We start from the raw sequence: 43,465 nt of genomic DNA, 5'->3' as shown, positions 1-43,465 counted from the left end.
CACTGTTGCGGACCTCGAGCCGCAGCAGCTTCCGACCTTCAGGCACAACAGTCACGCGCCCCAGCGTACGCCCCCGGACGGGGCGGATGACCTACGCTGGGTCGGGGGTCACGCCGGTCAGCTTGGCCGTCAGGTCCCACAGCTTGCGGCCGTTCTCGCGGTCCAGCGCGGCCCGCAGCGGCTGCACCACGGTGGGGTTGCCGCGGATGCCGCGGAACAGGCTCGGGCCGATGTAGTCGCCGCCGTTGACGTCCGGCGCGGTGGCCGCGATCAGGGACGGCAGCGCGCCGGTGCGGACACCCTGCGCGACCAGCAGATCGCCCAGGAAGGTCACGCCGCCGACGAGCTTGCGCACGATGGGGTGGCCCTGCGCGTTGGCCATGTTCGAGTTCAGGTTGGTGGCCGTGTAGCCCGGGTGGGCGGCCACGCTGATCACGTCGTCACCGGCGGCACGCAGGCGGCGGTCCAGTTCCAGCGCGAAGATCTGGTTGGCGATCTTGGACTGGCTGTACGCCGCGGCCGGGTTGTAGCGCCGGTGCTCGAAGCCGGGGTCGTCGAAGTCGACGCGGCCGCCGGTGGCGGCGAGGCTGGACAGCGTCACCACGCGGGCGTTCGTGCCGCGCCGGAGGGCGGGCATGAGCAGCCAGGTCAGCGCGGCGTGGCCCAAGTGGTTGGTGCCGAACTGCAGCTCGAAGCCGTCCTTGGTGCGGCCCTTCGGAGCGGCCATCAGGCCGGCGTTGTTGATCAGGAGGTCGAGTTTCCCGCCGGTGAGCTCCTCGGCGCGGGCCGCCGCGGCGCGCACCGACGCGAGGTCGGCGAGGTCCAGGGAGATCAGCTCGGGAGCGGCCGCCGCGCCCGCCGAGACGGTGCGCAGCGCCTGTTCGCCGCGCTCCGGGTTGCGGCAGGCGATCAGCACGCGCGCGCCCTTGGCGGCCAGCACGAGGGAGGTTTGCAGACCGAGGCCGGAGTTCGCGCCGGTGACGAGCACCGTGCGGCCCGTCTGGTCGGGGATGTCGGCCTCGGTCCAGGTTTTCATGCCCGGATATTAGGGAAGATCACGCGCTCGGGGCCAGCATTCGCAGCAGACGGTCGAACGGGCGCGCCGGACGCAGGCCGGGGCCTTCGCTCAGCAGGGCCTCGAACGCGGCGCCGACCTTGGCCACCTCGTCCACCGGCTCGTCCGGCTCGGCCAGCCCGGCCGCGATGGCGAGCATCGCCTGCTCGGCGCGGTGCGCGGCCTTGAGCGCGGGGTATTCGTCTCGGTGGGCGGCGACGACCTCGTAGAGCGCGCGGTTGCGCCGGACCGCCGCGGTCCAGGCGCGCTTGACGGCGTCCACGTGGTCGCTGTGCTCGTCGATGCCCTCGGCCGCGGCGCGCAGGTGGCCGCTGAGCAGCTGGGTCCACCGGTAGTGCAGCGCGAGCATGAGGTTTTCACGGGTGCCGAAGGCCTTCTCGGCACCGGGGATCTCGTCGAAGGGCAGCGGGCCCTGCGGGTCGCGGGCCGCCGCGGTCAGGACGGCGTCCAGGATGTCGCGCCGTCGGTAGAAGTCGTTCCAGCTCACGGGTCCTCCCCAAGTTGTGACCCCGGCCATACTCTGGGTTTGAAGCATACCGTCGGTATGGTGCCGACACTGCGAACATACCACGGGTATGGAAACGGGAACCGGCGTAAGCTTGTGAGCGTGGTGACAATGCGGTCCAGGCGTCTCGACTATTCGGAGTCCACGCGGTCGGCCCTGGTGAACAGCGCGGTGGAGCTGTTCACCAAACGGGGTTACGCCAGCACTTCGCTCGACGAGGTCGCCAAGCGCGCCCGGGTCACGAAAGGTGCCCTGTATCACCATTTCAGTGGAAAACAGGCGCTCTTCGAAGCGGCGTTCGAGAAGGTGGAGAGCCGGGTTTTCGGGCGGCTGGAAGAGATCATGGGCGGCAGCGGCGCGCCGTGGGAGCGGGCGCTGGCGGGGCTGCGGGAGTTCATCTCCAGCTGCCTCGACCCGGCCTACCAGCGGATCGCGATCCACGAGGCTCCGGTGGTGATGGGCTGGGAGCGCTGGCGGGAGGCCGAGGACAGGGCGAGCTTCGGGCTGATCCGGTCGAGCCTGGAGGACCTGATCGAGGCGGGCGAGGTGGACGAGGTCCCGGTCGAGATCACCGCGCGGCTGCTGTTCGGGGCCCTGCACAGCGCGGCGACCGAGATCGCGAGCTCACCGGACCCGAAGAAGGTCGGCGCCCAGATCGAGAGCGTGATCGTGCAGCTGCTGCACCGCGTCCGGCGCACCTGAATCGATATGGTGGGGCTGTGGACCTGAGGATTTTCACCGAACCGCAGCAGGGCGCGAGCTACGACGATCTCCTGCGCGTCGCCAAGGCGACCGAGGACAACGGCTTCGACGCCTTCTTCCGTTCCGACCACTTCCTGAAGATGGGCTCCGCCTCCGGGCTGCCCGGCCCGACCGACGCCTGGGTGACCCTCGGCGCGCTGGCCCGCGAGACCTCCCGCATCCGGCTGGGCACGCTGGTCACCGCCGCGACGTTCCGGCACCCGTCGGTGCTGGCGATCTCCGTGGCGCAGGTCGACCAGATGTCCGGCGGCCGCGTGGACTTCGGCCTCGGCTCCGGCTGGTACGACGCCGAGCACCAGGCCTACGGCATCCCGATGCCGGAGATCAAGGAGCGCTTCGACCTCTACGCCGAGCAGCTGGAGATCATCACCGGCCTGTGGGAGACCCCCGAGGGCGAGACGTTCTCCTTCGACGGCAAGCACTACCAGCTCGCCGACGCGCCCGCGCTGCCCAAGCCGGCCCAGTCGCCGCGCCCGCCGGTGATCATCGGCGGTGGCGGCAAGAAGCGCACCCCGGCCCTGGCGGCCCGCTTCGCCGACGAGTTCAACGCGGCGTTCGTCGACGCGGACACCGCCGCCGCCCAGTTCGAGCGCGTGGACGCCGCGTGCCGCGAGATCGGCCGCGACCCGAAGGCGGTCATCCGCTCCGCGGCCCAGGTGGTGGCCGTCGGCAAGGACGACGCCGAGTTCGCCCGCCGCGCCGCCGCGATCGGCCGCGAGACCGACGAGGTGAAGCAGAACGGCCTGGCAGGCACGGTGGACGAGGTGGTCGACAAGATCGGCCGCTACCGCGAGGCCACCGGCGTCACCCGCCTCTACCTGCAGGTGCTGGACCTGTCCGACCTGGACCACCTCGAGCTGATCGCCTCGAAGGTCGCCCCGCAGCTGTGACCGCGCGTCCTCCGGTCCTGGGCGTGGCTCAGGGCCGGAGGGCGAACGTCACGCCCGGCGCCGAGGGCGCCGAATCCTCACGGCGCAGCCACCGGTCGTCCGACACCGCCAGCTCGCCGTCCAGCGCGGCCAGCACCGCGTCGCGGGCCAGGGGGAGCGCCTCGGCGACCGGGACGTCCCGCTCCAGCTCGAACGACAGCGACGTCACGCCGGCGTCCCGGATCCCGCACGGCACGATCTTGTCGAACGCCGTCAGGTCCGCGTTGCAGTTCAGCTCGAAGCCGTGCATCGTCACACCGCGCTGCACCCGGATGCCGATCGCCGCGATCTTGCGCTCCGGGCCGCGCTCGTCGGCCGGCACCCACACGCCGCTGCGGCCCTCGACCCGCCCGGTGTAGACGCCGAACTGGTCGCACACCCGGATCAGCGCCTCCTCCAGGCGCCGCACGTAGTGCACCACGTCGATCGGGTCGCCCAGTTTGACGATCGGGTAGCCGACCAGCTGCCCCGGCCCGTGCCAGGTGATCTTCCCGCCGCGGTCGACGTCGATCACCGGGGTGCCGTCGGTCGGCCGGTCCGCGTCCTCGGTGCGCTTGCCCGCGGTGTAGACCGACGGGTGCTCCAGCAGCAGGAGCGTGTCCGGGGCCTCCGAGCAGTCCGCCCGCGCGTTCACCAGCTCCCGCTGCAGCTCCCAGGCTTGCAGGTAGTCGATGGTGCCGACGTTCTTGACGGTGACGGGCGTGCTGGTGGCGCGGCAGGACTTTGGACTCACGTCTGGCAGGTTACGCCGACCGCGGCGCCGACGGGACAGGCTGTGGCGGTAGCAACCGCACTGCCCACCCCGTGAGAAAACCCACGCCCAGCACACCGAGCACGGCGCCGACGGTGTCGCTGACCCAGTGCACCCCGAGCACCACGCGGCTCGCCGCGCACAGCACCGTCGCGACCGAGAAGAACACCACGACCCACTTCGTCAGCCTCGGCGCCAGCCACAGGCACAGCAGCGCCGCCGCGAGGCCGGTGCTGGAGATCGACACCACGTGCCCGCTGGGGTAGCTGAACTCCGGGTAATCGCGCGGCCGGTCGCGCACGAACAGCGGTTTGAAGACCACGCTCACCAGCCGGGTGGTGGCGAGCACGGCCAGCACCCGCAGCGCCACGCCCGCCTGGTAGCGCATGCCGCGCCGCCAGCACACGACGATCCCGATCGCGAGCGCGATCGCGAAGGTCGCCGGCACGACCGGTCCGAACGCGTCGCTGACCACCTGCGCCACCCGGCCCGGAGTGTCGCGCCACCAGCCCTGCACCAGTCCCGCCACGGCCAGGTCGACGGCGTACGGCGGCCGCGCCACGGCCACGCCCAGCCCGAGGAACAGGACGAAGAACGCGCCGCCGAGCGGAAGCCACCTGGTCAAAGGGCGACCGCCAATGCGCCGTCGAGGTCGGTGTGCACGAACGTGAACCCGGCCTTCTCCAGTACCGCGGGCACCGCCCGCTGCGAGATCAGCGCCATCTCGTCGGCCACTTCGCCGAGCGCGGTCCGCAACGCGAACCCGGGCACCCACCACGGCGCAGGCCGCCGCAGCGCGTGCCCCAGCGCGCGGGTGAACTCGGCGTTGGTCGCCGGTTCCGGGTTGCACACGTTCACCGGGCCGGACAACGTCTCGTGCTCGATGAGGAACCGCATCGCGGACACGTGGTCCCGCAGGCTGATCCACGGCATGTACTGCCTGCCGTCGCCGAGCCTGCCGCCGAGACCGAGCCAGAACAGCGGCTTGAGCGGCCCGAGCAGGCCGTCCTTGGACAGAACCAGACCGGTGCGCAGGTTCACCACCCGCGAGCCCGCTTCCGCGGCCGGGGCGGTCGCCGCCTCCCACGCCTCGCACAGCTCGGCCAGGAAGCCCGCGCCCCGCGGCGACTCCTCGGTGACCACCGCGTCGCCGGTGTCGCCGTAGTAGCCGATCCCGGAGGCGTTGACGAGGGCCGGGATCCGGTACTCGGCGACGGCCTCGGCCAGCACCTCGGTCGGCTCGATCCGGCTGTCGCGGATCATCTGCTTACGGGCCGCGCTCCACCGCAGCCCCATCGGCGAGCCGCACAGGTTGACGACCGTCGTGACGTCCTCGAACGCGCGGTCGTCGATCCGGCCCGCCGGCGGGTCCCACGAGTGCTCGTCCGCGGCCCTGGCCGGACGCCGGACGAGCCGTCGCACGTCGTGCCCCGAGTCGCGCAGCGTGGCGACGAGCGCCGAGCCGAGTAGCCCGCTGGATCCGGCGATCAGTACTCGCATACCCCGATCGTTGCTCACGCCGCCGCTTCGCGCACGTTCCCTCACCGCAGTTGCCCGGCGACGTCGGCGGCCGCGGTCAGCAGCACGAGCACCGGGATCGTGGCGCGGGCGGGCAACCGGTAGCTGCCGCGCTTGTCCGGCTCGACGATCCCGGCTCCGGTGAGCGCCTTGAGGTGGTGGTAGAGCTGCCCGGTCGAGCCGAGCCCGGCGGCCTCCTGGAGCGCGGCGGCAGGCTGCGGCCCGCGTGCGGCCAGCGTCCGCACGATCGCCAGGCGCGCCGGATTGCCCAGCGCCGCCAGCACTTCCGCGCGGGGACCGTCGTCCAGGGCCAGCGCGCGGGCCGGGGTGACGGTGATCTCCCACTCGAGTTCGAGTGGCTCCTCGGTGCGGCCGTGGTAACCGACCACCCCCGTCCCGTCCGCCCTGACGCCGCTTTCCAGCGCGGCCACCCGGCGTTCCAGGTCCGCCAGGCGGTTGAGCACGTCGTCGTTCACGAGCCCAGCATGACGGTCAGCCGCGCAGCGCCCGCACGAGCCCGTCGAAACCCTCCCGCGTGGACAGTGCGGCGAGCCCGGCGCGCAGGAACGGCCCCTGGTTGGCGAAATCCGCGTCGGCCACGTCGTCGAGCAGGAGCGCGAGGGTCGCGGCCCGTCCGTCCGGCCACCGCACCGTCATCCCAGTGGTCAGCACGCGCGGCAGGCTGCCGCCCTTGAACGCGACCGCGGCGGCGCCGGGCGGGACGAGCGCGGCGAAGGGCTCCTCCAGGTGGCGCCGCACGACGGTCTCGCCGAAGCGGCCGGCCGCGAGCGCGCGGTGCATCGCGAACAGCCCGGCCGCGCTCCCGCGCCCGTGCCCGCGCGTCCAGGCCACCTGGGCCTCGGCAGCCGGCGGGCTCTGGAAGCGGGCGAGCACCTCGTCCCGGAACGCCGGCTCGGTGGCGAACCGGCGCGCCAGCCGGTCGCCCGCGCCGGGCCGCAGCGCGGGGGAGCGTGGCAGGAACTCGGGGAACAGCAGCAGGAGCACCTCGCCGCAGAACGACCGGAGGTCCGGCCGGAGCCATCCGCCCCGGGCGGACGCCGCGGTCAGGGCCCGGTCGCCGAGGCGGTCGCGCAGGTAGTCGGCGGCGGAGTTGTCGCTGAAGACGATCATCGCGCGGGCCAGCCGGTCCAGCGGGACCGTCACGTCCGGGTCGAGGGCGTTGCCCCGGTCGGTGTGCGGGATGCCGAGTTCCTGGAGGGCGGCCAGGTGCGCGCCGCCGTCGCCGCCGAACGGGTAGAACGCCTCCCAGTCGCCGAGCCGCACCGGCTCGTCCGGGTCCAGGCCGCGCTCGACCGCGGTGGCGTATGCGGCGAGGTGCACGACCTTGATCGTGGACGCCAGGACCTGCGGGGCGTGCGGCCGGTGCGCCACCCGGCGCCCGTCGGCGTCCACGGCCAGCGCGCCGACCCGGTCGCGGTGCCGGGCGATCCAGTCGAACCAGCCCTGCGGGGTGGACGTGTCGGCGACCGCGGTCGCGGGCACGGCGAGCGTGGCCGCGCCGGCGAGCGCCGCGGAGCCGAGCAGAGTGCGCCGGGAAAGCACGAAGACCCCCTCCTCCAGTTTTCCGTAATTACGGAATACCGGGGGAGGGGGTCTCCGGTCAAGCGGTTACAGACCCAGCTCGTCCTCGAAGTGGCCCTCTTCGAGGCGGTTCTTGATCGTGGTCAGGAACCGGCCGGCGTCCGCGCCGTCGATCAGGCGGTGGTCGTAGGTCAGGGCCAGGTAGGCCATCGACCGGATGGCGATGGTGTCCTGACCGTCGGCGTCGGTGACCACGACCGGCCGCTTCACCACCGCGCCGACGCCCAGGATCCCGGACTGCGGCTGGTTGATGATCGGCGTGTCGAACAGGGCGCCGTTGCTGCCCAGGTTGGTCACCGTGAAGGTGCCGCCCGACAGCTCGTCCGGCTTGATCTTGTTCGCGCGGGTGCGGGCCGCGACGTCGGCGATCGCCCTGGCCAGGCCGGCCAGGTTCAGCTCACCCGCCTTGTGGATGACCGGGGAGAGCAGGCCGCGGTCGGTGTCCACCGCGACGGCGAGGTGCTCCTCGCCGAAGTAGGTGATCTCCTTCTTCTCCTCGTCCAGGTAGGCGTTGATGTTCGGGTGCTGCTTGAGCGCCTCGACCGTCGCCTTGGCGAAGAACGGCAGGAAGGTGAGCTTCACGCCCTCCCGCTCCTGGAAGGCGGCCTTCGCCTGCTGGCGCAGCCGGGCGATCTTGGTGACGTCCACCTCGAACACCTGGGTCAGCTGCGCCGAGTTCTGCAGCGACTCGCGGGTGCGCTGCGCGATGACCTGGCGGATCCGGCTCGCCTTCTGCACCGTGCCGCGCAGGGCGGCCAGCTCCGGCGACGGGGCCGCCGGGGCCTTCGCGGCGGGGGCGCTCGGCGCGGCGGCCGGGGCCTGCGCGGCGGGCGCCTGAGCGGCCGGAGCGCTCTGCTTCTGCTTCGCCTCGGCCGCCGCCAGCACGTCCTGCTTGCGGATGCGGCCGCCGACACCGCTGCCGGTCACCGACGCCAGGTCGATGCCGTGCTCGGTGGCGAGCTTGCGCACCAGCGGGGTGACGTACGGGCCGCTGCCGTTGCCGTCGCTCGCGGCCGGGGCGGCCTGCGGCTGCGGGGCCGGCTGCTGCGGCGCGGGCTGCTGCGGGGCCGGCTGCTGGGGAGCCTGCTGCGGAGCGGGGGCCTGAGCGGCCGGGGTGGGCTCGGGCTTCGGCTCCGGCTTCGGCTCGGGCTTGGGCTCCGGCGTCTTCGGCTGCTCCTGCTGCGGGGCGGGCGCGGCACTGGCGTCGCCGATGATGGCGAGCGTGCCGCCGACCTCGACGGTCTCGTCCTCACCGACGCTGATCTCCAGCAGCGTGCCGGCGATCGGCGAGGGGACCTCGGTGTCGACCTTGTCGGTGGAGATCTCCAGCAGCGGCTCGTCCACCTCGACCGTGTCGCCGACCGACTTCAGCCAGCGGGTGACGGTGCCCTCGGTGACGCTCTCGCCCAGCTCGGGCAGCGTGACCGGCGTGCCCTGAGCGGACCCGCTCGGCGCGGGCTGGGCCTCCGGGGCCGACTGCTGCTGCGGCGCGGACTGCTGCGGCGCGGACTGCTGCGGCTCGGGCTCGGGCTCCGGCTCGGGCTGGGCCTGCTGCGCGGGCGCCTGCTCCTGAGCGGGGGCGGAACCGCCGCCGGAACCGTCGTCGATCACGGCGAGCTCGCCGCCGACCTCGACGGTCTCGTCCTCCTGGGCGACGATCTTCTGCAGCGTGCCTGCGACCGGCGACGGGACCTCGGTGTCGACCTTGTCGGTCGAGATCTCCAGCAACGGCTCGTCGACCGCGACCGTGTCACCCTCCTGCTTGAGCCAGCGGGTGACGGTGCCCTCGGTAACGCTCTCCCCGAGCTCCGGCAGTGTGACGGAGAAGGCCATCGTGAATTGACTCCCTTGAATCTTTGTCGGCTGCGGTCCGGTCAGCTGTGCACGTGCAGTGGCTTGCCGGCCAGGGCAAGGTGTGCTTCGCCGAGGGCCTCGGTCTGGGTCGGGTGGGCGTGGATCAGCGGAGCGACGTCCTCCGGGAAGGCCTCCCAGTTGTAGATCAGCTGGGCTTCGCCGATCAGTTCGCCGACCCGGTCCCCGACCAGGTGCAGGCCGACGACCGGCCCGTCCGGCGCCTTGATCACCTTGATCGCGCCGGAAGTCTTGAGGATCTGGCTCTTGCCGTTGCCGGCCAGGTCGTACGTGAAGGTCTGCACGTCCGAGCCGTAGCGCTCCTTGGCAGCCGCCTCGCTCAGGCCGACGGAGGCGACCTCGGGGTGGCTGTAGGTGACGCGCGGGATGCCGGCTTCGTCGATCGCCTTCGGCTCCAGGCCGGCGATCTCCTCGGCGACGAAGATGCCCTGGGCGAAGCCGCGGTGCGCGAGCTGCAGGCCGGGGACGATGTCGCCGACGGCGTAGACGTTCGGCAGGTTGGTGCGCAGGCGCTCGTCGGTGATGACGAAGCCGCGCTCCATCTTGACGCCGGCCTCCTCGTAGCCGTGGCCCGCGGTGTTGGGGCCGCGGCCGACGGCGACCAGCAGCAGGTCGGCCTCCAGCGTCTCGCCGGACTCCAGGGACACGGTCACGCCGTTCTCGTCCTGCTTGGCGCCGGTGAACTTCACGCCGGTCTTGAAGTTGATCTTGCGACGGCGGAAGGCGCGCTCGAGCTGCTTGCTGGCGAACTCGTCCTCGGCCGGGACCAGCCGCGGCAGCGCCTCGACGATCGTCACGTCCACGCCGAAGGAGGCCCACACGCTGGCGAACTCGACGCCGATGACACCGCCGCCGAGCACGACGACCTTCTCCGGGATCCAGTCCAGGGTCAGCGCCTCGTCGCTGGCGATGATCCGGCCGCCCAGCTCCAGGCCCGGCAGGGTCTTCGAGTACGAGCCGGTCGCCAGGACCAGGTTCTTGCCCGTGTACCGGGTGCCGTCGACCTCGACCGTGGTGCCGCCGACGAACGTGCCGGTGCCCTCGACGACGGTCACCTTGTGGGCCTTGGCCAGGCCCTGCAGCCCCTTGTAGAGGCGGCTGATGACGCCGTCCTTGTACTTGTGGACGCCGGCGATGTCGACGCCCTCCAGGGTGGTCTTCACGCCGAACTGCTCGCCCTCGCGGGCGGTGTCGGCGACCTCGGCCGCGTGGAGCAGGGCCTTGGTCGGGATGCAGCCGCGATGCAGGCACGTCCCGCCCAGCTTGTCCTTCTCGATCAGGATGACGGACTGGCCCAGCTCCGCGGCGCGGAAGGCCGCGGCGTAGCCGCCGGATCCGCCACCGAGGATCACCAGGTCGGCGCCAGCGTCGCTCACGTCGTTTACTCCTCGTTTTACGTCCAAACCCTCATCATCTTGTCACTACGTAGTCCGGCCCTGCGAGGTAGCCGGGTGTGTTAATCGGCGCACTTCTGATCCCCGCGATAATGGCGGGGGAGGGCAGGCGGAGATGAGGTGGTCGAGGTGGGTCTGTTCGACGGTCTGAAGCGCAGACGCGGCGCCGGGAAACCGGGCACGCTGCGCCGTGCCAGTGACGCTGACCTGCGTCATCTGGAGGGCTGGGCGGCCGCGCGGCGGGGCGTCGAGGCGTTCGTCGAGCCGCGGACGACGGTCACCGAGACCACGGTCGTCCTGATCGCGCACGACGGCGAATGGACACGACGGCGGATCGGCAGCCTGGACGCCGCGCAGCAGTTCGGGCGCAAGCATTCGATCCCGGTGTACGAGGTCGCGAAAGTCGGTTACCCGAAGCGCATGCGCGAATACACAGAGCGGCAGAAGCGCGCGCAGGGCTGAGGATCAGTCCAGGTCGGACAGATCGAGCACGAACCGGTAGCGGACGTCGCCCCGCGTCAGGCGCTCGAGCGCGTCGTTCACCGCGGCCGACGGGAGCACCTCCACGTCGGCGGTGATCCCGCGCGCGGCGCAGAAGGCGAGCATGGCGGCGGTCGCGGGCCTGCCACCACTGCCCGCCGAGCTGAGCTTCTTGCGCCCGACGAGCAGGTCGAGGGTCTCCACCGTGACCGGCCCCAGGTGCCCGAGGTGGCTGAGCGTGCCGTCCAGCGCCAGCAGCCGCAGGTAGGGGCCAAGGTCGTGGGGCGCGGAGATGGTGTCGATCAGGATGTCGAACCGCCCCCGCGCGTCCGCCATGCGGGCCGGGTCCGTCGAGTCGAGCAGGTCGGCGGCGCCGAGCCGGCGCGCCTCACCCGCCTTGTCCGCCGACCGGCTGATCACCGTGGTCTCGGCGCCGAGCGCCACCGCGAACTTGACCGCGAGGTGACCCAGCCCGCCCAGCCCGGCCACGGCGACCCGGGTGCCCGGCCCGGCGCCCAGGCTGTGCAGCGGTTCCCACACGGTGATCCCGGCGCACATCAGTGGTGCGGCGCCCGCGGGGTCGATGCCTGCCGGGAGCGGGTAGGCGAACCGGTCGCGGACGACGTGCTCCCGCGAGTAGCCGCCCAGCGTCGTGGAGCCGTCGTGGCGGTCGGTGCCGCCGTAGGTGAGGGTGGGGAAGTCGTGGCAGAAGTTCTCCTGCCCCGCGAGGCACATGGCGCAGGTCCCGCAGGAGTCCACGATGTTGCCGACGGCGACCGCGTCCCCGGCGGCGAAGGCGGTCACCGCGGGTCCGGTCGCGGTGACCACGCCGGTGAACTCGTGGCCGGGCACGAGCGGAGTGCCGCCCGCTCGCACCGCGTGCAGGTCGGAGTGGCAGACGCCGCAGTGGTCGACCCGGACCGCCAGGTCGTCGGGCCGCAGCTCCCGCCGCTGAAGAGGCGCCCGTCGTAGCGTCCCCGCGACCGCGTGCCATCCCGTCGTCGTCCGCATGGACGCCTCCTTCAAACAGACTGTTCGGTTTGTTTCGACAGTAACAGACCGAACAGTCTGTTTGCTAGGGTCTTGCCATGCCCGATCTGCCCGCCACCGCTCGCGGCGCCGCGACCCGTCAGCGCATCCTGGAGGAGGCGACCCGCGAGTTCGCCGAACACGGGATCGCCGGTGCCCGCGTCGAGCGCATCGTGGCCGCGGCGCGCACCAACAAGGCGCAGCTCTACGGCTACTTCGGGAGCAAGGAAGGGCTGTTCGACGCGATCTTCTCCGCCTCACTGGAACGGATCGTGAACGTCGTGCCCATCGACGCGGGCGACCTGGCGGACTGGGCGGTGCGGCTCTACGACGAGTACCTCCGCCGGCCCGACCTCATCCGGCTCGCCACCTGGGCGCGGCTGGAGCGCCGGCCCGCCGGCCACCTCGTGGAGGACGCCGACCGCCTCGACGACCACAAGCTGCGCGCGATCGCCGAGGCGCAGGCCGCGGGCAAGGTGGTGCCCGGGGACCCGTTCGACATCATGGCGCTGGTGATCGCCCTGTCGATGGCGTGGTCCCCGGTGAGCAACGTCTACGCCGCGACGGCCGAGGAGCCCGGCGACGTCCACGACCGCCGCCGGGCCCTCCTCCGCGAAACCGTCCGCCGCGCCGTGACGCCGGACTAGTGCGCATTTCGGACGTGGCCTGCATGGCGGTGGGGGTAACGGCCCCTCCCGCCAGCCCGCCACCACCCTCAACGGACCCGCTGCGCGCGGCTCCGCCCGTTCAAACCCGCGGCGGTGCTGGCTGACGGCCCACCGCAAGCGGCTCCGCCGCTCAGGAAACAGAAACTAGCCCTGGTCGGCGATGTCGGCCAGCACCGCGGCGATGGTGCGCACCGGGACGCCCGTGCCGCCCTTGCCGGTGTAGCCCCACGGCGCCCCGGTGTTGAACGACGGGCCCGCGATGTCGATGTGCGCCCACGGCAGGCCCTCGGCGACGAACTCGCGCAGGAAGATGCCCGCGGCGAGCATCCCGCCCCAGCGGTGCCCGGTCACGTTCGCCAGGTCGGCCAGCCGCGAGTCCAGGTCGCCGCGCAGCTCCTCGGGCAGCGGCATCGGCCAGCCGCCCTCGCCGGTCGCCTGCGCGATCGCCGCCACCCGGTCGCGGAACTCGTCCGACCCCATGATCCCGGCGGTCCGGTTGCCCAGCGCCACCATCTGCGCGCCGGTCAGGGTCGAGGTCTCGATCAGGTAGTCCGGGTCGTCCTCGGCGGCGCGCACGATCGCGTCGGCCAGCACCAGGCGGCCCTCGGCGTCGGTGTTGAGCACCTCGACGGTCTTGCCGCCGTACATGCTCAGCACGTCACCGGGCCGGTAGGAGGTGCCCGACGGCAGGTTCTCCGCGAGCGGGATGTTGGCGGTGACCTCGAGCGGGTACTTGAGCTTGGCCGCCAGCACGACCGAGGCGAGCACCGCGGCGGCCCCGGACATGTCCGAGGTCATGTGGTCCATGTTCGCGGCGGGCTTGATCGAGATGCCGCCCGAGTCGAACGTGATGCCCTTGCCGACCAGCGCGACCTTCTTCGCCGCCTTCGGGCCCTTGTACGACACCCGCACCAGCCGCGGCGGGCGGGACGAGCCGCCGCCGACGCCGAGGATGCCGCCGAAGCCCTTGCGCTTGAGCTGCTTCTCGTCGAGCACCTCGAAGTCGAGGTCGTTGGCCTCGGCGAGCTTGCGGGCGCGCTCGGCGAAGGAGGCCGGGAACAGGTCGTTGGGCGGGGTGTTGATCAGGTCGCGCGCGATGATCACGGCCTCGGCGATCGCGGTCGCGGCCTTCAGCGTCGCGGTGTGCGCGCGCTTGGTGCCCTCGGCCGGCGTGGCGAAGTCGACCGCGGCGACCGGCGCGTCACCGGGCTCGGACTTGTACTCGGTGAACTTGTAGGCGCCCAGCGCGGTGCCCTCCACCGCGGCCTGCAGGTCCACAGCGGACAGCGTGGACACCGCCCGCGCGGTCCCGGCCAGCGCGCGCCCGGCGGCGCCCGCGGCGCGGCGCACCTGCTCGGCGGTCACGGTGCCGTCCCCGTCGGCGCGGCCGAGGCCGACCGCCAGCACGACCGCGGCGGGCAGCTTGCCCAGCGTGGGCAGCTTCACGACCTCTTCGGCCTTGCCGGAGGCGCCCACGGTGGCCAGCAGCTCGGCCAGCGAGCCGTCGAAGGCCTCGTCGACGGCCTCCGCACCCGGCGCCAGCGTCACGGCCTTGTCGCCCTGGAGCGTCCCGATCACGACGACCTCGGCCCGGCTCTTGCCGAGCGCGGCGCCGGTGTTCTCGATCAGGGCAAACTTCGGCACGGTCACTTGTGGCTCCTCGCGCATCCATCGACGGTCGTGCCGGGTGGGGTACCCGGCCGGGTAGTGAGCCATGCTAATGAGGACGGAGCCCGGCAGGAGAGGCAGGTGGTGGGCGTGCGGCTGGCGGCGGGACTGCTGATCGCGCTGGCCGTCGGCGCGCAGGCGGGCGGCTGGTGGCTGCTCGGTGGCGCCGTGGTCGCGGCGCTGCTGGCGTTCTGCGTGCCCGAGCCTCCCGCGCTGGAGCCGAACCCCGCCCGGCTGGTGGCCGCCACGCGCCTGGTGTCCCGCCTCGCGCTGGTGCCGCTGTTCGCGTCGGTGTTCGCCGCCTACCTGTTCCCCGGACAGCCGCTGGCGGCCGCGGTCGTCGCACTGGTGGTCACCGCCGCCGACGCCGCCGGGCTGCGGCTGGCGAGGTACGCGCGGGCGTGGCTGCTAGGCATCCTGCTGGTCGCCGGGGCCGGTTTCGTGGCGCTGAGTTTCGCGATCGAGCCCGCGCAGCCGGTGACCGCGCCGCACTTCACGATCGGCGGGCTGTTCGCGGCGGGCGCGGTGCTGTTCCCGTTGCTGCCGCGGCACAACCCGTCCTGGCTCGCGGGCTCGGTCATGGTGGTGCTGGCCATCGGCGCGGGCGCGCTCTACCAGCTCGGCCCGGTGCGGCTGGCGTTGTCCGGGGTGCCCGTGCGGGACGCGCTGGCCGCCTTGGACGGGCAGGTGCTGAACCCGTTGCTGGCCGGGGTCGTCGTGCTGTCCACTGTGCCCGCCGCGCTGCTCGCGATCGGCGGCGCCCGCGAGGAGCTGGCGTGGCCGCGCGCGTCCGTCGCTTGTGGACTGATCGCCGCGGTCGCGGCCGTGTTGCTGGACCCGGACCAGGCGCTGCTGCTGGCCGCGGCGGCCGCGCTGGCCGAGGTGCTGGTGACCGCGGTGCTGTCGATGATCACCGGGATCACCGCGCGCGCCGTGATCGCGGCGGTACTGGCCGTGACGCTGCTGGCCTGGCTGCCGCCGGTCTATCTACTGGGGACGGTGGCCGCCGTCGCGGCAGGCGCCGCCGTCACGCGACGAGCAGGAACGCCAGCAGCGTGATCAGCGCGGTCGCGACCGCGAGGATGATCACCGACTTCACCGGCAGGTCGCGCGGGAACACCTTCTTGTCGTGGACGCTGCGCCACCACACGACGCCGAAGATGCCGCCGACCAGGCCGATGATCCCGCCGAACACGCCGAGCAGGGCGTAGCCGAGGAGCGTCAGCTCGCCCACCGCGAAGGTGAGCAGGATGGCGGTCACGAAGGTCTTGACGTCGGACGCCGGTCCGGCGGAGACGGAGTTCGGCGTGGCGGGCTGCGGCACGTTGGCGGTCACGCCCGCCATGGTAGGGGAGTAGGCGATTCTCGGAAGTCCAACTAACAGTTATCCTGGTCGAATGACGACCACGTTGCCCTTCACCCGTACCCCGCACCCGTCTCCCGCTTCGGCGGAGCGTGTAGCCGAGGTACTGGCGAAGCCGGGCTTCGGGACGTTCTTCACCGACCACATGGTCACGATCAAGTACAGCAAGGACCGCGGCTGGTACGACGCGAACGTCGGCCCCTACGAGCCGGTCACGCTCGACCCCGCCACCTCCGTGCTGCACTACGCGCAGGCGATCTTCGAGGGCCTCAAGGCCTACCGCCAGCCGGACGGGTCGGTCGCGGCCTTCCGCCCGGACGCCAACGCGGCCCGGTTCCGCCGGTCGGCGGCCCGCATCGCGATGCCGGAGCTGCCCGACGAGCTGTTCCTGGGTTCGCTGCAGGAGCTGATCGCGGCCGACGAGCGCTGGGTGCCCAGCAACCCGGGCGACACGCTGTACCTGCGGCCGTTCATGATCTCCACCTCGGTGGGGCTCGGCGTGAACGCGCCGGCCAGCGAGTACCTGTACCTGGTGATCGCCTCGCCCGCCGGTTCGTACTTCACCGGCGGCGTGAAGCCGGTGAGCGTGTGGCTGTCCACCGAGTACGTGCGGGCGGCCCCGGGCGGCACCGGCGCGGCGAAGTTCGCCGGCAACTACGCGGCGTCCTTCGTGGCGCAGTCGCAGGCCGTGGAGCAGGGCTGCGACCAGGTGGTGTGGCTCGACGCGGTGGAGCGCCGCTACGTCGAGGAAATGGGCGGCATGAACCTGTTCTTCGTGTACGGCTCGGGTTCGGACGCCCGGATCGTCACGCCGGAGCTGTCCGGTTCGCTGCTGCCCGGCGTCACCCGCGACTCGCTGATCAAGCTGGCCGCGGACCACGGCATGGGCATCGAGGAGCGCCGGATCTCCACCGACGAGTGGGAGAAGGCGGCCGCGTCCGGTGAGCTGACCGAGGTGTTCGCGTGCGGCACCGCGGCGGTCATCACGCCGGTCGGCCGGGTCAAGCACGCGGGCGGCGAGTTCACCATCGCGGGCGGCGAGCCCGGCGAGGTGACGATGAAGCTGCGCGCCGAACTGACCGGCATCCAGGAGGGCACGCGCCCCGACCCGCACGGCTGGATGCACAAGCTGTCCTGATCACTTCGACATGAAGGGCCACCCCGTTCCGGCGGGGTGGCCCTTCGTCGTCAGGAGGCGCTGGCGCGCCGGATGAACTCCAGCTGCTCCGGCGACGGCCCGCCGTGCTCACGCTGGATCCGCTCGCTGTTGTCCGCCTGCATGCGGTAGAGCGAGTCCCGCAGCCCGGTGTCGCCACCGTGGAAAGCCTCCAGCAGGCCCATCCACTCGGCCGCGAGCGCCCGCCCCTCCGCCGACGCCGGGTCGACCCCGGTCTCGACGGCCCGCTGCACGCGGGGGATCAGGTCCTGCCACCTCCGCTGGACATCCTCCTGCTCGCCGAGCCGCGATCGGCGCTCGGCCAGCTCCGCCAGCTGGGTTTCGCTGAAGTACTGCTTCACCGTCTCGTCCACGGTGGTCACCTCCCGGATCAGAGCCAGGAAGCCGGTGACGCCTGCCTGCCCGTCGACGGCCGCCAGCATCGTGGTGAGGTGCGCCCGGAGCGTGCGCATCGCCACCAGCTGCCGGTCGACGTGGTCCCGGTGCCGCGTGAGCAGCTCGCCCAGGTCGGACGTGCCCTCCAGGGCCGCGCCGATGTCCTCGAGCGGCAGGCCGAGCTGCCGCAGGGCCAGCACCTCGTACAACCGCCGGACGTCGGACTCGTCGTAGAGCCGGTGCCCGGAGTGCGTCCGCCCGGACGGGCGCACGAGACCCACGTGGTCGTAGTGGTGCAGCGTCCGCACCGTCAGACCGGTCGCCCGTGCCAGCTCGCCGACCTTGTAGAACATGCCGTTCACCCACTTCCACCAGCGCTTTTGCGCCGGTGTGGACGACGCTAGGACCTGACGTCGCGTCAGGATCAAGCGTTCGGCGGCGTGACCCCGGCTTCCGCGTGCGTCGGCAGGTCCGTGAGCAGCCGGGCGGCCGTGATCAGCAGCGGGAGGGCCGTCGCGGCGCCGGTGCCGTCGCCGAGGCGGATGCCCAGGTCGACGACCGGCTTGAGGTCGAGGTGCTCCAGCACCATCTGGTGCGCCGGCTCGGCGTCGCGGTGCGCGGCCTGCCACCAGGAGCGCGCGCCGGGCGCCAGTTCCTCCGCCACCAGCGCCGCCGCGCCGACCGCGAGCCCGTCCAGCAGCACCGGGGTGCGGCGGACCGCGGCCTGCGCCAGGAACCCGGTCAACGCGGCCAGGTCCGCGCCACCCGCGGTCCGCAGGAGCGCCACCGGGTCGGGCAGCACCGCCCGGGCCCGCCGCAGCGCGTCCCGGATCGCGACGGTCTTGCGCATCCACGCGTTGTCGTCGATGCCCGAACCACGGCCGACCACGGCCACCGGCTCGGCGCCGGTCAGCGCGGCGACCAGCACCGCGGCCGGCGTGGTCGCCCCGACCCCGACGCTGCCCGCGACCAGCAGATCGGCGCCCTCGTCCACCTCGGCGTCCGCGATCGCCATGCCGGCCCGCAGGGCGGCCCGCACCTCGTCGTCGGTGAGGGCGTCCTCGACGTCGATCGACCCGGAGCCCGCCCGGACCTTGTACTCGGCGACCGGCGTCTCCCCGTCCACCGCGATGTCCACCACGCGCAGCCCGGCGTCGGCCACCGCGGCGGCGATCGCGACCGGCCCGGCGCCCTTGAGCAGGCTGTCCACCAGCTGCCCGGTGACCTCCGGCCGGTAGGCGGAGACGCCCTTCGCGGCGATCCCGTGGTCCCCGGCGAACACGATCACCCGGGGCCGCTGGAACCGCCGCGGCGGCGCCGAGCCCTGGCAGGCCGCGACCCACGCGCCGAGCGCCTCCAGCTCACCCAGCGCGGACACCGGTTTGAGCAGCTCGGCGTGCCGCCGCACCGCCTCGGCGCGGGCGGCTTCGTCGGGCTGGGGGACATCGGCGAACGACACGTCAGTCACGGCGCCAAACCTATCGTCAGCCGGCGCGGGCGGTCAGGCGCGGATCGTCCTCGACCACGCCCAGCAGCACCGAGTCGATCTCGGTCAGCAGGTCGGCGTCGAGCTTCACGCCCGCCGCCTTCACGTTCTCGTGCACCTGCTCCGGCCGCGACGCGCCGACGATCGCGGAGGCGACGTTCGGGTTCTGCAGCACCCACGCCACCGCCAGCTGCGCCAGCGTCAGCCCGGCCTGCGCGGCCAGCGGCTCCAGCCGGGCCACGCGCTCGAGCACCTCGTCCCGCAGGAACCGCTGCACGAACTGCGAGCCCCGCTCGTCCGTGGCGCGCGACCCGGCGGGCGGCGGCTGACCCGGCTTGTACTTGCCGGTCAGCACCCCCTGCGCGATCGGCGACCAGACGATCTGGCTCAGCCCCTCGCGCTCGCTGGCGGGCACGACCTGCGCCTCGATGACGCGCCAGAGCATGTTGTACTGCGGCTGGTTCGACACGAAGGGGATCCGCAGCTCGCGGGCCAGCGCGGCGCCGCGGGTGATCTCCTCGGCGTTCCACTCCGACACCCCGATGTAGAGCACCTTGCCCTGGCGGACCAGGTCGGCGAAGGCCGACATGGTCTCCTCCAGCGGCACGGTCGGGTCGAACCGGTGCGCCTGGTAGAGGTCGATGTGGTCGGTCTGCAGCCGCTTCAGCGAGGCGTGGCAGGACTCGATGATGTGCTTGCGGCCCAGCCCGCGGTCGTTCGGGCCGCCGGGGCCGGTCGGCCAGAACACCTTCGTGCAGATCTCCAGGCTCTCCCGGCGCTGACCGGCCAGACCGCGGCCGAGCACCGACTCCGCCAGGGTGTTGGCGTAGACGTCGGCGGTGTCGAAGGTCGTGATGCCCGCGTCGAGCGCGGCCTTGATGCAGGCCTGGGCCTGGTCCTCGTCGATCTGGGAACCGTGGGTGAGCCAGTTCCCGTAGGCGATCTCACTGACGGACAGGCCACTGCGGCCGAGACGGCGAAACTCCATGTCCGGCAGCCTACCGGAAATGGTTCGCCTTGCTAACGACCTGGAGTGCGCTCCAGCCGGTCAGGAGACCGTGTCGCCGACCTTCACGCGCGGCTTGGGCATCCGGAGCTTGCGGATCTGGCTCGCCCGGACGAACGCGTACCAGCCCAGCGACCGGCCGCTGATGTTCTCCTTCGGGAACTTCGCCCTGGCCAGCCGCGCGATGCGGCGGCCGTTGAAGTAGCCCTCGACGGCCATGACCAGCAGCGCGGCCATGCACAGCAGCGTCACGTACTGCTGGATCACCGGGTACGGCACCAGGAGCACGACGAACACGAGGATCGCCAGCGGCATGAACGCGCCGAGGAAGTGGCGGCGCGAGTCGACCAGGTCGCGCACGTACGCCTTCACGGGGCCCTTGTCGCGCGGCAGCAGGTAGCGGTCGTCGCCCGCGGCCATCCGCTCCTGGCGCTCCTTGGCGAGCCTGCGGCGCTCTTCCTTGTCCACCGGGTTCGACTTGCGCAGCTCGCGGTTGCGCTTCATCGCCTCCCGCATGGTCCTCGGCGGGGGCGCGACGGGGCCGCGGCGCTTGCCCTCGGCCTCCTTGCGCTTCGGCGTCGGCCTGCCCTTGCCCGGGGTGTAGCCACGGGTGTGAGATTCGACGCTTTCGGCCACCTCGGCCGCCTCGATCTCGGGGCTGTCTGCGGTGGTCGTGCTGTTACGACGGAGAAACCTCACCCAACCAGCTTATTCCAGACAGCGGCGTGCGTGTTCAACCCCCTCGCCGATGTGTAACCATGGGATCAGCGCCAAGGCGGGAACCAGCCCGGGAACAGATCGGGTGGCACCGGTGTTCCAGTAGGGAGGAGCACCCCCCACCCGGTGCACGGCAAGACCCCGAGGGAGAGCTATGACTGCCGCTGAGCAGACCAGCACGCAGGCCGAGGCCGAGGCCACCCACGGCGTCACGTTGAGCGACGCCGCGGCGAGCAAGGCGAAGGCCCTGCTCGAGCAGGAAGGCCGCGACGACATGCACCTGCGCATCGCGGTCCAGCCCGGTGGTTGCGCGGGACTGCGCTACCAGCTGTTCTTCGACGAGCGCACGCTCGACGGCGACCTGTTCCGCGACTTCGACGGCCTGCGCGTGGCGGTCGACCGCATGAGCGCGCCGTACGTCGAGGGTGCGGTGATCGACTTCGTCGACTCGATCGAGAAGCAGGGCTTCACCATCGAGAACCCGAACGCCACGGGCTCCTGCGCCTGCGGCGACTCGTTCCACTGAGCCAGTACACGTGAAGGGCGCCGGTCGAGCTTCGACCGGCGCCCTTTTCGCGTGTCCGCGTAACTAATAGTCCTCCAGCCCGACTACCTGTGCGTGGCAGGCGTCGTCGACCGCCCAGCCCCGCGGCGCAGGCGGCCGGGGCGCCGAGGCGTGTGCCGCGCGCAGTTCGGCGGGGATGTCGGCGCAGTCGTCGATCAGCTCGGCGATGGTCTCCGGTTCCGTCACGGTGCTCACGCAGGCGACGCTAGGGCGACCGGCGCGCGCCGGACAGGTCTACCAGCTAGTAGTGTCGGTCAGCGGGTCAGATTTAGCTCCGACGGGGTATTTCCCGTCGGTAACTTCAGTTCGAGCCAGCCAGAGGGAGCAGAGCACCGGTGGCCATCAACGCCCGCATCGCCGTTTCCGGCAGCATCGCAACCGACCATCTCATGCACTTCCCCGGCCGGTTCGCCGAGCAGCTGGTCGCCGACCAGCTGCACCGCGTCTCGCTGAGCTTCCTGGCCGACGACCTGGTGGTCCGCCGCGGCGGGATCGGCGCCAACATCGCGTTCGGCCTCGGGGTGCTCGGCGCGAAGCCGGTGCTGGTCGGCGCGGCGGGCGCGGACTTCGCCGACTACCGGTCCTGGCTGGAGCGCCACGGCGTGGACGCGTCCGGCGTGCTGATCTCGGAGCTGGCCCACACCGCGCGGTTCGTGTGCACCACGGACGACGACCTCAACCAGATCGCCACCTTCTACGCCGGCGCGATGGCCGAGGCCCGCAACATCGAGCTGGGCCCGATCGCGGACCGCGTCGGCGGGATCGGGCTGATGCTGATCGGCCCGGACGACCCGGACGGCATGCTCCGGCACGCGGACGAGTGCCGCCAGCGCGGGATCGACTTCGCGGTGGACCCGTCGCAGCAGCTGGCCCGCATGAACGGGGAGCAGGCGCGGCGCTTCGTCGACGGGGCGAAGTACCTGTTCACCAACGACTACGAGTGGGAGCTGCTGCTCCAGAAGACGGCCTGGTCCGAGGCCGACGTGCTGGACCACGTCGGCATCCGCATCACCACCCTCGGCGAGAAGGGTGTGGAGATCGTGGGCAGGGACGGGCTGGCCCTGGAGGTCGGCGCGGTGCCCGAGCTGGCGAAGGCCGACCCGACCGGCGTCGGCGACGGCTTCCGGGCGGGTTTCCTGGCCGGCCTGAACGCGGACCTGAGCCTGGAGCGCTCCGCCCAGCTGGGTTCGATGATCGCCGTGCTGGTGCTGGAGACCGTCGGCACGCAGGAGTGGACGCTCGACCGGGAGTCCGCGCTGACCCGCATCGGCGCCGCGTTCGGCCCCGATGCCGCGGCCGAGATCGCCCCCGCGCTGCCCGCCTGACCGCAGCCGCGGGAACTGGTCGGGTCTGAACGACCACCCACCGCCGACCGCGGACACCCGGCGGCCGGCGAGGCAGGACGATCTGGCCCCGCCCCGACTGGTCACGGCCCCAAGCGCGCCATTGGCAGCACGACCTGTCCGCCGCCCCTGGCGGTCGGCGGTGCGGGACCATCAGGCCCCGCGCTGCCCACCTGACTGGCCGCGGCCCCACGCCCGGCGGCACTGCCCGCCAGCGCAACGTACCCGTCACCGGCCGCCGCCGCAGCACAACGAAGCCCCGTGCTGCTTACCCGACCACCAAACAAAAACGGGCCGCAGCCCGGCGGCTGCGGCCCGTTCAACACTCGTCTCAGATGCGCACGGGGTAGACCGGCTCCGGGATCTCCGGCTTGATCCGGTGCTCGATGAAGATGCCGTGCCAGATCATGAACACCAGCAGCGCCCAGATGCGCCTGCTGTGGTCCAGCGTGCCCGCCTTGTGCTCGTCCAGCAGGCGCTGCACGGCCTGCTTGTCCAGCAGCTCGCCGGTCTGCGAGTCGGCGATGATGCCGCGCGCCCAGTCGTACATCTCGTCCCGCAGCCACAGCCGGATCGGCACCGGGAAGCCCAGCTTGCGCCGGTTCAGCACGTGCGCGGGGACGATGCCCTCCAGCGCGCGGCGCAGCGCGTACTTCGTCGTCTCCTTGGTGATCTTCTGGTCCAGCGGGATGCCGGCCGCGACCTTGAACACCTCCGCGTCCAGGAACGGCACCCGCAGCTCCAGCGAGTTCGCCATGGTCATCTTGTCGGCCTTGACCAGGATGTCGCCGCGCAGCCAGGTGAACAGGTCCACGTGCTGCATCCGCGCGACCGGGTCCCAGTTCGCCGACGTGCGGTAGTGCTCGGCGGTGACGTCCTTGTGGCCGACGCCCTCCTGGAACGTCTTCAGCACCCCGCGCAGCTGGTCGTCGCGGAAGATGCGGGCGTTGCCGTAGTAGCGCTCCTCCAGCGGCAGCGCGCCGCGGCGCAGCAGGTCCTTGCCGCGCGTGCCCTCCGGGATCCGCTCCGACACCTTGCCGATGACCTTGCGCAGGCTGCCCGGCACCTTCTCGAACGGCGCCAGCGACAGCGGCTCGTTGTAGATCGTGTAGCCGCCGAACAGCTCGTCCGAGCCCTCGCCGGACAGCACCGCCTTGACGTGCTTGCGCGCCTCCCGCGCGATGAACCACAGCGGCACCAGCGCCGGGTCGGCCACCGGGTCGTCGAGGTACCAGACGATGAGCGGCAGCGCCTCCATCATCTCGTCGGCCGACACGGTCCGGATGACGTGCTTCACGCCGATCGCGGCCGCGGACTCGGCCGCCACGTCGACCTCGGAGTAGCCCTCGCGCTCGAACCCGGTGGTGAACGCGATCAGGTTCGGGTTGTGCTCCTTGGCCAGCGCCGCGATCGCGGTCGAGTCGATGCCGCCGGAGAGGAACGTGCCGACGGTGATGTCCGGGTCGGCGATCATGTGCTTGCCGACCGAGTCGCGCATCACGTCGCGGATCCGCTCATGCAGGATCTTCGCCTCGGCCTCGCCGCGGACCGGCTTGGCGGCGAACTCGGGGAAGAAGTAGCGCTCGATCTTCGGCGCGCCGCCGGGGGAGACGGTGAACGAGGTGCCGGACTCGATGCGGCGGATGCGCGTGTGCAGCGTCTCCGGCTCCGGCACGTACTGCAGCGTCAGGTAGTGCTGCAGCGCGGTCCGGTCCAGCTGCTTGGTGATCCCCAGCACGCCGGAGAGCTCCAGCAGCGACTTCTTCTCGCTGGAGAACGCCGTGCCGCCCGGCCCGTGCGTGTAGAACAGCGGCTTGATGCCGAACGGATCACGTGCGCCGAAGATCACCTTCTCCTCGGCGTCCCAGATCAGGAACGCGAACATCCCACGCAGCTTGGACACCGCGGCGCGGCCCCAGTGGTGGTAGGCCGCGACGATCGCCTCGCCGTCGCCCTCTGTGGCGAACTTCGCACCGTGCTCCTCCGTGAGCTGTTCCCGCAGCTCACGGTAGTTGTAGATCTCGCCGTTGAAGTTCAGCGTGTACCGGTTCGGCGACTCCGGCGGGCCCCAGGTCAGCGGCTGGTGGGCGTGCTCGACGTCGATGAACGCGAGCCGGTTGAAGCCGTAGACGACCTCGCCGTCGGTCCAGGTGTCGCGCTCGTCGGGACCGCGATGACGCTGGCAGCGCATGGCTTCGCCGACCGCGTCACGCGCGTTGACCGCGTCGTTCTCAGTGGCACACACCAGTCCAAGCAGGCCGCACACGGATATTCACACCTCGAGGTCGTGGCCGGATGTCGAGCGCCCAGTATGCCCGCAGCCCCCGCCACGAACGGTCACCCCTTGGGCTGCGGATCGCGGTAGCTCGGCTAGGCTCCCGCTGGTAAGCCAGAAATCGTCAAGGAGGCCTGGGTTGAAAGGGCGCTGCGCAGTGGGCAGGGATGAGCGCACTCCGGCATCACGTTCGGCGAAAGTGGGTAAGGTCGCCGCGCTGGCCGGGCTCGTCGCGCTCCTGGCGACCGGGTGCTCCGGTGACGAGGTGCTGCGGTTCGGGTGGCCCGTCGGCGTGACCAAGGAGTCCGAGGACATGCGCGTCCTCTGGACCTGGTCCGTCATCGCCGCGCTCGTCGTCGGTGTGATCGTGTGGGGCCTGATCTTCTGGTCGGTCGCGTTCCACCGGAAGAAGAAGACCGACGGCCCCGGCGACCTGCCGCGGCAGTTCCAGTACAACGTGCCGCTCGAGCTGTTCTGCGTCGTGCTGCCGCTCGTGATGGTCTGCGTGCTGTTCTTCTTCACCGCGACCACCGAGAGCAAGGTGCTGGCCGAGGAGCCGGACCCGGACGTCACGGTCGACGTGATCGCGTTCCAGTGGAACTGGGAGTTCGACTACCCGAGCGCCCCGAAGGACGCCAACGGCCAGGTCATCAAGACCGTCGGCAGCTCGAGCGAGATCCCGATCCTGGTCCTGCCCGCAGGCAAGCGCATCCAGTACAACCTGCGCTCGGCCGACGTCATCCACTCGTTCTGGGTGCCGGAGTTCCACTTCAAGCGGGACGTGTTCCCGGACCCGGAGAAGAACAACCAGGACCCGTCGTTCCAGAACACGATCGACCGGACCGGTGCGTTCGTCGGCCGCTGCGCCGAGCTGTGCGGCACCTACCACTCGGGCATGAACTTCGAGGTCCGGGCGCTGCCCGCCGACCAGTTCGACCGCTACATCCAGCTGCGCACCCAGATCAACCCGGCCACCGGGCAGCCGAACACCACCGCCGAGGCGCTGGCCGCGCTGAACTGCGGCGAGCTGTGCGCGCCGCAGGCGACCACGACGAAGCCGTTCAACACCGACCGCACGCTGCGGACGCAGTCCGGCTGAGCCGGTTGGTTCCCGTGGGTGTTGGAAGCATGAACACAGTGAGGACAGCGTCATGAAGGTCGAAGCCCGGATTTTCGACTTGGTCACCGCTTTCGCGTTCTTCATCGCGATCGTGTACGGCGTGTGGACCGGCCTGGCCAGTGGCTACGGCGTCGAGCCGGTCGGCCTGGTCGCCCTGATCCTGACCGGCGGGCTGTCCCTCCTGGCGGGCAGCTACATGCGGTTCGTCGGCCGCCGGATCGAACCGCGTCCGGAGGACCGCGACGACGCCGAGATCAGCGACGGCGCGGGCGAGATGGGCTTCTTCAGCCCGGGCAGCTACTGGCCGATCGGACTGGCCGCCTCGGCCGCGTTCGTCGGTCTCGGACTGGCGTTCTTCCACATCTGGATGCTGGTCGTCGGCGGCATCCTGATCCTGCTCACGGTCGGCGGCCTGGTGTTCGAGTACCACACCGGCCCCAACCACGAGTGACCTGATCCGCGAAAAGGGCCCGCCCGGTTTTCCACCGGGCGGGCCCTTTTCGTTGTGGAGCGCGGGATTTTCAGCCCCTCAGCTCACCGGAACGCCGCCCAGCGGGCCAGCAGATCCGCCGCAGCGCCGGAATCCACGGCCTCCGCGGCCCGCGACAACCCCGCCGCGAGATCGTCCGTCAGCGACGAGCTGAACCCGGCGTGCGCGGCCAGCGCCCCGGCCGCGTTCAGCAGCACCGCGTCCCGCACCGGCCCCGGCTTGCCCGCCACCAGTTCACGCACCACCTCGGCGTTGGCCGCCGGGTCGCCGCCCCGCAGGTCCTCCGCCGTGGCGCGCGCGATGCCCAGCTCGGCCGGGTCCAGCGACTCGGCCCGCACCGATCCGCCGGACACGACCCACACCGAGCTGGTCGTCGTCGTGGTCAGCTCGTCGAGGCCGTCGTCACCGCGGACCACCAGCGCCGACGTGCCGCGGCCGGCGAACACCCGCGCCAGCACCTCGGTCTTGTCCGGGAACGCGCACCCGATCAGCCCGGCCGTCGGCTGCGCCGGGTTGGTCAGCGGCCCCAGCAGGTTGAACGCCGTCGGCACCCCAAGCTCCCGGCGCGGCGCGCCCGCGTGCCGGAACCCGGGGTGGAACACCGGCGCGAAGCAGAACCCGATGCCCAGCTCGTCGACGCACCGCTGGACCCCCTCCGGCGGCAGGTCGATCGCCACCCCGAGGGCCTCCAGCACGTCCGCGGTCCCGGCCTTCGACGACGCCGCCCGGTTGCCGTGCTTCACCACCGGCACCCCGGCGGCCGCGGTGACCAGCGAGGCCATCGTCGAGATGTTCACCGACCCGGACCGGTCACCGCCGGTGCCGACGATGTCGACCGCGTCCCGGGCGATCCGCACCCGGCGCGCGTGCGACAGCATCGCGTCCGCGAGGCCGGTGATCTCGGCCGGCGTCTCGCCCTTGGCGCGCAGCGCGACCAGGAAACCGCCGACCTGGGCCGGCGTGGCCTCCCCGGACATCACCTGGTCCATCGCCCACGCGGTGTCCTCCGCGGAGAGGTCGGCGCCGGCGATCAGCTGGTTGAGCAGCGTGGGCCAAGTCTGCGTGCCCATGGTCACCTTTCACGGCCGGCGAACCGGCCTCATTCGGTCGCGGCGCCTCAGCCCCGGACGACCGGGACCCGGCGGGCCCGCAGCACGTCCGCGACCGTCTCCGCCGCGGTCAGCGGGTCGAGCGGATGGACCAGGACGGCGTCGGCCTGCGACCAGGTCGCCAGCCAGCGGTCGTCCTTGCGCCGCACGGCGATCACGATGGGCGGGCAGTCGTCGATCTCGTTCTTCAACTGCCTGCACAGCCCGATGCCGCCGGTCGGCTGGGCCTCGCCGTCCAGGATCGCCAGATCGACCGCGCCCTCGTCCATCTCGGCCAGCACGTCGGCCACTCCGGCGGCCTCGACGTAGTCGACCCGGCCCAGGTCGGTGGCGGGCCTGCGGCCGACCGCCGTGATGATCGACTCCCGCACTTCGGGACGGTGGCTGAACACCAGGATCCGCGTGGACTGTTCGGACAAGTCGACCCTCCGGCTTCGTCGCTGTACTGGTCGTGTCGATGCTAGCCGTCCCGGCCGGTTCCACCCAGGCCCATCGGCTGTAGCGCGTCCCAGCCGAGCCAGTCGCCGTCCAGCCGCTGCGCCAGCCCGGCCATCCGGGCCCGTTCCTGCGCACAGTGCAGTGCGTCGAGCTTCTGCACGCGCAGCGCGTGCACCCGGACGGGTCCTTCGCCGCCGGGCCCGGGGCGCAGCTCCCACCCGTCCTGGGCGAGCACCGACGCGGCCTCGGTGACCCGATCCGGTGGCAGCATGAGGTGGTGGCGCAGAATCGCCGGCTCGTCCGGCCGCCAGCGGTGTGATCTGCCCAGCACCGCCGAGTCGGCTTCGGCGACGTCGAAGGCCTCGGCCACGACCACGACACCCTCGGTGTCCACGGTGAGGTCCGGTCCGCCACGCTTTCGCAGCAGGTCACGAACCCGATCGATGATTCCCACGCCCTGATCCTCACCCTCCGCGTTCGTCACTGTGACCAACACCCCCGGCGCGGCGTGCCGGACCCGACCAAGCAGGTCGCTTCGCAGGGAGACATAATGCGACCCGTGACAACGGCAGCTCCCACCATCAGCCAGCGGGTGCACTCGCTGAACCGGCCGAACATGGTCAGCGTCGGCACGATCGTGTGGCTCTCCAGCGAGCTCATGTTCTTCGCCGGGCTGTTCGCGATGTTCTTCACGGTCAAGGCGCAGAACGACACGGGGGTCTGGCCGCCGATCAACCCGGCGACCGACGAGCCCATCCACCTCGACATCCCGTACGCGCTGCCCTTCACCATCATCCTGGTGGCGTCGTCGTTCACCTGCCAGCTCGGCGTGTTCGCCGCCGAGCGCGGTGACGTCTACGGGCTGCGCCGCTGGTACGTCATCACCCTGATCATGGGCGCGATCTTCGTCGCCGGTCAGGCTGGTGAGTACGTCACGCTTGTCGAAGAGGGCGTGACCATCCCGTCCGGTGCCTTCGGCACGGTGTTCTTCCTGGCGACCGGTTTCCACGGTCTGCACGTGATCGGTGGTCTCGTCGCCTTCGTCTTCTTGCTCATCCGCACCAAGCTGAGCAAGTTCACCCCCGCGCAGGCGACCTCGGCGATCGTCGTGTCCTACTACTGGCACTTCGTCGACATCGTGTGGATCGGCCTGTTCGCGGTCATCTACATCATCCCGTGACCGCGCCAGCCACCCCATGGACCGGCCTGAACTGACAGCAAGGGTTGCCGAAGAATGACCACCAGCAAGAACACCTCCAGGCGCCGCTTCGGCGCCCGCACCAAGCTGCGCCGCCGCATCGCCGGCGCGCTCGCGCTCGGTGTGGCGCTGGTCGGCGCCGGCCTGGGCTACGCCCTCCTGGTGCCGCAGCCGCAGACCGCGCAGGCGCAGGACGACCCGGCGCAGCTGCGCCTCGGCCAGCAGGTCTACAACAACAGCTGCATCAGCTGCCACGGCGCGAACCTGCAGGGCGTCGAGGACCGCGGCCCGAGCCTGATCGGCGTCGGTGACGCGGCGGTGTACTTCCAGACCTCGTCCGGCCGCATGCCCGCGGTCCGCCAGGAGGCGCAGGCCGAGCGCAAGCCGGCCAAGCTGACCCCCGAGGAGATCGACGCGGTCGGCGCCTACATCCAGGCCAACGGCGGCGGTCCGGAGCGGCCCGCCGAGTCCGGCGAGGCACTGCGCGGTGACAACCCGGCGCGCGGTGGCGAGCTGTTCCGCCTCAACTGCGCGTCGTGCCACAACTTCACCGGCCAGGGCGGCGCCCTGTCCGCGGGCAAGTTCGCGCCGGAGCTCGGCCCGGCCAGCGAAGAGCAGATCTACACGGCGATGCTGAGCGGTCCGCAGAACATGCCGAAGTTCTCCGACCGGCAGCTCACCCCCGAGGAGAAGCGGGACATCGTCGCCTACGTCAAGTCCGTGTCCGACGGGAACAACAACCCCGGTGGCAACGGCCTGGGCGGTCTTGGGCCGGCCTCGGAGGCGCTCGTCGCGTGGATCGTCGGCATCGGCGCCATCGTCGGCGTGACTTTGTGGATTGGATCGAGGGCATGACTAGCATGGAAGAGCACCCGGGCGCCGGGCGCGAGCCGGGGGTTCCCCAGCCTTCCGAGGCCGAACTGGCCGAGATGGACCGCGACCAGCTGGTCAAGCTGGGCACCAAGCTCGACGGCGTCGAACTGGTCGACTACCCGGACCCGTGGCCGGTCAAGGGCACCCGCGCGGAGAAGCGCGCGGAGCGGGTCGTGGCGCTGTGGTTCACCATCGCGGCGCTGGCCGGTCTCGGCTTCCTGGTGACCATCTGCTGGCCGGAGTGGTGGGAGTACAAGGCCCCGGACACCGGCGAGTACGAGCGGTACGCGCTCTACACGCCCGTCCTGGGCTTCACGCTCGGCCTGTCGATCCTCGCGCTGGGCATCGGCGTGCTGCTCTACACGAAGCGGTTCATCCCGAACGAGCTCGCGGTGCAGGAGCGCCACGACGGCGACGGCAAGGGCTCGGCCGAGATCGACCGCAAGACGATCGTGGCGCAGCTGGCCGACGCCGGTAACCGCAGCACGATCGGCCGCCGCTCGCTGGTCAAGCGCACCGCGGGTCTCGGCGCCGGTGTGATGGGCCTCGGCCTGGTCGCGCTGCCGGTCGCGTCGTTCATCAAGAACCCGTGGAAGGACCCCGAGTCCAAGGACAACCTGGCCCACACCCCGTGGAAGCCGGAGTACCCGGGCGAGGTCGTCTACCTGCGCCGCTACACCGGCAAGACCGGCGAGGTCGTCCTGCTGCGCCCGGAGGACCTGGACGCGGGCGCGATGGAGACGGTCTACCCGTTCCGGGAGAGCGAGCGCGGCGACCACGAGAAGCTGGCCGCGGTCTTCATGCGCGCGGACGCCCCGGTCATGCTGATCCGCCTGCGTCCCGAGGACGCCCAGCGGGTCGTCAAGCGTGAGGGGCAGGAGGACTTCAACTTCGGCGACTACTACGCCTACACGAAGATCTGCAGCCACGTCGGCTGCCCGACTTCGCTGTACGAGCAGCGGACCAACCGGATCCTGTGCCCGTGCCACCAGTCGCAGTTCGACGCCCTGCACTACGCCAAGCCCATCTTCGGCCCGGCGACCCGCGCGCTTGCGCAGTTGCCCATCACGGTCAACGATGAGGGGTACTTCGTGGCGCGGGGAGACTTCATCGAGCCGGTCGGCCCCGCCTATTGGGAGCGCAAGTCATGAGTTCACTCACCACGCCGACACGGGGCTCCAGCATGCTGGAGCGGCACGCCGCCGAGGCCGCGAACAACATGGACCAGCGGTACCGCCTGGCCAAGGGCCTGCGGCACCAGATGAACAAGGTCTTCCCGACCCACTGGTCGTTCCTGCTCGGTGAGATCGCGCTCTACAGCTTCATCGTCGTGATCATCACGGGTGTCTACCTGACCCTGTTCTTCGATCCGTCGATGTCCGAGGTCGTCTACAACGGGCCGTTCAAGAACCTGCAGGGCGTCGAGATGTCCCGCGCGTTCCAGACGACCCTGGAGATCTCGTTCGAGGTCCGCGGCGGTCTGTTCGTCCGCCAGCTGCACCACTGGGCCGCGCTGGTGTTCGTCGCGGCGATGATGGTGCACATGTTCCGGATCTTCTTCACCGGAGCGTTCCGCAGGCCGCGCGAGGCCAACTGGGTCATCGGCGCGCTGCTGCTGATCCTGGGCATGTTCGAGGGCTTCTTCGGCTACTCGCTGCCGGACGACCTGCTGTCGGGCACCGGTATCCGCGCCACCCTGTCGGGCATCGTGCTCTCGGTGCCGATCATGGGCACCTGGCTGCACTGGGCGCTGTTCGGCGGGGAGTTCCCCGGCGACGAGATCGTGCCGCGCATGTACACGCTGCACATCCTGCTGCTGCCGGGCATCATGCTCGCGCTGGTCGGTGTGCACCTGGCGCTGGTCTGGTACCAGAAGCACACCCAGTTCCCTGGCGTGCGGCGCAAGGAGACCAATGTCGTCGGCGTGCGGATCATGCCGGTGTTCGCCGCGAAGGCCGGCGCGTTCTTCGTCATCGTCACCGGCATCCTGTCGATCATGGCGGGCATCTTCCAGATCAACCCGATCTGGAACCTGGGCCCGTACAACCCGGGGCAGGTGTCGGCGGGCTCGCAGCCGGACTGGTACCTCGCCTGGGCCGACGGCATGCTGCGGATCTTCCCCGCGTGGGAGCTCTACCTGGGCAACTACACGGTCCCGGCGGTGTTCTTCGCAGGCGCGGTATGGATGCCGATCCTGTTCGCGCTGCTGATCGGCTACCCGTTCATCGAACGGAAGCTGTCCGGCGACACCGCGCACCACAACCTGCTGCAGCGCCCGCGTGACGCACCGGTCCGCACCTCGATCGGCATGATGGCGCTGGCGTTCTTCATGGTGATCGAGCTGTCCGGGTTCAACGACATCATCGCGGACAAGTTCAACATCTCCCTGAACGCGACCACGTGGGCCGGCCGCATCGGCATCCTGGTGCTGCCGCCGCTGGCGTACTTCATCACCTACCGGATCTGCCTGGGCCTGCAGCGGTCCGACCGGGAGGTGCTGGAGCACGGCATCGAGACCGGCATCATCAAGCGCCTGCCGCACGGTGAGTTCATCGAGATCCACCAGCCGCTGGGCGGTGTGGACGACCACGGCCACGCCATCCCGCTGGAGTACCAGGGCGCGGCGGTGCCGAAGAAGATGAACAAGCTCGGCGCGGCCGGGCGTGCGGTGCCGGGCACGATGCTGGCGCCGGACCCGGTCGAGGAGACCGCGGCGCTCGACCGGGCCCGCGGCAACGGGCACGGCAACGGCCACGTCCCCGGCGAGCTGCCCGAGAAGGGTGAGGTCCCCTCGGGCTGGAAGACGCCGGACCACTAAGTCACGGTCACGAGAAGGGCCCCCGGAGCGATCCGGGGGCCCTTCCTCGTTCCTGGGTTCAGTCGGCGTCCTCGACGCCGATCGCGAACGCGGACTCGGTGTCGGCGGTGGAGTAGGACCGGAACGCGATGTGCGTGTCGGTGTCGATCACGCCCGGCACCTTGCCGATCTTGGCCGGGATGAGGTCGGCGAGCTCCTCGTGGGCGTGCACCCGCACGATCGCGATCAGGTCGACGTCCCCGGCGCACGAGTACACCTCCGCCACGCCGTCGATGTCGGCGATCGCCTGCGCGGTCTCCGGGATGCTGTCCGCCACGGCATGGATCAGCACGATCGCGGTGATCACTCACGTCCTCCTCGCGTAATTGGGTAGCGCGGCGATCGTAGCTCCCCGCGTCCCTACCCGGCCTGCTCGAGCGACACGGCGGTGGCGACCTGCTCCAGCCAGCCGCGCCACGGACCGGCGCCGTGCGCGGGCTCCGACCAGGGCACGGCCGTGCGCACCAGGCGGACGCCGGGCCGGGTGAGCCAGCGCAGCAGGATCGACGTCTCCTCGGGCGGCGCCCCGTACAGGGGCCCCGGGCCGGGCTCGACCGTCTCCGCGGACGCCACGAGCTGCTCGACCACCGGCATCGGCGGCACGCCGCGCCGGGCCACGCCGGCGGAGGCCAGCCTGCCGTGCCGGATCACCGCGAACTCCCAGCCGCGGTTGCCGTCCGGGGCCGCCGCGACCAGCTCCGGGATCGCGGCCAGCGACGACAGCCGGTGGGCCCGGTCCACGGCGCGCACCAGCACGGCGAGCTCGTCCCGCCGCCGCGCCGCCTGCTCGAAGTGCTCGGCCCCGGCCAGATCGTCGAGCTGGCGGCGGGCGGACTCCAGCGGCCGGGCGCCGCGCCCGGCGACCAGGTCGACGATCGCGTGCACGCCGGGGGAGTACTCCTCCACGCTTTGCCTGCCGGCGCACGGCGCCCCGCACCGCCCGAGCTCGGCGAGCGCGCACGGCCGGCCGGACGGCGAGTGCGCGGGGATCCGCTGTGTGCACGTGCGCAGGCCCACGGCGCCGGCCAGGGCGTCCGCCGCGATCTTGGCCGTGACCTGCGAGGAGAACGGGCCGAGGGCGCCGTCCTTGGGCAGCCGCACCACGGACAGGCGCGGGAAGGCCTCGTCGGTGAGAACGATCCACCACGACTTGCGCGGGTTCTTGGAGCGCCGGTTGTAGGAGGGCCGGTGCGCGGCGATCAGCCGCAGCTCCCGGACCTGGGCCTCCAGTGCGTGGCTGCACTCGATGCCGTCGACCCGCTCGGCGAGGGCCACCATCTCGCGGATCCGGCCGCGGCTTTCCGAACCGGTGAAGTACTGGCGCACCCGGCGGCGCAGGTTGCTCGCCGTCCCGACGTACAGGACCTCGTCGCCCGGTCCGCGGAACAGGTAGACGCCAGGGCGTTCCGGCAGGTGCGCCGCCATCCCGCGCTTGCGCCGCTGGGCGGGCGTCACCTCGGGCAGGTAGTCGAGCAGTTCCTCCAGCGACTGCACCCCGACGTTGCCGACCCGCTCCAGCAGCGCGTGCAGCACGTGCACGGTGGCGCGGGCGTCGTCCAGCGCGCGGTGGTTCGGCGTCACCGGCGAGCCGAACAGGGCCGCCAGCGCGGACAGCCGGAAGCTGGGGCTGTCCTGCCGCGTCAACACGCGCCGGGCGAGGCGGACCGTGCACACCACGGCGGGCTTCGGCCACGGGTAGCCGTGGTGCAGGCAGGCCGCCCGCATGAACGACGTGTCGAACGGCGCGTTGTGCGCGACCAGCACCGCGCCGCTGGCGAACTCCAGGAACGCGGGCAGCACGCGGTCGATCTTCGGCGCGTCGTGCAGCATCGCCGAGGTGATGCCGGTCAGCGCCACGATCTGCGGCGGGACGGGCATCCCGGGGTCGACGAGGGTGGCGAACTCACCCAGCACCTCGCCGCCGCGCACCTTGACCGCGCCGATTTCGGTGATGCCGTCCGGGCCCGGCTTGGTCCCGGTCGTCTCCAGGTCGAACACGACGAACGTGGTGTCCCGAAGCGGCGTGCCGAGTTCGTCGAAGGTCAGTTGCGCGCCGTCCGCGAGTTGCATGATCGGCACCATAAGGAGGGGGACCGACAATCCCGGATCACGGCACGAACGGTGATCGTTACCGAAGCGGACTACCCTGAACGGATGTTTCCCTCAGTGCACGCCGAAGAGCCCGAAGACCCCGGTCTCCGGGCGCCCGCGGCGAGCGCGCGCCCGGAGCCGGACGCCAAGTCCGTGAACTGGCGCGATCTGCCGGAGCCGGTGCGCGGCCGGCTCGCCGAGCTGGCCGCCGAGGCACTGGGGAAGATCCCGCGCATCGACATCCCGCAGCAGCTGCGGCCGGTCGCGAAGTTCGCCCCGGCCAAGCGCGCGAAGCTGGGCGGTGCGGCGCTCCTCACAACCCTGGAGGATTCGACCGCGTTCCGCACTGCCGTCCTCGAGTGGGTGCGCGAGTACCGGCCGGACGCGCTCGACCCGAACGACCCGGACCCGGTGGCCGCCGCGGTGGCGGCCGTCCTGCTCGGCGAGGCCAGCGCGGCGACGCGTGTGCGGCTGGTGGTCAAGAACGCGGCGGAGACGGCGCTGCGGGCCGAGCGCGACGCGGCGGTGGCGCGCAGCCAGCGGCTGGAGGCGGAGCTCGCGCGCGTGCGCGAGGAGCTGGCGGAGGCGCGGGAGGCGATCGAGGGCGCCCGCGTGGAGCGCGAGGAGGAGCTGGCGAAGCTGCGCAACCGGCTCCGGGAGCAGGGCACGCAGCTGCGGCAGGCCAAGGACGCCGCCGAGGAGGCGCGTGAGCTGCTGGCGCAGGCCGACGTGCGGCGGGAGCAGGAGGTCGCCGCGGTGACCGCTCAGCTGGAGCGTGAGCGCCAGCGCGCGGCTTCCGAACGGGCGCGGGCCGAGCGGGCGGCGGCGGACGCGGAGATCGCGCGCCAGTCCGCGAAGGAGGCCCGCGAGGCGGACGAGGTGCGCCTGTCGCTGCTCGTCGACACCCTGCAGGGCGCGGTCACGGGGTTGCGGCGGGAGCTGGCGCTGGACACCAGCGCGCGGCGCCCGGCGGACACCGTGCTGGGTGCTACATCGGGCACCGGGGCCGGGCGGCAGGTGCGGGACCCGGCGGTGCTGGACCGGCTGCTCGCGTTGCCGAGCGTGCACCTGATCGTCGACGGCTACAACGTCACCAAGACCGGCTACCCGGAGCTGACGCTGGCCGACCAGCGGAACCGGCTGGTGCAGCAGCTCGGCGCGCTGGCGGCGCGGACGGGCGCGGAGATCACCGTGGTGTTCGACGGCGCCGAGGTGATGTCGGTGCCGACCGTGAGCGCCCGCGGGGTGCGCGTGTTGTTCTCCGACCCCGGCGTGATCGCGGACGACGTGATCCGGTCGCTGGTCGCGGCCGAGCCGCAGGGCCGCCCGCTGGTGGTGGCCTCGACCGACCGCGGAGTGGCCGACTCGGTCCGGCGATCGGGGGCGCACCCGGTCGCATCGGCGGTGCTGCTGGCGCGGCTGGGGCGGGTCTAGAGATTTTTTTCGGCGGTGTTTCCGCAGGTCAGCGGTTTTCCCGTGCACCGTTGGTCCATTCGTTCGATACGCGAGCCCGAAATTGTCGGTGGTCACTCGTACCGTGCATCCCAGTAGCAACGAGGAGGCACGCCATGAACGACAACACCGTGATCATCGAGTGCAACCGGTGCACGCTGAGGGGCCGCGCCTGCGGCGACTGCGTGCTGAGCGCCGTGGTCGACGCCCCGCCGGTCGTCGAACTCGACTTCGAGGAACTCGCCGCGGTCGAGTTGCTCGCCGACGCGGGCCTGGTGCCGCCGCCCCGAACGATCTCCCGAGGCCGGCGCCCGCACGTGCGGCTGCCGGAGCGCCGCGCGGGCTGACCCACGCGATCGCACGGTCTCGGGGGCTGCCGGACGTACTCGGGCGCCTCGGGGTGAATGGGGGAGCGGCCCTGGCGCGGCGGACGGAACCTTGGTCGCCGTTTCGAGCGGAAATCGTGCGCGTGCCGTCGTGGTAGGCGGCGGTTGCGCGCGGAGGGAGCCCACCGCCGCGGCCGGGGGCGACCGTGAGCCGACCCACGACGGAACCCGGCTGCGGTTCGGGGGGTGTGCGCGTGCTGATGGTGGGTGGTCGCTCTGCGTGTGGTTGACCGCCATCAATGCGGCCAAGGGCCGACCGCGTCCCCGACACGCGTGGACGGATCCTCCGTTTGCGGTTCGTGGGGTGTGCGCGTGCCGTCGTAGCGGCCGGCTGAGCCGCGCCCGAACGACCTCGACCACGGCGGCCAACGGCATCGCACGATCCGCCACGCCGAAGAAGACAAACGGTCGCTTCGAGCGGCAAACGGTCAGTAGTCGTGATCCTGCCGACTGTTGCCTTGGTCACACCCACAGGGGAACTGCTGGTCCGAACGGGAAGAGAGGTGATTACGCAAAGTTTTTACCTGGTGCCTGGTGGACGCGACGGCGGTCGTTTCGTAACCTGGCCGAGATCTCGCGCCCGGCAGCCGTCGCGCCCGCGGCGGCGACGCGAGATTGTCGCCGTAGCAGCTTGTCGGGGAGCTGTGCCGGACCCACGCATGGACCCAGATGCGCTACCCCCTGCGTCTGGACATGCCGGGTTACCGTCGTAGACCGGTTCGGGTGCTTGTGTCCGCCCGCGCCGGTGCAGTGTGGAGGGTCCCCCGACCTCCTGCGACGGCCGGCGGCGACATGAGTGCAAAGGAGACACGCGCGGCGTGCAGTCGCAACCCATCAAGCGCGTGGTCGCAGGAGCCCTCGCCGCCGCCGCGGTACTCGCGGTCGGTGGTTTCCCCACGGCTCCGGCCGGCGCGGTCCCCCTCCCCGCCCCACAGCAGCCCGCCACCTCGTCGGACGCCCTGGCGCAGTACCGGCAGCTCGCCGCACAGGCCGAGCAGCTGAACGAGGAGGCCATGCAAGCGCAGGCCGACCTCGACGCCAAGCAGGCCGACCTGGACCGGGCCAACGCCGACCTGGCAGCCGCCAACGCGGCCGGTGAGCAGGCGCTCATCGCGAAGAACCAGTACCAGGGCGTGGTCGACCAGTTCGCCGACGCCTCGTTCGTCGGCGGCGTGCAGTTCAACAAGCTGTCCGCCTTGCTGAACGGCACCTCGGCGCAGGACTTCCTGGAGCGCTCCTCCGCTCTGGAAGTGCTCGCCGACGAGAAGAACAAGGCGCTCGCCGACTACAACGCGGCGATCCAGGCGGCTGCCAACGCCCAGGCCGCGGCAGCCGACGCCCAGACGCGCTCGCAGGTCGCCAAGGACGCGGCCGCGACGCTGCTGAACGACCTGCACGCCCGGCAGGCCGCGCTGCAGGCGCAGCTCGACCAGCTGGACCAGGTGCGCCAGCGGCTCACCGCGTCCGAGCGGGCCGCGCAGAAGGACACGGGCGGCCTCGCGCCGAACGTGCCCGCCCCGACGGCGGCCGCCCAGGAGGCGATCGACGTCGCGCTGAGCAAGCTCGGCAGCCCGTACGGCTGGGGCGACACCGGCCCCAGCTCGTTCGACTGCTCGGGCCTGACGCTGTACGCCTACAAGGCGGCGGGCATCACCCTGCCGCGTACGAGCCAGCAGCAGGCCACGGCCGGTGTCGCGGTCTCGCGGGCCCAGCTGCAGCCCGGCGACCTGGTGTTCTTCGGTTCGCCGATCCACCACGTGGGCATCTACCTGGGCGACGGCAAGATGGTGCACGCCCCCGAGACCGGGGACGTCGTCAAGATCTCGCCGTTGCAGAACAACTACGTCTCGGCCCGCCGCGTCGCGGTGAGCTGAGTTCGGCAACACGTCAGGGGCGGCACCGGCCACAACCGGAGCCGCCCCTGACTCGTTCCCGGGCCGCCGCACCCGGAACCGTCCCGGCGCTCCCTAGTAGTCTCCAGCCCGTGCTTCGGACCCTGCTGGTGACCAACGACTTCCCGCCGCGGCCCGGGGGGATCCAGAACTACCTGAACTCCTTCGCGCGCCTGCTGCCGCCGGACCAGCTCGTCGTCTACGCACCCTCCTGGGACAAGCCCTCCGGCTCGCACCCCGAGTTCGACGCCGCCGCGCCGTTCGAGGTGGTCCGGCACCCCACCTCGCTGATGCTGCCCACCCCGGACGTGCTCCGCCGCGCCAAGGACATCCTGCGCGCGCACGACTGCCAGGCCGTCTGGTTCGGCGCCGCGGCCCCGCTGGCCCTGCTCGCCCAGCCGCTGCGGGCCGCGGGCGCGGACTGGGTCGTCGCGAGCACGCACGGGCACGAGGTCGGCTGGTCGATGCTGCCGCTGGCCCGCCAGGCGCTGCGCCGCATCGGCGACACCACCGACGTGATCACCTACGTCAGCAAGTACACCCGCGGCCGGTTCGCGTCGGCGTTCGGCCCGTCCGCCGGGCTGGAGCTGCTGCCGCCGGGCGTCGACCCGGACGTGTTCAAACCGGACCCCGCCGCCCGCGACGAGATCCGCGCCCGGCACGGCCTCGGCGACCGGCCGACCGTCGTGTGCGTGTCCCGGCTCGTGCCGCGCAAGGGCCAGGACATGCTCATCCACGCCCTCCCCGAACTGCGCCGCCGCGTCCCGGACGTCGCACTCCTGCTCGTCGGCGGCGGCCCGTACCGGAAGTCCCTGGAACGGCTCGCCGAGGCGCAGGGTGTCGCCGACGATGTCGTGTTCACTGGTTCGGTGCCGTGGCCCGAGCTGCCCGCGCACTACGCAGCCGGCGACGTCTTCGCCATGCCCGCCCGCACCCGCGGCAAGGGACTGGACGTGGAAGGCCTCGGGATCGTCTACCTGGAGGCCTCGGCGACGGGCCTGCCGGTCGTCGCGGGCAACTCGGGCGGCGCCCCGGAAACCGTCCTCGACGAGGTGACCGGCCACGTCGTCGACGGCCGCGACGTCCACCAGCTGGTCGAGACCCTCACCCCGCTGCTCAACGACCCGTCGCGCGCCCGCAAGATGGGTGTCGCGGGCCGGAACTGGGTGACCGAGCAGTGGCGGTGGGACCTGCTGGGCGCCCGGTTGCGCGCGTTCCTCAGCGGAGAGCCTGCCGTCGCCCCCTGACCGTCACGCGGCCCGCTTCAGCACCGCCGGGTGCCGCGGGTCGTCGGCGCGCACCACCACGTCGGCGATCTCCGCGGGCCGCACCTCCTCCTCGTACCGCTCGAACGCGGGCAGCGCCCACTGCTCGTCTTCGGGCAGGCGGCGCCGCAACGCCCCCGGGGACAGCTGCAGGTGCACGGTCAGCTCGAACGGCAGGCCACGCCCGAGCAACATCTCACCGTCCACGACCAGCACGCCCGGCGCGGGCAGCGGCACCCGCGCGGAGCGGGTGGCGCGGTCGCGAGCCGCGTCCCACAGCGCGGGCAGCACCTCGCCGCTTCCGTTGCGCCCCAATGGGTCCAGCACCTCGCGGCGCAACGCGCCTTCGTCCAGCCAGGACCAGTAGCGGGAGTCCGGGTTCTCCCTGCCGTACTCGAAGCGCAGCGACGCGGGCCGCAGGAAGTCCACAGTGGACACGCGCTGCACCGCGCGGCCGCCGAGCCGCAGCGGGTCGACCAGCGCGTCGGCGAGTGCCGCGGTGCCCGACGGGCCGTCCACGGCGATCCGCACCCACGGCGCGTCCAGCACGAGCACCCGCTCGGCCAGTTCCCCGGCGAGGCGTTCGAAGGTGATGGGGCGATACCGCACGATCTCCCATCGTGCCCCATGACCGGGCCGGAACTGTCGGTGCCTCCTGCCATCATGAGCCCATGACCAAGGAAGTGGGCCGGACCGCCGACGCGGGCTGGCAGGTCGGCGTCTCCCGGACGCTGCCGTACCCGGCCGCCGCCGTCTGGGAGTTCCTGACCAGCAGGGCGGCGCCGAGATCTGGCTCGGCGCCGTCGTCCCCGGTGGCAAGGGGGAGCGCTACGAGACGGCCGGCGGCACGACCCGCGAGGTCCGCAGTCACCGCGAGCTGGACCGCATCCGGCTGACCTGGCGGCCGAAGGACTGGGACCACGACTCGACGGTGCAGATGACGGTTTCGCCGTCGGGCGATCGGACGGTCGTGCGCTTCCACCAGGAATGGCTGGCCGACGCCGAGGAGCGCGCCGCGCAGCGGGAGCACTGGAAGGGGGTGGTGGACCGGGTCGCCGACGCGCTCGCCGCCCGGTGAGCCGGGCACCAATCGCGCCCGCTGCCCGTTGACGACTTGCCGGAGCACGAACGCCACTGGGAGGACCACGAGATGCGCGTGGTGGACGAACCGATCGAGCTCGACGACGACATCATCCAGGACCCGCACGCCCTCTACCGCGCGTTGCGCGAGGAGGGCCCGGTCCGGCCCGCGATCATGCCCCGCGGGTTGCGGGTCTGGCTGGTCTCGGGGTACGCGGAGGCCAAGGCGCTGCTCGCGGACCCGCGGCTGAGCAAGGACGCCAACCGGGCGCAGGAGCTGTTCCAGATGCGCCTGACGGCGACCGGGGGGACGGGCGGCGACGACCCGTCGGGCAGCCTGCTGCGCCACCACATGCTCAACAGCGACCCGCCGGACCACACGCGGCTGCGCAAGCTGGTCAACAAGGCCTTCACCGCGCGCACCGTCGCCGCCCTGCGGCCGCGCATCGAGCAGATCACCGACGAGCTGCTGGACGCCGTGGCCGCGCGCGGCCGGGTGGACCTGCTGGACGCGTTCGCCTACCCGCTGCCGATCACGGTGATCTGCGAGCTGCTCGGCATCCCCGAGGAGGAGCGCGGCGACTTCCGCGAGTGGTCGAACACACTGCTCAACTCCGGGCCCGAGGACGACTTCCACGCCGCGGCCCGCTCGATGGCCGGCTACCTCACGGCGCTGGTCGCGGCCAAGCGCGCGGCGCCGACCCAGGACCTGCTGTCCGACCTGGTGCACGTCTCGGACGAGGGTGACCAGCTGTCGCCGGAAGAGCTGGTGGCGATGGCGTTCCTGCTGCTCGTCGCCGGGCACGAGACGACGGTCAACCTGATCGGCAACAGCGTCCTGGCGTTGCTGCGGCACCCGGACCAGCTCGCGGCCCTGCGGGCCGACCCGTCGCTGCTGCCCGGCGCCGTCGAGGAGTTCCTGCGGTTCGAGGGGCCGATCAACATCGCGACCCTGCGGTTCACGGTGGAACCGGTGCCGATCGGCGGCGTCGAGATCCCGGCGAACGAGTTCGTGATGGTCTCACTGGTGGGCGCCAACCGCGACGGCGAGCGGTTCCCGGAGCCGGACCGCCTGGACGTCACCCGCCCGGCCGGTGGTCACCTGGCCTTTGGCCACGGCATCCACTACTGCGTCGGGGCGCCGCTCGCCCGGCTCGAAGCGGAGGTCGCCCTCGGCCGCCTGCTCGAGCGCTTCCCGGTGATCGAGCTCGACGGCGACCCGGGCGAGCTCCGCTGGCGGGAGAGCACGCTCGTGCACGGCTTGAACACGTTGCCGGTGGTGGTCCGCTGACGCGTCAGTGGTGGTCGTGGCGGTGCCGGTAGACGACCACCGCCATGGCCACGCCCATCAGGCCGTGACCGATGCCCATCAGCGCGCCGCCGGAGATCACGCCGGCCCAGTACGGCACGAGCAGCACCGCGAACGGCACGTACATCCACACGGTCATCTCGAGCACCGAGCGCCGGCTGTGCCGCCGGAACCGCATCCACGCGGCCATCGGCAGGGCCATCTCGGTCGCCATGATCATCGCCCGCCAGTCGGTGCGGTCCAGGACCGCCGACCAGCCCGCCGCGTCGAAACCCAGCCGGACGAGCGGTCCGAGGACCGCCATGCCCAGGCCCATGGCGATCCACATTTCGGCATAGTGCAGCACGGCCCGCCGGGTGGTGGACGAGCCCAGTGACAGGGTGGTCATCCTCATCGCCTCCAGAACGGATAGCTGTACTATCTGAAATGGAAAGCTACTCTACCCATGAGGTTGTGTCCAGAGGGAGGAACGCCGGATGCGCATGGCGGAGCTGAGCCGGGAGTCGGGCGTCCCGGTCGCGACGATCAAGTACTACCAGCGCGAAGGCCTGCTCCCGCCCGGCGAGCTGACCAGCCCCAACCAGGCCCGCTACGGGCCCGCGCACGTGCGCCGGCTGAAGCTGGTGCGTGCCCTGCTGGAGATCGGCGGCCTGTCGGTGGCCGCGGTCGGCGAGGTGCTGAGCGCGATCGACGACCCGGCCACGTCGACGCACGACATCCTCGGCCTGGCTCAGCACGGCCTGCCGGTGGCGAAGCCGGAGGTGACGGCCGACGACCGCGCCTGGGCGCTGAGCCGCATCGAGGAGGTGGCTCGGCGGCGGGGCTGGGAGGTGCACGCCGGATCGCCGGTGGTCGAGTCGCTGGTGGGTGTGCTGTGCGCGCTCCGGGAGGTCGGGCACGAGTGGGTGCTGGACGAACTCGACAGCTACGCCGAGGCGGCGGCCTCGGTCGCCGAGAGGGATGTGTCGGCGGTGGCCCGGCTGGGCGCCACCGAGGCGGTGGTCGAGGGTGCGGTGGTCGGCACTGTTCTCGGTGACGCGTTGTTCGCGGCCCTGCGGCGGATGGCGCACGCGGAGGTCTCGCGGCGGCAGTTCTCCGGCTAGGGCCGGCTCGCGGGGACGGGGATCCCTGGATGTGTCGCGCCGGGTGGGGCGCCATCGAGGCGGTGGTCGAGGGTGCGGTGGTCGGTCTCGCGGCGGCAGTTGTCCGGGTGGGGCCGGCTCGCGGGGACGGGGCTCGGGATGTGTCGTGCCGGGTGGGGGCTGCTGAAGCGGTGGTCGAGGGGGCCGTGGTCGGTCTCGCGGCGGCAGTTGTCCGGGTGGGGCCGGCTCGCGGGGACGGGGAT

45 protein-coding genes and 1 pseudogene are annotated in these 43,465 nt (G+C 71.7%); 21 read left to right on the top strand and 25 right to left on the bottom strand.

The features are described from left to right. Positions 1-91: 91 nt before the first annotated feature. Both L2C96_RS26755 and L2C96_RS26750 read right to left on the bottom strand, forming a co-directional pair. Positions 92-1,036, bottom strand: coding sequence for an oxidoreductase (locus L2C96_RS26755; RefSeq protein WP_237338207.1), 945 nt, complete (start codon positions 1,034-1,036; stop codon positions 92-94). 19 nt (positions 1,037-1,055) lie between these two features. Continuing rightward, on the bottom strand, positions 1,056-1,562 hold the full coding sequence (locus L2C96_RS26750; protein ID WP_237338206.1) for a hypothetical protein: 507 nt from the start codon (positions 1,560-1,562) through the stop codon (positions 1,056-1,058). 129 nt (positions 1,563-1,691) lie between these two features. Between L2C96_RS26750 and L2C96_RS26745 the strand changes: the two genes are divergently transcribed. Further along, a complete protein-coding gene (locus tag L2C96_RS26745) occupies positions 1,692-2,282 on the top strand; it encodes a TetR/AcrR family transcriptional regulator (RefSeq protein WP_237338205.1) in 591 nt (196 codons plus the stop codon). 17 nt (positions 2,283-2,299) lie between these two features. Continuing rightward, positions 2,300-3,232 (top strand): LLM class F420-dependent oxidoreductase, encoded by a 933-nt coding sequence (locus L2C96_RS26740; protein ID WP_020423087.1) that lies wholly within the window; start codon positions 2,300-2,302, stop codon positions 3,230-3,232. Positions 3,233-3,260: 28 nt separating this feature from the next. Here the strand turns inward: L2C96_RS26740 and lipB are convergent, their stop codons facing one another. The 7 genes from lipB to lpdA all read right to left on the bottom strand — a co-directional run bounded on the left by lipB (position 3,261) and on the right by lpdA (position 10,390). Further along, entirely contained in the window at positions 3,261-4,004 is a 744-nt protein-coding gene (lipB, locus tag L2C96_RS26735; protein ID WP_020423086.1) for a lipoyl(octanoyl) transferase LipB, read from the bottom strand. 10 nt (positions 4,005-4,014) lie between these two features. Then, on the bottom strand, positions 4,015-4,647 hold the full coding sequence (locus L2C96_RS26730) for a phosphatase PAP2 family protein (RefSeq protein WP_237338204.1): 633 nt from the start codon (positions 4,645-4,647) through the stop codon (positions 4,015-4,017). Beyond that, positions 4,644-5,522: a TIGR01777 family oxidoreductase gene (locus L2C96_RS26725; protein ID WP_020423084.1), complete on the bottom strand. Its 879-nt coding sequence runs from the start codon at positions 5,520-5,522 to the stop codon at positions 4,644-4,646. The genes L2C96_RS26730 and L2C96_RS26725 overlap by 4 nt, the downstream gene beginning before the upstream one ends. 41 nt (positions 5,523-5,563) lie before the next feature. Further along, on the bottom strand, positions 5,564-6,016 hold the full coding sequence (locus tag L2C96_RS26720; RefSeq protein ID WP_237338203.1) for an ArsR/SmtB family transcription factor: 453 nt from the start codon (positions 6,014-6,016) through the stop codon (positions 5,564-5,566). A 16-nt stretch (positions 6,017-6,032) separates the two neighbouring features. Then, positions 6,033-7,103 (bottom strand): serine hydrolase, encoded by a 1,071-nt coding sequence (locus L2C96_RS26715; protein WP_237338202.1) that lies wholly within the window; start codon positions 7,101-7,103, stop codon positions 6,033-6,035. 66 nt (positions 7,104-7,169) lie between these two features. Continuing rightward, positions 7,170-8,975, bottom strand: coding sequence for a 2-oxoglutarate dehydrogenase, E2 component, dihydrolipoamide succinyltransferase (gene sucB, locus L2C96_RS26710; protein WP_237338201.1), 1,806 nt, complete (start codon positions 8,973-8,975; stop codon positions 7,170-7,172). A gap of 41 nt (positions 8,976-9,016) precedes the next feature. Then, positions 9,017-10,390, bottom strand: coding sequence for a dihydrolipoyl dehydrogenase (lpdA, locus tag L2C96_RS26705; protein ID WP_237338200.1), 1,374 nt, complete (start codon positions 10,388-10,390; stop codon positions 9,017-9,019). A 138-nt stretch (positions 10,391-10,528) separates the two neighbouring features. On the opposite strand from lpdA, the gene L2C96_RS26700 reads away from it, so the two are divergent. Beyond that, entirely contained in the window at positions 10,529-10,870 is a 342-nt protein-coding gene (locus tag L2C96_RS26700; RefSeq protein ID WP_020421879.1) for a hypothetical protein, read from the top strand. Positions 10,871-10,873: 3 nt separating this feature from the next. Here L2C96_RS26700 and L2C96_RS26695 read toward each other — a convergent pair whose 3' ends face one another. Further along, positions 10,874-11,899 carry an NAD(P)-dependent alcohol dehydrogenase gene (locus L2C96_RS26695; RefSeq protein ID WP_237338199.1) on the bottom strand — a complete coding sequence of 342 codons (1,026 nt, stop codon included), beginning with the start codon at positions 11,897-11,899 and terminating at the stop codon, positions 10,874-10,876. Positions 11,900-11,976: 77 nt separating this feature from the next. On the opposite strand from L2C96_RS26695, the gene L2C96_RS26690 reads away from it, so the two are divergent. Continuing rightward, positions 11,977-12,564 (top strand): TetR/AcrR family transcriptional regulator, encoded by a 588-nt coding sequence (locus L2C96_RS26690; protein ID WP_237338198.1) that lies wholly within the window; start codon positions 11,977-11,979, stop codon positions 12,562-12,564. 165 nt (positions 12,565-12,729) lie between these two features. Here the strand turns inward: L2C96_RS26690 and L2C96_RS26685 are convergent, their stop codons facing one another. Then, on the bottom strand, positions 12,730-14,235 hold the full coding sequence (locus tag L2C96_RS26685) for a leucyl aminopeptidase (RefSeq protein ID WP_237338197.1): 1,506 nt from the start codon (positions 14,233-14,235) through the stop codon (positions 12,730-12,732). A 99-nt stretch (positions 14,236-14,334) separates the two neighbouring features. Here L2C96_RS26685 and L2C96_RS26680 point away from each other — a divergent pair, with 99 nt between their 5' ends. After that, positions 14,335-15,312, top strand: a complete 978-nt coding sequence (locus L2C96_RS26680; RefSeq protein WP_237338196.1) for a hypothetical protein — start codon at positions 14,335-14,337, stop codon at positions 15,310-15,312. Here L2C96_RS26680 and L2C96_RS26675 read toward each other — a convergent pair. Beyond that, a complete protein-coding gene (locus tag L2C96_RS26675; protein WP_027936437.1) occupies positions 15,281-15,589 on the bottom strand; it encodes a hypothetical protein in 309 nt (102 codons plus the stop codon). The genes L2C96_RS26680 and L2C96_RS26675 overlap by 32 nt on opposite strands. Positions 15,590-15,650: 61 nt before the next feature. Between L2C96_RS26675 and L2C96_RS26670 the strand changes: the two genes are divergently transcribed. Next, positions 15,651-16,754 carry a branched-chain amino acid aminotransferase gene (locus L2C96_RS26670; RefSeq protein WP_020421874.1) on the top strand — a complete coding sequence of 368 codons (1,104 nt, stop codon included), beginning with the start codon at positions 15,651-15,653 and terminating at the stop codon, positions 16,752-16,754. A gap of 50 nt (positions 16,755-16,804) precedes the next feature. On the opposite strand, the gene L2C96_RS26665 is transcribed toward L2C96_RS26670, so the two are convergent. The 4 genes from L2C96_RS26665 to L2C96_RS26650 form a co-directional block, all read right to left on the bottom strand. Next, complete coding sequence (locus L2C96_RS26665; protein WP_237338195.1) at positions 16,805-17,521, bottom strand: MerR family transcriptional regulator; 717 nt, start codon at positions 17,519-17,521, stop codon at positions 16,805-16,807. Positions 17,522-17,592: 71 nt separating this feature from the next. Next, positions 17,593-18,636 carry a nicotinate-nucleotide--dimethylbenzimidazole phosphoribosyltransferase gene (gene cobT, locus L2C96_RS26660; RefSeq protein ID WP_237338194.1) on the bottom strand — a complete coding sequence of 348 codons (1,044 nt, stop codon included), beginning with the start codon at positions 18,634-18,636 and terminating at the stop codon, positions 17,593-17,595. A 16-nt stretch (positions 18,637-18,652) separates the two neighbouring features. Beyond that, a complete protein-coding gene (locus tag L2C96_RS26655; protein ID WP_020421871.1) occupies positions 18,653-19,642 on the bottom strand; it encodes an aldo/keto reductase family protein in 990 nt (329 codons plus the stop codon). Positions 19,643-19,702: 60 nt separating this feature from the next. Then, a complete protein-coding gene (locus L2C96_RS26650; protein ID WP_026153367.1) occupies positions 19,703-20,359 on the bottom strand; it encodes a DUF3043 domain-containing protein in 657 nt (218 codons plus the stop codon). A 172-nt stretch (positions 20,360-20,531) separates the two neighbouring features. On the opposite strand from L2C96_RS26650, the gene L2C96_RS26645 reads away from it, so the two are divergent. Beyond that, entirely contained in the window at positions 20,532-20,903 is a 372-nt protein-coding gene (locus L2C96_RS26645; protein ID WP_017984065.1) for a HesB/IscA family protein, read from the top strand. Positions 20,904-20,966: 63 nt separating this feature from the next. On the opposite strand, the gene L2C96_RS26640 is transcribed toward L2C96_RS26645, so the two are convergent. Then, entirely contained in the window at positions 20,967-21,137 is a 171-nt protein-coding gene (locus tag L2C96_RS26640) for a hypothetical protein (RefSeq protein WP_017984064.1), read from the bottom strand. 140 nt (positions 21,138-21,277) lie between these two features. Here L2C96_RS26640 and L2C96_RS26635 point away from each other — a divergent pair, with 140 nt between their 5' ends. Further along, on the top strand, positions 21,278-22,267 hold the full coding sequence (locus L2C96_RS26635) for a carbohydrate kinase family protein (protein ID WP_020421870.1): 990 nt from the start codon (positions 21,278-21,280) through the stop codon (positions 22,265-22,267). A gap of 349 nt (positions 22,268-22,616) precedes the next feature. Here L2C96_RS26635 and asnB read toward each other — a convergent pair whose 3' ends face one another. Continuing rightward, positions 22,617-24,551, bottom strand: a complete 1,935-nt coding sequence (gene asnB / locus L2C96_RS26630) for an asparagine synthase (glutamine-hydrolyzing) (RefSeq protein WP_027936436.1) — start codon at positions 24,549-24,551, stop codon at positions 22,617-22,619. A gap of 166 nt (positions 24,552-24,717) precedes the next feature. On the opposite strand from asnB, the gene ctaC reads away from it, so the two are divergent. Beyond that, entirely contained in the window at positions 24,718-25,659 is a 942-nt protein-coding gene (gene ctaC / locus L2C96_RS26625) for an aa3-type cytochrome oxidase subunit II (protein ID WP_027936435.1), read from the top strand. A gap of 52 nt (positions 25,660-25,711) precedes the next feature. Beyond that, positions 25,712-26,131, top strand: a complete 420-nt coding sequence (locus L2C96_RS26620; RefSeq protein ID WP_017984060.1) for a cytochrome c oxidase subunit 4 — start codon at positions 25,712-25,714, stop codon at positions 26,129-26,131. 83 nt (positions 26,132-26,214) lie between these two features. Here the strand turns inward: L2C96_RS26620 and trpD are convergent, their stop codons facing one another. The 3 genes from trpD to L2C96_RS26605 are packed head-to-tail and all read right to left on the bottom strand — an operon-like array spanning position 26,215 to position 28,171. Further along, entirely contained in the window at positions 26,215-27,240 is a 1,026-nt protein-coding gene (trpD, locus tag L2C96_RS26615; RefSeq protein WP_237338193.1) for an anthranilate phosphoribosyltransferase, read from the bottom strand. Between the two features lie 47 nt (positions 27,241-27,287). Beyond that, on the bottom strand, positions 27,288-27,698 hold the full coding sequence (locus tag L2C96_RS26610; protein ID WP_017984058.1) for a response regulator: 411 nt from the start codon (positions 27,696-27,698) through the stop codon (positions 27,288-27,290). 41 nt (positions 27,699-27,739) lie between these two features. Beyond that, positions 27,740-28,171 (bottom strand): hypothetical protein, encoded by a 432-nt coding sequence (locus L2C96_RS26605; protein ID WP_237338192.1) that lies wholly within the window; start codon positions 28,169-28,171, stop codon positions 27,740-27,742. Positions 28,172-28,267: 96 nt separating this feature from the next. Here L2C96_RS26605 and ctaE point away from each other — a divergent pair, with 96 nt between their 5' ends. From ctaE to qcrB, 4 genes are read left to right on the top strand one after another with little or no spacing between them, the layout of a single operon-like run. Next, the gene (gene ctaE / locus L2C96_RS26600) at positions 28,268-28,897 is read left to right on the top strand and encodes an aa3-type cytochrome oxidase subunit III (protein ID WP_039791891.1); all 630 of its coding nucleotides are present in this window, start codon (positions 28,268-28,270) and stop codon (positions 28,895-28,897) included. A gap of 54 nt (positions 28,898-28,951) precedes the next feature. Then, positions 28,952-29,770 (top strand): cytochrome bc1 complex diheme cytochrome c subunit, encoded by an 819-nt coding sequence (qcrC, locus tag L2C96_RS26595; RefSeq protein WP_017984055.1) that lies wholly within the window; start codon positions 28,952-28,954, stop codon positions 29,768-29,770. A gap of 5 nt (positions 29,771-29,775) precedes the next feature. Next, positions 29,776-30,939, top strand: a complete 1,164-nt coding sequence (gene qcrA, locus L2C96_RS26590) for a cytochrome bc1 complex Rieske iron-sulfur subunit (protein WP_020421864.1) — start codon at positions 29,776-29,778, stop codon at positions 30,937-30,939. Then, positions 30,936-32,606: a cytochrome bc1 complex cytochrome b subunit gene (qcrB, locus tag L2C96_RS26585; protein ID WP_027936433.1), complete on the top strand. Its 1,671-nt coding sequence runs from the start codon at positions 30,936-30,938 to the stop codon at positions 32,604-32,606. Before qcrA ends, qcrB begins: the two co-directional genes overlap by 4 nt. A 58-nt stretch (positions 32,607-32,664) precedes the next feature. On the opposite strand, the gene L2C96_RS26580 is transcribed toward qcrB, so the two are convergent. Both L2C96_RS26580 and L2C96_RS26575 read right to left on the bottom strand, forming a co-directional pair. Further along, positions 32,665-32,952, bottom strand: coding sequence for an Lrp/AsnC family transcriptional regulator (locus L2C96_RS26580; RefSeq protein ID WP_020421862.1), 288 nt, complete (start codon positions 32,950-32,952; stop codon positions 32,665-32,667). 53 nt (positions 32,953-33,005) lie between these two features. Beyond that, a complete protein-coding gene (locus L2C96_RS26575) occupies positions 33,006-34,727 on the bottom strand; it encodes a DEDD exonuclease domain-containing protein (RefSeq protein WP_237338209.1) in 1,722 nt (573 codons plus the stop codon). A 72-nt stretch (positions 34,728-34,799) separates the two neighbouring features. Here L2C96_RS26575 and L2C96_RS26570 point away from each other — a divergent pair, with 72 nt between their 5' ends. The 4 genes from L2C96_RS26570 (at position 34,800) to L2C96_RS26555 (ending at position 39,713) form a co-directional block, all read left to right on the top strand. After that, a complete protein-coding gene (locus tag L2C96_RS26570) occupies positions 34,800-36,170 on the top strand; it encodes an NYN domain-containing protein (RefSeq protein ID WP_237338191.1) in 1,371 nt (456 codons plus the stop codon). A 134-nt stretch (positions 36,171-36,304) separates the two neighbouring features. Next, positions 36,305-36,535 carry a hypothetical protein gene (locus tag L2C96_RS26565; RefSeq protein ID WP_020421859.1) on the top strand — a complete coding sequence of 77 codons (231 nt, stop codon included), beginning with the start codon at positions 36,305-36,307 and terminating at the stop codon, positions 36,533-36,535. 857 nt (positions 36,536-37,392) lie between these two features. Then, positions 37,393-38,448, top strand: a complete 1,056-nt coding sequence (locus L2C96_RS26560; protein WP_020421858.1) for a C40 family peptidase — start codon at positions 37,393-37,395, stop codon at positions 38,446-38,448. 110 nt (positions 38,449-38,558) lie between these two features. Next, complete coding sequence (locus tag L2C96_RS26555; RefSeq protein ID WP_020421857.1) at positions 38,559-39,713, top strand: glycosyltransferase family 4 protein; 1,155 nt, start codon at positions 38,559-38,561, stop codon at positions 39,711-39,713. A 3-nt stretch (positions 39,714-39,716) separates the two neighbouring features. On the opposite strand, the gene L2C96_RS26550 is transcribed toward L2C96_RS26555, so the two are convergent. Beyond that, entirely contained in the window at positions 39,717-40,340 is a 624-nt protein-coding gene (locus tag L2C96_RS26550; protein WP_237338190.1) for a nucleoside/nucleotide kinase family protein, read from the bottom strand. 62 nt (positions 40,341-40,402) lie between these two features. Between L2C96_RS26550 and L2C96_RS26545 the strand changes: the two are divergent. Both L2C96_RS26545 and L2C96_RS26540 read left to right on the top strand, forming a co-directional pair. Next, positions 40,403-40,809 (top strand): annotated as a pseudogene (locus L2C96_RS26545) (SRPBCC family protein). A gap of 72 nt (positions 40,810-40,881) precedes the next feature. Continuing rightward, the gene (locus L2C96_RS26540) at positions 40,882-42,102 is read left to right on the top strand and encodes a cytochrome P450 family protein (protein WP_237338189.1); all 1,221 of its coding nucleotides are present in this window, start codon (positions 40,882-40,884) and stop codon (positions 42,100-42,102) included. A 4-nt stretch (positions 42,103-42,106) separates the two neighbouring features. Here L2C96_RS26540 and L2C96_RS26535 read toward each other — a convergent pair whose 3' ends face one another. Continuing rightward, on the bottom strand, positions 42,107-42,508 hold the full coding sequence (locus L2C96_RS26535) for a hypothetical protein (RefSeq protein ID WP_237338188.1): 402 nt from the start codon (positions 42,506-42,508) through the stop codon (positions 42,107-42,109). Positions 42,509-42,596: 88 nt separating this feature from the next. Here L2C96_RS26535 and L2C96_RS26530 point away from each other — a divergent pair, with 88 nt between their 5' ends. Then, positions 42,597-43,223, top strand: a complete 627-nt coding sequence (locus tag L2C96_RS26530) for a MerR family transcriptional regulator (RefSeq protein ID WP_237338187.1) — start codon at positions 42,597-42,599, stop codon at positions 43,221-43,223. The last annotated feature ends 242 nt before the right edge of the window (positions 43,224-43,465 follow it).

Origin of the sequence: Amycolatopsis tucumanensis, from assembly GCF_021654135.1 — a bacterium.
Classification (GTDB): domain Bacteria; phylum Actinomycetota; class Actinomycetes; order Mycobacteriales; family Pseudonocardiaceae; genus Amycolatopsis_E; species Amycolatopsis_E tucumanensis.
Note: the sequence above shows the minus strand (reverse complement) of the source record. Positions and strands in the feature narration are given on the sequence as shown.

Coding starts and splice junctions, on each gene's coding strand:
- L2C96_RS26755 (WP_237338207.1), bottom strand. CDS start 1,036: ATGAAAACCTGGACCGAGGCCGACATCCCCGACCAGACGGGCCGCACG.
- L2C96_RS26745 (WP_237338205.1), top strand. CDS start 1,692: ATGCGGTCCAGGCGTCTCGACTATTCGGAGTCCACGCGGTCGGCCCTG.
- L2C96_RS26725 (WP_020423084.1), bottom strand. CDS start 5,522: ATGCGAGTACTGATCGCCGGATCCAGCGGGCTACTCGGCTCGGCGCTC.
- sucB (WP_237338201.1), bottom strand. CDS start 8,975: ATGGCCTTCTCCGTCACACTGCCGGAGCTCGGGGAGAGCGTTACCGAG.
- L2C96_RS26695 (WP_237338199.1), bottom strand. CDS start 11,899: ATGCGGACGACGACGGGATGGCACGCGGTCGCGGGGACGCTACGACGG.
- L2C96_RS26690 (WP_237338198.1), top strand. CDS start 11,977: ATGCCCGATCTGCCCGCCACCGCTCGCGGCGCCGCGACCCGTCAGCGC.
- L2C96_RS26670 (WP_020421874.1), top strand. CDS start 15,651: ATGACGACCACGTTGCCCTTCACCCGTACCCCGCACCCGTCTCCCGCT.
- L2C96_RS26665 (WP_237338195.1), bottom strand. CDS start 17,521: ATGTTCTACAAGGTCGGCGAGCTGGCACGGGCGACCGGTCTGACGGTG.
- L2C96_RS26655 (WP_020421871.1), bottom strand. CDS start 19,642: ATGGAGTTTCGCCGTCTCGGCCGCAGTGGCCTGTCCGTCAGTGAGATC.
- L2C96_RS26645 (WP_017984065.1), top strand. CDS start 20,532: ATGACTGCCGCTGAGCAGACCAGCACGCAGGCCGAGGCCGAGGCCACC.
- L2C96_RS26620 (WP_017984060.1), top strand. CDS start 25,712: ATGAAGGTCGAAGCCCGGATTTTCGACTTGGTCACCGCTTTCGCGTTC.
- trpD (WP_237338193.1), bottom strand. CDS start 27,240: ATGGGCACGCAGACTTGGCCCACGCTGCTCAACCAGCTGATCGCCGGC.
- ctaE (WP_039791891.1), top strand. CDS start 28,268: ATGCGACCCGTGACAACGGCAGCTCCCACCATCAGCCAGCGGGTGCAC.
- qcrC (WP_017984055.1), top strand. CDS start 28,952: ATGACCACCAGCAAGAACACCTCCAGGCGCCGCTTCGGCGCCCGCACC.
- qcrA (WP_020421864.1), top strand. CDS start 29,776: ATGGAAGAGCACCCGGGCGCCGGGCGCGAGCCGGGGGTTCCCCAGCCT.
- qcrB (WP_027936433.1), top strand. CDS start 30,936: ATGAGTTCACTCACCACGCCGACACGGGGCTCCAGCATGCTGGAGCGG.
- L2C96_RS26575 (WP_237338209.1), bottom strand. CDS start 34,727: ATGGTGCCGATCATGCAACTCGCGGACGGCGCGCAACTGACCTTCGAC.
- L2C96_RS26570 (WP_237338191.1), top strand. CDS start 34,800: ATGTTTCCCTCAGTGCACGCCGAAGAGCCCGAAGACCCCGGTCTCCGG.
- L2C96_RS26565 (WP_020421859.1), top strand. CDS start 36,305: ATGAACGACAACACCGTGATCATCGAGTGCAACCGGTGCACGCTGAGG.
- L2C96_RS26540 (WP_237338189.1), top strand. CDS start 40,882: ATGCGCGTGGTGGACGAACCGATCGAGCTCGACGACGACATCATCCAG.
- L2C96_RS26535 (WP_237338188.1), bottom strand. CDS start 42,508: ATGACCACCCTGTCACTGGGCTCGTCCACCACCCGGCGGGCCGTGCTG.
- L2C96_RS26530 (WP_237338187.1), top strand. CDS start 42,597: ATGCGCATGGCGGAGCTGAGCCGGGAGTCGGGCGTCCCGGTCGCGACG.